The following is a 56,729-nucleotide window of genomic DNA, read 5'->3' on the forward strand; positions in this document are numbered from 1 at the left end:
GAGCCGCACACACAATTCGCTACCATCGCCTCGAAGCTTTCGATGCATGGAAAATTGCGGCCTGTTTCGCCTGAATATCTACGAGCCCCTGGCCTTTCCGGCCAGAGAAACTTAACGTGACAACACCCGATCGATTTCTACCTGTCTCCGACGCGTAACGCCAAAGCAGCCAAGCGCTTTTTGGGGAAGGCTTTGAACGGTTTGAAAGACTGGGAAAAGCCGCGTGTCATCAACACTGACAAAGCACCAACCTACGGGATTGCCATCGCGCAGTTGAAGGCCGAAGGCAAATGCCCTGATGAACTGGTGCATCGGCAGGTCAAATACCTGAACAATGTCGTCGAGGCTGACCACGGCAAGCTGAAGCAGCTGATCAAACCGGTCAGAGGGTTCAAGACGTTGAAGACGGCATATGCGACGATAAAGGGCTTCGAGGTCATGTGGGCCTTGCGCAAGGGCCAGGCTGCTATTTTCAACCTGACACGGGACATCCGTGGGGAAGCGCGTATCGTTGAACGCGCTTTTGGTATAGGGCCGAGCGCGTTGACAGAAGCCGTGGAACTGCTCGCCCAGAATCTACAAGGTCAGACCGCTTGACAGCAGAGAACGAGGCCTTTCCTTGCCAGCGGAATTTTTTGCAACAGAGCCGCGCAAAGCCTATGCGATAGACGTCGACGATTTCGCAGACGATCGAAAGACCAATGCCCGAGCTGGGCGATGCAGTATCGAGACGCCAGCCGCGACGGGTGAGATTGCCAAGGTCCTGCTCAGGCACGTTCGGACCGTTGTCCGCGATCGTCAAAAGCAAGCCACCTTCATCGAGCCCCAGCGGATGCGAATTCGGCATTCGCCCATTTGGCGGCATTTTCGAGCAGGTTCCCGACGAGCTCGCGAAAGTCGGCCGGATTCATGGGCACGGTCTCGATGCTCCGGCCATCGGTCTTGAACCGAAGGTCTTCCGATAGTGGTTGCCGACCTGATCGGTGAACCCGCCATTGCCTTAGGCGTCCATGCCGGCCATCGCGCTTCTCCTAAATGAATTGCCTGATGATACCGTCGTCGTGGCCGGTGACGATGCTTTCACGTTGCGTGGCTGTTGCGCAGATCGTTGAAGCGGCGACGCTTATGCTCTACCTGAAATCCTTCATGACGCGAATTGGCTGCTGACGCCACCATCGACGGTCATGGCGAGCTATCGGCCATTGCTCCCCTCTCGAGGAGGTCGAAACAAATCCGCAGAATCGTGGGGTCGCACAACTCTTACCCGTCATTCGCAAGCACCTGATGACACATGGATATCCCGGCCGGCGGAAAAAAGGGGCCCTGTCGCTATCGGCCGGACCCGACCCGAGGCGTCGCGTAGAAGAAACAGCACGTCGAGGCCAAGGTGCCGGGCAAGCTCAGCCCCGGACGTCGGGCCGAGAACCATCAACGCGGTCGCCCAGGCGTCGGCTTCAGCACAGGTTTGCGCGACCACAGTAACCGAAGCGGGCGACGACAGCAGCGGCGCACCACGGCACGGATCCATGGTGTGCGAGAGACGGCGACCGTTCGCGACAGTCCAATGTCGGTAATCGCCAGAGGTAGCGACCGCAGCATCCTGCAAGGCGAGGATGGAGTACGGCGCTCGACGGGCCGTGTCGGGACTTTCAATTGCGATATTCCAAGGCTCACCGCCGGGACGCAGACCGAGCGCCCTCATCTCGCCGTCAATTCCCGCGAGGCCAGAAGTTATGCTGAAGCGCCCGAGGATCGCGGCCAGCCGGTCGACGCCATATCCCTTGGCAATGCCGTTGAGGTCGATGGCGATCGGCGCGCGCTTTCGCACCGTCGCGTGAACAGGATTGAGCTCGAGCGCCGCATGGGCGGGTTGGCGCGATCTCGCGAGTGCCTTCTGGATCAGGGCCCGGTCGGCCGCTTGCGGGCCAAAACCCCAGGCGTCGACAGCATCGCCCACGCCGATATCGAAGGCCCCGCCGGACGCACGACCGATTTCAAGCGCCAAGCGCAGCACGTCTGCCAGACGCGCCGGCACCTCGATCCAGTCGCCGACGGGACCGGCGTTCAACGTCATCAGAGCGCTGTCGGGCTTCCAGGTGGACATCTGCGCGTCCACCTCGTCCATTTCCGCCTGAAGAGCGTTCCGAACCGGCTCCGGATCGAACCCTGCCTCCGTGTAGAACAGCGCGGACCAGCGCGTTCCCATGGTCGGTCCGTTGAGCGCGTGCCTCATCGGATCAGTAGACGTCTTCGACATAGCGTCCCTCCGCCTTGAGCAGGGCCGGCGTCAACCCTACCGGCGCGAGAATCTCGGCAAGCGCCGCCGAAACGCCGACGGCCATATCCCGCCCACCACAGACCATGATGCGCGCGCCGCCGCGGATCAGGGCCGCGATCTGGGCGGCTTCCTCAAGAAGAGCGTGCTGGACATAGCGCGGCATCCGCCCGCGCGAGCAGGCCCCGACGAGCCGGTGAAGGCGCCCTTCGCGATGCCAGCGCGTCAGTTCGTCTTTGTAGAGGAAATCGCTGGCAGGATGACGCATTCCGAAGAACAGGTGGATCGGACGGCGACGCGCATTGGCGCGCACGAACCCTGCCAGCGGCCCTATCCCTGTTCCGGCTCCGATCAGGATCAGCGGCGCCTCGCTCTTGCCGGCATGGAAGCCGGGATTGGTGCGGATGAACGCGCGAACGGCACATCCTGGCTCCAGATTTAAGAGCTGCCCGGAACAGAGCCCCGCCGGATGCTTCTTCACGACGATCTCGATGAAGCCGTCGCGCCGTCCCGAAGCCAGCGAGTAGAACCGGGGAACGGACGAGTCCTCGGGCAGCACGCCGAGAAGATCGCCTGCCGAAAACCGACCGAAGCCACGCCCGGCCAACCGATGCCAGAGCGGGACTTTAGGCAGCGCGAACCGCAGGATCACTGTCGGAGCTTGCACCTCCGCGCCATATTCGCGTCGCGAAACGAGGGTCAGTGGGGAGGCCGCCGGCAAGGCTGGCCGATGGACAAGCTCCAGCCCGATCCCCATCGCCTCGCCCAGCGATCGTCCCCAACGGGCAAAATCCTGCGGCGACTGCCGGTCGACGGTTTCGTATGGGATGAGCGTGCTCCACCCTCGCGCCTCGGCGGCCCTCGCAACGACCTGGGCAAAAGCGCAGTAGGCCGGGAAGCTGCGGTCACCGAAGCCGAGCACGGCGAACGGAATGGTTGGCTCTACCGGCAGGGTTTGCAGGCGATCGAGAAACCCCCGCGCCGAAGCGGGCGCATCGCCATCGCCATAGGTTGCCGCAAGAATGAGAACGCGCCGGGCATGCCGGTAGCGCTCAGGATCGAATGACGACATCGGCGCGGTGTGAACCGCCTGCCCGAGCTTCGTCAGCGCGGCGTGCAGTGTCGCAGCGAAGCTCCATGTGCTGCCGCTCTCGCTGCCGACAAGCAGGATCGTTTCCGCACGTCCAGCCGTTACATTGCCGTGAATCCGTGGTCGCCCGCGCCGACCCGCCAGCCACAGGGTGAGGCCGGTGCCCGCAATCGCCGGCACGCCGAGCGCCATCATGCCGAGCACGAGGCCCAAGGCGGCCGCGCCTTGGCCGGTATGCAGCATATAGATGGTCTCCGAGAGACGCTGCCATCCGGTCAAGCCGCTCCAGGCCAGCAGCACGCCGGTACCCTGATCCAGATAGCCCGTGCCGCGATCGGTCTTGAGCGTGAAGACATCCGTCGCATCGGCCGGATCGGGAAACGCCAGGCTGCGCAGTTCGCTGACCGGTGTCCGTTCCAGCAGATCCATATGCGATGCGGCCATGCCGACCCGGCCGCTCGCCTCGATGTGGGCGACGGGAGATGTGGCCGCGTCAGGAAGGAGATCGAATGTCGATGCCGTCATCCACAATGCGGTGACCGAGGACAAAACGAGGCCTGCGACGGCGACGCGCGCGATCTCGACATGCAATCTTCCGACGAGCGGCCCGCGTATCGGCGCGAACCATCGCCGCCAGCCGCCGGCCCTTCGGGCAACGAGGATGGTGCCGGACACAGCCAGGACCAGCATGGCGGCAGCGCCCACTGCCGCCGCGATACGCCCGCCGTCACCGAGAAAGAGCGACCGGTGCAGACCGGTAAGCCACTGCTCGACGGCATTCGGATCGCTGGAGGCGACATCCAGCCCTGTTGCGGGATCGATGATGGCGGCCTGAGGCGCCCCATCCTCGAACCAATAGGCGGTGATCTTGCCGGAGGGCGCGCGACGAATCTGTTCTATCTGAGGGTAGACGGTGAGGATGCGTCCGGCCAGCGTAGCGACGGAAAGCCCTGCCTCGGCCTGCGGGGCGGACAACCGCTCGGCGGCGGGAAACAGCGAGAGTGCTGCACCGCTAAGGCTCAAAACCAGCAGAAAAAGAGCGGCCAGAAGGCCTGGCCAGCGATGGATGGCACGGATCATGTCGTCCACCGCCTAGAAGGAGTAGGCAACGGTCGACACGTAGCGTCGACCGCGAACAGACGCCTTTGCGCCCGCAGTGGTCAGGGGAACGGCGACCTCGTTGGGGCTGTCACGCATGTCCTCCACGGCTGCGTCGACATGCAGCGTGTAACCTGCGTCGAAAAGCGCATCGGCAAGGTCGAGCGAGATCTCCAGCGTGCGCCCCGCACCGACGCTAGCGCCGGTAATGCCGTCGATACCGGAGCGGCCGCCAGTGGCGCGATACCAGCCCGATAGATGCTCGTAATATTTGGACTTGCCGCCAGCGACCCAGAGCGTGCCGGCATATTTGCCCTGGGGATCGGTGACATAGAGCGCGAGATAGGCGCCGTCGCCGCCATAGTTGGTCAGCGTTGTGGTCAATGTCACCGGCCGGGCCATGGCGAGGCCGGGGAACGTGAGGGCGGTTGTCATGGCGAGAACTGCGAGAAGAGATTTCATGTCGGCTTGCCTTCTGCGAGGAAACGGTGTCCGGGTCGTCGCAGAGCGCCGACCCGTCCTCGCCACAGTGGCGAAGCCGCCTGAGAGTTGCCTGACGGTCATCGGGATTTTCCGTCAGCACTTCGTCAGGAAGCATCGGACACGGTCAAGTCCACAGCAGATAGAGCAGCGGCCGGCCTGTTGGCAGGCCAGTCGCGAAAGCTCCGGGGACTGAACAAGTCGGCAGCCAGCCACGCTCCGCTCGGGCGCGTGATTCTGCCGCCGCGTTAGCGCGGGGACATCCGCTGCAACGTCCCGTCGCGTAGGACGTACTGGTGCCAGACCGCCATCGCGGCATGCAGTCCGGCGAGGTAGAGGATGATCGTGCCGGCATTCTCATGAATGTCCGCGATCAGGCCCGGTGCGCCCTGCACCCGCTCGGTGATCGCCGGAAGCTGGAAGCCGAAGACGGAAACGGGAACACCAAGGCGCGAGGCGGCGTACCAGCCGCTCAACGGCAGGGCAATGAGGAACAGATACAGCAGCGCATGTCCGGCTTTGGCGGCAAGGGCGAGACGGCAATTGGACTGCGGCGCGTCCGGGGTTGCGCCCACAAGGCGCAGGATCAAGCGCGGAAGCACCAGGACGAGCACGGCCAACCCGAACGAGAAATGCAGCAAGGGCGGGTTTTCGGCCATATGACGGCCTCCCGTCGAGGTCAGCCAGGCCCCGAGGATCAGCAGGGCTGTCAGCCAGTGGATGACAATCATGCTTCTGGAATAACGGGCCGGATCATGAGGCATGGCGGAATCTCCTTGCGACGGTCGCAGCGCTTGAGCGATAGCGAGATGGGATTGCTACTTGATGGTGGTCTTGGGCCGCACGGTCGTCCCGAGCACGGTGTTGGAGGATGTCCCGCCTACGGCGTCGTTCTCCGAAGCTGGCGGCCGCTGACGCCTCGATCCGTGACGGTCGTCATAGCGATCCCTGTGCCGGAAACTGACGATTTCGAGGGTTTCCGGATCGACCTTGGCCTTGAATGTGAGGCCGTTCCGGTCGGTTCCTCGGATTTCGTAACAGCCGTCGTCGATCTTGATCCTGGCAACGGTCCAGCCTTGACCGGCGGCCATTGTTTCGACCGCTTCCCGCGGCTTCCATCGATCCATCGAGACATGGCAATCGTCGTCGTCAGCCTTGGCGATACCGGGACCGGAGAACGCCAGAACGAGGATCGCGGCCAGCAAATGTTTCATCGTTTCATTGTTCCTGATCAATGCGCTTTCGGGTGAACCATGGCACGTTCTCCTGACGAACGCCTGAAGCAGCGATGGGCCGGTCTTCAGCAAACCGACAGCATCGGACGCTAGGCAGGAGGATGGCGAGACGGGTGACCCTGATGAGAGTTCTACTGATCGAAGACGATGCAATCCTCGGAAAGGCCGTGCGCGAGCAGGTCGCCGCCCTCCACTCGGTGGACTGGGTGACACGGCTCGATGCAGCGCGCGAACATCTCCAAAGCGCGGCATACGATCTCATCCTGCTCGATCTGATGCTCCCAGACGGATTGGGCATCGCCTTTCTCAAAAAGCTTCGAGCCGAGGGCAGCGTGACACCGGTCATCATCCTGACGGCGCTCGACCAGATCTCCGACCGCATCGCGGGCCTCGATGCCGGCGCCGACGACTACATGATCAAGCCGTTCGATCTGTCGGAACTCGCCTCGCGGCTGAATGCCGTGGCGCGGCGGTACAGTGGCAACCCGAATCCCCTCATCGAGATCGGCGACCTGCGCATCGATCTCGCCGCCCGGACCGTAATGCACGGCGCGCGCCCTGTCGAGCTTACCGGGCGCGAATGGGCGCTGTTCGAAGCATTTCTGCAGCGGCCCGGCATCGCGATGACCAAGGCGCAGCTCGAAGACCGGCTCTATGCGTTCGGCGCAGAGGTCGAGAGCAATACGATCGAGGTTCACGTCAGCAGACTGCGAAAGAAGCTTGGCCACGGCGCGATCGATACGGTGCGGGGCATCGGGTATCGTCTTGGAACGGCAAGATGATGCGGCCCAGGAGCCTGCAATGGCGGCTCTCGCTATGGCTGGGGCTGGGGCTGACGGTGTTATGGGCGCTTGCCGCGGTCGGGACCGCGCAGATGCTGCGCCATGAAATGGACGAGGTGTTCGACAGCGCCCTCGAAGAGACGGCGCAACGCATCCTGCCGCTTGCGGCCATCGAGATCATCGGCCGCGATGCCGATGACACCGAACAGCGTGTTGCCACGCTCCGCCAGCACGACGAGTATTTCACCTATGTCGTGCGCGATGCGGCGGGCAAGGTTCTGCTGCGGTCGCACAGCGCCGACCTCGCTGCATTCCCGCCGTTTTCCGGGATGGGCTTCGCCACGACGCCGACGCACCGCCTCTACTCCGACGCTACCCTCCAGCAGAACCTGACCATCACCATCGCGGAACCCCTGTCGCATCGCCGGATGACCGCCGGACGATTGTCGCTCGGGCTGAGCCTGCCGCTGGCCGTCATTGTTCCGCTCGGCTTGATCGGCATCTGGGTCATTGTCCGGCTGTCCATGAGCCCGGTTCGGACCTTCCGCTCGCAAATTGAAGCGCGGGGCGGCGGTGATCTGACACCCATCGACGCGAAGGACCTGCCTTCTGAGATTGGCCCCGTCGCCAAAGCGGTCAACCACCTCCTGGACCGATTGACACGTACCCTGCAGGCCGAACGCAGCCTGGCGGCCAAATCGGCCCATGAGTTGCGGACGCCAGTTGCCGCGGCACTGGCGCAGGCGCAGCGCATGATCGCGCAAGCGCCGGACGACGCCACGCGCGAGCGCGCCGAGGATATGCAGACCGCCTTACGGCGCCTTTCCCGCCTCACCGAGAAACTCATGCAACTGGTGAGAGCCGAGGGGGGACGCCTTCTCGCCGAGATGCCGGTCGAGATCGGCGCCATCCTGCGGATGGTCGTGAGCGAATTCGACGGGCAGGCGGATACGGCAGGGCGCATCGACTTGATACTGCCAGACGCTCCGGTGTTCGCAAGCATCGACGCCGACGCCTTCGCCATCCTGGCCCGAAACCTGATCGAAAACGCCCTCAAGCATGGCGTGCGGAACGAGCCGGTCGCCGTCGCCTTGTCGGCAGACGGTTGTCTGCGTGTCACGAACGCCGGCCCGGTCGTGCCTTCCGCAGTGCTTGCGCGGCTGAGCGAGCCCTTCGAGCGCGGTCAGGCCCTGGTGCGGGGGGCCGGCCTCGGGCTCGCCATCGCCCGGACCATCGCTGCCGGAACAAATGGACGGATAGAACTCCAATCTCCCGCAAGCGGCAGAATTGACGGGTTTGAGGCAAGGTTCTTCATAGACAAATGATCATCGACATCGACGCCAGATGCTGAAAGGCAACTCGGGAGACCATGGACACTGACGCCCTGCTCAGCCGCCTTGCGGTATCGCTTTCGATCGGTCTACTGATCGGCCTGGAGCGTGGATGGCGTACCCGCAACGAGGAAGACCATCTGCGCGCGGCAGGTCTACGAACGTTCGCGCTGACCGGTCTCACCGGCGGCATTACCGGCGCCCTGGCCCGGCAGTTCGACTCTGGCCTCGTGATCGGTCTTGTTTTCCTCGGGTTCACCGCGGCATTCGCCTCCTACCACTGGCTCGAAGCGCGGGCCGAGCGAAATTACAGCGCTACATCCGTCGTCGCCGGCATAGCCACGTTCCTGCTGGGAACGCTTGCCGTCGTCGGCGACCTTGCAGCCGCCATCGCCGGGGCTGTTGCCACGGTTGTGCTGCTTGCCCTGCGCGAGCCGTTGCATCGTTGGGTCGCGTCGCTGAGCTGGAATGAGATCCGGTCGGGCCTGACGCTTCTGGCAATGACCTTTCTCATGCTGCCGATCCTGCCGAACAGGCCGGTCGATCCCTGGGGCACCGTCAATCCATATGAGATCTGGTTGCTGACCATCCTGATCGCCGCGGTCTCCTTCGCCGGCTACGTCGCCGTCCGCGTGTTCGGGGACCGGCTTGGCGTCCTGATGACGGCGATTGCGGGCGGGCTCGCCTCTTCGACAGCTACGACCTTGACGCTGGCAAGGCTTGCCCGCCGGCACCCCGAGTCCAGCACGCTGCTTTCCTGTGGCGTGCTTCTTTCCGGCTTGACCATGATCATCCGCGTTGCAGTCGTGGCGACGGCCTTGAACCCAAGCTTGCTTCCGCATCTCAAATGGCCATTGCTCATCGGCGGTGGCATGCTCGCCATCGGCGTCGGGCTCCTGCTGCTACAAAGTCGAGGCTCCTCCGAACAGCCGGAACTTATGATCACCAACCCGCTGGAATTGGCGCCTGCCCTGAAAATGGGGACACTCATAACCGTGGTCATGGTGGTGTCGCATCTGCTTCAGCAGTCGTTCGGGAATGCGGGCGTTCTGGTGACCGCCGCCGCTTCGGGCATCGCCGATGTGGATGCGATTTCGATCTCCATGGCCCGCCTGGCGTCGCATTCGATCGAGCCCGGTCTTGCGGCAGATGCGATCCTGATCGCCGTGGCCATGAATACACTTGTCAAAGCCATGATGGCGGCATCGGTCGGAGGCTCAAGGATCGGCGGGCGCGTCGGCGCCCTTAGCGTGCTCGGCCTTGCGGCCGGCATGGCAGCGTCCCTATATTTTGGCCGTCCGTGAATTGAGGGGGAGATTGCGGCCGGGCATGCAGCCACACTCGGGCCTTGATGGGCCGGCCTGGTCGGCTGTAAGCGGCGGTTTCGGGGAGAGTGGCGTCGCTGATCTCCCCGAAATCGGGTAATGCAAGCGGGGCAGCCAAGCGCGGCCGCGCTGTCCTGTCACGCGTTGCGGAGCGATGCCACGATCTTGTCTTTTAGCATCAGCCTCTTGCGCCGCAACAGCCCGATCCGGGCGGTCTCACCGTTCCGGAACTATCGGACGCGACAGGCGTCGCGAGATTTCTTCCATTCGAGCGGATCAAGGAACCCTTCGTGGTTGAGCGGAACCAGAAGATCATGGCCTTCTTCCCGATCCCCCTCCAGATGATCTTTGCCGCGAGCGAGAACCAACCGCACGTGGCGGAAACTTGAGGGTAGTTCTTCTGTCTTGACCACAATCCGATCCTTCCTTTTTCCCCCTGATACGCCATTGGCAAGGGAAATTTCTTGATCTGGCGCAAGTGAGATCGAGGCACCCGTCATCCAACGCCGGCCGCTACAGGTGAAACTCCTGGTTCTGCCGTGGCACCACACTCGGCCACCGCAGTTCGCGCTCGATCCGGACACGGAGCGCCTCGGAAGCTTCCGGCTCGCCGTGGACAATGAACACACGCCGGGGCGCTCGCTTGAAGCCAGAGAGCCAGCGCATCAGCTCATTGCTGTCGGCATGAGCCGAGAGCATGTCCAGTTGTGCGACCTCCGCATTGATCGGCACCCAATTGCCATGGATTTTGAGGTCTTTCGCCCCTTGCTCCAGCGTACGCCCGCGTGTTCCGGGAGCCTGGAAACCGGAAAGCAGGATCGTGCATCTCGGATCGGGGCCAAATGTCTTGAGATGATGCAACACGCGCCCTCCCGTTGCCATGCCGGAGGCAGCGATGACGATCTTCGGATATCGGTTCGCCGTGATCGCCTTCGAAGCCTCGACATCGTTGGTGTACTGGGCGATACCGAAGGCTTCCCGGCATGTCGCATGGTCGAGTTTATGCTCGCGCGGGTGCCGGCACATCATCTCTGTTGCGTCGATAGCCATTGGGCTATCGAGGAAGATTGGCGTGGACGCAAGGCGCCCTGCCCGCTTCAGTCTCCAGAAATAATAGAGAAGCTGTTGGGCTCGGCCGACGGCAAAGGCCGGTATGACGAGCGTGCCGCCACGCTTCACGGTGCGTTCCGCAATTGCGCCAAGCGCTTCGACCGGGTCTTCCGCCGGATGAACCCGATCGCCGTAGGTCGACTCGACCATGATATAGTCGGGCTCCCCATCTGATACGGGATCGGGAAACAGCGCATCGTCGTAGCGCCCGATGTCACCTGAGAAAACCAGGCTGCGGCCGCCCCAATGAATCTCGGCATGCGCGGCGCCCAGGATATGGCTGGCGTGTCGGAAGCGCAACGTCAGGCCATTGGGCAGAGAAATAATCTTGCCAAATGGCACGATCGAAAATTGCTCGATGGCCCGCCGTGCGTCTTGCGCACCATAGAGGGGCAAGGCGGGGGTATGCTTCGACAAGTGATGTCTGTGCAGGAACTCGGCGTCTTTCTCCTGCAGAAAGGCACTGTCCATCAGAATCAATTCGGCAACGTCCCGCGTCGCCTCCGTTGCGTAGATGCTGCCCCGAAAACCGTCCCTGACGAGCCGGGGCAGGTATCCGGAATGGTCGAGATGAGCGTGCGTCAGGATGACCGCGTCGATTGCCCCCGGATGAACCGGAAGCTTCTCCCAATTCAACTCACGCAGGTTCTTGAGCCCCTGGAACAGCCCGCAGTCGATAAGGATGCGGTGGCCGTCGTGTGTCAGGAGATGTTTCGACCCGGTTACGGTTCCTGCTGCGCCGAGTGAAGTTAATGTTAGCATTTGCGACCTTTCACAATCTCGGCCATGTCCAAAATAAAAGATTTCGCCTGCAATTTGCGGCCCGAATGCCCCCTCTTTGAACTGAGCCATGCCCTCCGGATGCGGGATAAAGCGAGCTGTTGGTGCGTTAGGCGTTCCTCCGCTAGGTATCTACAGTAGAGCCTGGCGGAGCGAGTGGTTTCTGACTTCGGCAACGGCGAGTTTTGAAAACCAGACGCCCTCGAATTGCTGTCACAGGGAGGAATGGTCGCTGCCACTGCCGGCTATCAATTGACTGGGATCGATTATCACCCAACAGGAGAACATGCTGTGGCGGAACGATGAAGGTGCCGGCCGGCCCCGCCCACGTTTCGATATAAGGTTCAACGAGAACAAGATTATTGACCTTGATACGACCGCTTCCATCAATGTCGATTACGTCTCCGGGTGTACCGATAACCCTCTTGATGATCATCAAGCCGAGCTCATCTGAAGCGGCAACAACAATGTGTCCCCGCGCAATCGACCTTTCGCTATATACACGGGTGACCAGCGCGAATTGACCCGGCATCAGCGTCGGACACATTGACCAAGATTGGATCCTTATAACAAAGAAGATCCAGCGATGTACTGTGGCACCAAGGATGGCGCCGAGCATGAGGGCGAATCCAACGACAATCGTCGTGCTCACGTCGGATAGCGATGGCAACAGTGCGCCTGCGAGCCGACCGGTCTAATGATGATGTAACCCATGAACATCGTGTCTATGATGATCATGATCCTCACCCTCCGCGAACTTGACAAAACTTACATATGCCTGAACATAAGCGCGCCCGCCGCCCACGTCGTCAGGATCGTAGTTTTTGAGGCTCATCACTTTTGCAAACCGATGCTTCAACTCATCCACGGCGTTAGGAACGACTAGCTCAATCAACGGGCCTAGGACCCCAGTCTCTACACACTTATCGGCTACGACGATCTTCTCATCGACAGGCGTGCCGGAGGGCTTCAGGCCCTCGAAGGGAGCGCCTTCGCCGGCGCGGTGGATTCTTACTAGGCTCTCCAGGAAGAACCGGTCAGCCAAATCCTCAGCATCTGGTCCAAGTGCGCGCACCTTGATGCTCTGGGCAAAAATCTTGCGCAACTCTTCGGTATCGTCGGCCGCAATCCACTTCAGTGCATAGTTGAGATCATTGCGCTCCAGTGCCAGCTTTCCATCCTTGACAGTCGGTCCGTCCATAGTGTCGCAATGAGCGCTGACTCTTCGAGGATAAAAAACAACAGCCGCAAAAGCGGCCAACGCCACTAGCATGACGATCAGCAAGTACATGGTTGAGGTCTCCTATTGCGTTCTCAAATCTATTCAAGCGCGTTTCGAGCGACGTTGTCGTAGATCAAATGTGGAAGGGGAATTAAACAATTGCGGCGAGCGCTCGCCGCCAGACGCACTAATCGGAAGGTGTATCTCGGTCCGCTCCTTCAGTTGGCGGTGAGCCCGGGGGCCGCAATCGAACTGGCTTCGAGCATTCCACGCCGGACCTGTTCATGGCGAGGTGGGCGATGCGGCCCGAGTTCGAGGCGCCTCGCTGTCAGAAGATAGAGGATCGGGCCGGCGTTGAACGGCAGCACTTCCATCACCGCTGCGGATCTTATCGGACAAAAGGCGCAGGCCATTCAGCACGACCAGAACGGTACCGCCTTCGTGTCCGATCACCGCGAGCGGAAGCGGCAGGTCGAAGAACAGGCCGCCGGTCACAAGCAGCAGCATCGCGCCGATCGCAACAACGAGATTCTGTCGGATGATGACGGCCGTCCGCCGTGCCAGCCGGTGTGCATCGGCCAGCTTCTTCATATCTTCCGACAGCAGGGCGACGTCGGCGGCCTGCAGTGCGACGTCCGACCCCGCCGCTCCCATCGCGATGCCGACGTCGGCGCGAGCCAATGCGGCGGCATCGTTGACGCCATCGCCGACGAAAGCGACCTTGCCATCACGCGCGAGGTCGCCGACCTGGAGCACCTTGTCCTGCGGCAGCATCTCGGCATGAACCTCGTCGGGCGCAAGGCCAAGTTCCGTACCGATGCGCAAGGCCACCGGCCTGCGGTCGCCGGTCATCATGACGATGCGGTTGACGCCACCGGCGCGAAGCGCGGCTAGCGCCGGGGCTGAGCTGGCTCTTGCTTCGTCCGCAACACTGACCGCCCCAAGAACTGTCGCACCGCGCCCGAGATAGACCACGGTCTGAGAACTGTCGGCGAGTTCACGGAACGCCGGATCATCGACGGGGGCGCCCATGTCCTCGACGAGGTGAGCGTTGCCGGCCCATATCGGGCCGAAGGAATCGTAACCGACGATGCCGGCGCTCGGATGCGATGTAACGTCCACGACCGCCACCGGCTCAACACCATGAACCAGGGCCTCACGACGGATGGCGGCAGCGATGTGATGCTCGGAATGCGCTTCCAGTCCGGCAAGGAGCGAAAGGAAACGGCGATCCTCACCATCCAGGGCGACAATGCGCGTGACCTCCGTACGTCCATTGGTCAGGGTCCCGGTCTTGTCGAAGGCGAAGGTATCGACAGCGGCGAGCGTTTCGAGCGCACTGCCCCCCTTGAACAGCACGCCGCCTCGCGCCGCGGCGGAGAGCGCCGACAGGATCGCGGCGGGGACAGATATGACGATCGCGCAGGGACTGGCGGCGACCAGCAGCGTCGCGGCCTTGTAGAGGGCCTGTTCCCAGTCGCGGCCAAGCCAATAGAAGATCGCAAGGGCCAGAGCAGAGCCCAACAGGACACCGACCGTATAACGCTGGCCGAACCACGCGCTGAAGCGCTCGGATGGCGCCTTCGCTTCCTGCGCCTCGGTGACGAGCTGGATCATGCGCGCGATCGTGCTGTCGCCGACCGTCCTGGTGACGGTCACGTCAAGGACCCCGTCAAGATTGACGGTCGCCTCGAAGACCTGCTCGCCCGGTTCCTTGGAGACCGGCATCGACTCACCGGTGATATTGGCTTCGTCGATTCCGCCACGGCCATGCAGGATCACACCGTCGGTCGGCACGCGTGCGCCCGGACGCAGCACCACCACATCGCCGACGGCAAGCTCCGCAGCAGGAACCTCCACCGTGGTCCCGTCCTCTCCTTTGCGGAAAGCTGTCTCCGGCCGGAGCGCCATGAGCGCCTCAACAGCCCGGCGCGCGCGTCCCAATGCCTGGTGTTCGAGCGTGGTCGACACGCTGAACAACGTCAGCAACACCGCGCCTTCGAACGGCGCCCCGACAATGGCCGCCGCAACGGCCGCGACGACCATCAGAAGATCGATATCGAGGATATGATCGCGCCACAACGCCGTCAGGGCGCTCCAGGTGGCCGGAAGCCCGCCGGCCAAATAGACCATCGCCAGACCGGGAGATATTAGAATGGAAAGGCCTTCTGCCGGCGGCCAGGTCCCGGCGACGGCCAGCATCATCCCGAGGACTGCAATTGTGGACATAACGGTCTGGAAATCGAACGACACGCGTTTCATCGTCACACCGCCCGGCCGATCAGGGAGCCGATCAATGCGGTCGAGGCCATCGCGACAGCGCCCCAGAACACCACCCGGATAGTCGGTTTCCAGATGCTGGCGCCGCCCGCCCGTGCCCCGATTGCGCCGAGGATGGCAAGACCGATGAGGCAAGCAAGGGACACGGTCCATGCAGCCGTTCCGGCCGGCGCAAGCAGGGCGACGATCAACGGCAAAGCCGCACCCGCCGCAAACGTGACCGCCGAGGTCAGCGCGGCTTGAACCGGTCTTGCCATCACATGGCTCGCCAATCCGAGTTCGTCCCGCGCATGGGCTTCGAAGGCATCCTTCGCCATCATCTGTTTGGCAACCTGTCGCGCCAGCTCCGGGGCCACGCCGCGCTGCTCGTAGATCGCGGCGAGTTCGGCCAGTTCGGCCTCCGGCTGCGTCGCCAGCTCGTGACGTTCCCGCGCCATGTCGGCTTCCTCGGTATCGGCCTGCGAGCTGACAGACACATATTCGCCCGCCGCCATCGACATCGCCCCGGCCACGAGCCCGGCAACACCGGCCACAAGAATCTCATGCGAGGCGTTGGTCGCCGCGGCGACACCGACGATCAGGCTCGACGTCGAGATCAGACCGTCATTGGCGCCCAGCACCGCCGCCCGAAGCCAGCCTATGCGTTCGATGAGATGATTTTCCTTGTGAAGGGCGCGCATGAATAGTGCTCCGGGCAGATTGTGTGTGCAGCGGGATGATGCTGCGCCGACGCAACCTCATTCCGTGATGGAAGGAAAATGCAGAAAGATATTCTGTTTAGAATTATTCTAATTTGAAGATTGATTCAAGATACGACCGGCCATTGGAACCCCTTTCGTCTTTTACGCCCTCGGCCGTTGAGCGATGACCGGGTCCCGGACGGTCTGCGATCAACACCAAGATCGCTCGCCCGCCGGGCGACCCGGCATCGCCCATCGATGTACCCCGATGAACAGCTTCGAGGCCAAGCTCACTCGCTACGCAACCATCGCTAGTCCGACTCCGTCTCCGGCGACCTATCGATAGCGCTGTCATCGCCGAAGCGCTTGACGCTGCCGTCGACGACCTCGAGCGTTGCGGGATCGATCTTCACCTTGAGGACGTTTCCACTGGCGTCAGTGACCCGAAGTTCGTAGCAGCCATCATCGATCTTCATCTTGTCGATGGTCCATCCGAAGTCGCCTGCAAGCTTCCCGAGAGCTTCGAAGGATTGCCTCTTCTGAGGCGGAACGTCGCACACTTCTCCAGCAAACGCGGCCGTTGCCGGAAGCGTCGCGAGCAATGCAAGCACTGCCAATGTCTTTCTCATGATTTATGCTCCTGGGCTGTGTTGTCGATGGAGGCAATCATGCACAGAGGGACTGACGGGCTACTGAAGATCGGCAGGAATTGTCGTCAGCTTCCGGTCAGCAAACACCGCCATCGTTGCAGCGAAAAGATAGTCGTTCTCACGGGTCTGTGTCGAAGCCGCGCCCTTCGCCTGCTTCTTCGTGGGTGACCCCGTCGCGAATGTGGTAGATGCGCCTGAAGGTGGGGATGATCTTTTCGTCGTGCGTGACGACGATGATCGCCGTTCCGAATTTGACAGCCATGTCGTTGAGGATCCGGATCACGGTCAACGCGCGCACACTGTCGAGCGGGGCGGTCGGCTCGTCGGCAAGAATGACAGGCGGCCGGTTGACCAATCCGCGCGCGATGGCAACTCGCTGTTGCTCGCCGCCGGAGAGCTGCGATGGCATCGCATCGGCTCGGTGCTCGACATCGAGTGCTTTTAGAAGCTCTCGCGCGCGTTGGCGTGATTCATGATTTGGGATGCCGGCAAGCATGGGAAGCAGGGCGACATTGTCGGTCACGTCCAAAAAGGGAATGAGGTAAGGCGCCTGGAAGACAAAACCGATCTTGTCGCGCCTCAACGCACGCAGATCGCGGATCTTCCATCCATCGTCATAGATCAGTTCGTCACCAAGGGTCATCCGCCCACCGCTCGGGTCGATGACCGCCCCCAGAGCTTTGAGCAAGGTGCTCTTTCCGGATCCCGACGGTCCAATCAAGCCAACGACCTCGCCGGGCGCGACCCGCATATTGACGTCTTTGAGGGCATCGACGGCTGTGGAGCCGCTGCCATATCGCTTCCGGATTTTCTCGATCAGGATCCCGCCGCCCATCTCAGCCACCGATCGCCTCGGCAGGGTCGACCTTCAACGCCATCCGGATCGCGACGATGCTGGCGAGCGCGCATATGGCGATGACGGCGATAACGCCGACGATCGTATCGGCGGAAAGAAGAAGCACAAACTTTGGGAACAATGGCGCCGCAAAGGTCGCTGTAATCTTGCCAACGACGAAGCCGATCAACCCAAGCACGATCGCCTGCTGCAGGATCATCGACGCGATCGTGCGATTGCGGGTACCGATCAGCTTCAGCACCGCGATCTCGCGTATCTTGTCCATTGTCAGGGTGTAGATAATGAAAGCGACGATCGCTGCGCTGACAACGGCAAGGATCGCCAGGAACATGCCAATCTGCTTGGCCGAGGTGGCGATCAGCTTGCCGACCAGGATCTCCTCCATCTGCGGGCGCGTATAGACCGTCAGCCGCTTCCACCGTGCGATGTCTGTCGCGATCCGGTCCTGGTCGTATCCCGGTTTGGTGCGCACCAGAACGGCATTCACGTAAGGGTTGCTGTTTTGCGAGGCGATGATGGCGTCCAGCAAGCCGGGAACGCCCGGCCGATTGAACTCGGGATTCTCACTGGTGCGCCGGCGCTGACGGACAATGGAGTCGTTATCCTTGAGGAATTGCGCTTCCTGTGCGTCCTTCAGCGGGATGAAGACCATCGGGTCGCCGCCCGACGACACCGTCCGTCGCGTCAAACCCACAACGGTAAAATGGTTCCTCCGGACAACGATCCTGTCTCCCAGAGAAAATCCAGTGGCGATATCGGCCACCGCTTCATAGTGGCTGCGTGTGATGTGCCTTCCGGCGACAAGAAAGGGCGGGCGGCCAGGTGTCGCCATGTCCCCGGGTGCAACACCCACCACCATGGACCGCACGTCGGAGGTACCCTTGCGGACCTGCATCGTAAGATAAGTCACGTTGGCGGCTCGCTCGACACCGGGGATCGCCAGGATCATGCGGTAAATGTCATCGTTAATGCTCGAGGACTCGGCGTATGGACCGAGCGTGTTCTGCTGGACAACCCACATATCGGCGCCACTATTGTCGAGCAGCACCTTGCCGTCATCGACCATCCCCCGATAGACGCCTGCCATGGTGAAGGTCACACCGATCAGCAGCCCCAGACCGACACCCGTGAAGACAAACTTCCCCCAGGAATGCAAAATGTCGCGTCCGGCAAGACTGATCATTTGAGGAGCTCCGCCGGATTGTCCGCGACACGAATGCGGCTCGTGCTGAGCAATTTCGAGGCGCTGTAGACGACGATCTCGTCGCCAGTTTTCAGACCCCTCGTGACCTGCACGGTTCCTTCCAGGTTGGCAGCCCCCAGCTGGACAACCGTAAACCGGATTTTCCCACCTTCGATCTTCCAGACACCCAACTTGCCGCCGAGGTTCTGGACCGCGGCATTCGGAATGGTCGGCGCGGCGGCGAGTTCGGGCAGGGAGACCGATACTTCGGCCAACTCGCCAATCGAGGGCAGCGGCACGGGAAGCGTGTCGAAGTTCACCTTTGCAAGACTTTCTTCCGTCACCGCATCTGCAAGGACTTCCACCCGTGCAACGCTTCCCGGTAATCCTTCGCCGGCGCGTGAGCGCAACGCGATCGTGGCGGACAAATCCTGCCGCAAGCCCGTCGCGGCAATCTGATCGAACCTGGCATTGATCCAGAGATTTTTTGGATCGATCATTTCCACGACCGATTGGCCCGCGACCACGGTCGTTCCCGGCTCCGCTTTTCTTGCGGAAACGACACCGTCTACCGGCGCAAGCAGAACCAGGTTCTCCCGCTGCTTGACCAGACCGTCACGGTCGGCGCGGTTACGGTGGAGATCCTGCTGCGAAGCGAGAAGATTGGACTGAGCGGCCGAGAGAGCGGCCTGCGCCACCTCGCTCTCTTGCCGCTTCGTTTCGACTGCGACCTCACTGACGGCGCGGGTCTTCCAGAGTTCTTCATACCGCTTCGCCTGAGCAAGTGCGTAATCCTTGCGCGTCCTGGTATCGACAACCTGCGCTTCGGCGACTTTGATCGACGCTTCCGCTCGGCCGATCGCCGCTTCAAGTGCCGCGATGCGCGCATCAAGGTCTACCGGGTCCATTTCGGCCAGGGTCTGGCCGGATCGAACCTGATCACCCACGTCAACAAGAATCCTGCCGATGCGTCCCGCGCTGGTGGGGCCGATCTTGTAGGAGAAACGTGCTTCGACAGTGCCGATACCGAACAGCGCCGGTGAAATCGAACTGGCCTCGACGACTGCAGTCGTAACGGACACCGGCGCGAGAGGGCCGGCGCGCAGGACCACATAGCCAAACAAGGCCGCGGTCACAGCTCCAACGCCAATGAGCAACAGTGTGCGGCGCTGCAATGAAGGCAGTTTCATCGACCTGCCTCCAGGCAAATCTGCGTCATTGAATGATCTGCTATGGGGGTGACGCGCCGCGCTGACGTCGTCTTGATCGAGCGAACGGGAGATTTCGTCGCCGAGGAATGCCGATCGATCATCTCGGCACCTCGACAGCGCGCCGATACAACGCAAAAATACCTGGAGCGATTGCACGTATCTGCACAACATCGCCAACTAGCAGGGATTGCATGACAAGACCCTGGATCGCCCCGATAAAGAGCGCTACGGCGGCCTTGTCATCCAGCGTGTCGGCGAGTTCACCCTGCTCCTTGCCGTCCGCGATGAGCCGCCCGAGACGCTCGCCGTAGCGTTGGATCAAAGTATGCGCCATTCGCTTGGCAAGGGTCTGCTCCGCGCGCTGCAGTTCGCCGAACAGCATCCTGGGCACACCGGGATGTTCCACGATGAACTCGATATGCGCGAAGAATGCCGCTTCCAGTGCGTCAATCGGAGAGGACGTCGCGGACGTGGCCTTGTCGATGCGCGCCAGAAGGCGCTCCGCTACCCACTCCATAACCGCCTGAAGAATGGCGTCCTTCGATGGGAAGTGCCTGAACAGGGCGCCTTGTGTCACACCCATGCGCTGCGCGATCGCTCCGGTCGTAATGTCCGCAGGGTTTTGTTCGGCCGCCAGATCGATGACGGTCTCGACAGTCACCCTGCGTCGTTCCGGAGCTGAGAGGTTGGTCGAGCGTGGCATCGGCAATGCTCCAAAGATAGTAATTACTCACTATCTTACAATTTGCACCATTTTTCAAGAGGCTATGCAAGCGCCGATTGTCAATCGGCGTCCAAAAAGTACCCCTCCTTTAGGTTGCAACGTTTAGCGTGCGCGGGCCCGGAACTTTCAATTTAGTGCAGGGTCCGCGCGCGCGGATCGTTAGCGTTCTTCGACTTTAGCTTTGAGAGCGGTTTTTGAAGCGCCACGATTCATTTCCCGTTTCAACGATCTCGCAATGATGGGTAAGCCGGTCGAGCAGAGCGGCGGTCATTTTTGCGTCGCCGAAGACAGTCGGCCATTCGCCGAACGTCAGGTTTGTGGTGACGATGATTGAAGTTCGCTCGTAGAGCCTGCTGATGAGGTGGAACAGCAACTGTCCGCCGGCCTGGGCGAACGGAAGATAGCCAAGCTCGTCCATAATGACGAAATCGAGCCTGGTGATAAAGTCGGCAAGACGCCCCTGCTTACCATTACGCGCTTCCGTTTCAAGACGATTGACGAGATCGACGACATTGTAGAAGCGCCCGCGCGCGCCGTTGCGGATCAAGGCACGGGCAAGTGCGATGGACAAATGGGATTTTCCAGTGCCAGTTCCTCCAACGAGAACGATATTGTGCTGCTCGGCAAGGAAAGCTCCGCTCGCGAGCTGGCGCACCAGTCCTTCGTTGACCGGCGTGTCGGTAAAGTCGAAGTCGTCGATGTCCTTGGCCAGCGGCAGCTTTGCGACGGTGATCTGGTATTTAATCGAGCGCGCCTGTTTCTCGGCGATCTCCGACTGCAACAGGTCGCCGACAATGCGCGGTGGTTCGTGCTGGCGCTTGATGCCAGAGGCCATGATCTCGTCATAGGCGCTGCGCATGCCGTAAAGCTTCAGCGTGCTCATCATGTCGAAGATTTGGGATCGTTCCATATCAGCTTGCCCTCCTGAGGCTGTCATAACGTGCGCAGTCTGCCAGAGGCTCATGGGTCAGGCGCAGCGCATCGGGGATGGAAAGAATGGCGGCGGGCTGTGGGTCTCGCTTGCGAGCCAGAATGTTGATGATCACAGCGGCGGAGAACACGCCTTGATCAAGCGCCTCCTGGCAGGCCGCTTCGACTGCAGGAAGGCCGTCGATACCGACACATTCCAGGATCGACACCATCTGCCAGTCCCCATCATGCATGGCCTTGAGCTTTCGCCGAACATGCTCCATGGAGGCTGGCAGGACCCAATCAAGGAATGGTGCACCGTTCCTCAGTGCTCCCGGCTTGCGCGTCAGGACCGGAACATAACGCCATGGATTATAAATCGTCTCGCCACGGCCGAAGCAGCGTTCATGCTGGCCGATCTCGACACCATTTTGCCGTATGACGATGCGGTCGGCATAAGCATGGATCTCGGCCGGGCGGCCGACCGCCGTCGACAGTACCGAATATTTGTTGTTGTCGAAACGCACGAGGCAGGTTTTGCCGATCGAGGCCTGTATCGCGTGGAAGCCATCGAACTTGCCGGGATACCCAACCAGATGGGCCTTCTCCTCTTCGAACACCTCCCAGATCGTGCGCTCCGTCTGATCGACATGCTTATGAGCGCGCGCGTAGCTGATGCATTTATCCAGCAGCCAGCCGTTCAACTCATCGTAAGATTTGAAGCGCAGCCGCGGCGTGAAGAAGCGTTCCCGGACCAGATTAACCTGGTTCTCGACCTGACCCTTCTCCCAGCCCGACGCCGGTGTACAGGCCACCGGCTCGACCAGGAAATGACTGCACATTTGCTGAAAGCGGCGATTGTATTGCCGCTCTTTACCGACGAAGACCGTTTCCACTGCGGTCTTCATATTGTCGTAGATGCCGCGTGTGCAAGCCCCGCCGAAGAAGGCGAACGCCCGATCATGCGCGTCGAAGACCATCTCCTGCGTCTCGCGCGGATAGGCCCGCACATACATCATCCGGCTGTGGCAGAGCCGGACATGCGCAACCTTCACTGTCGTCGCCACGCCGCCCAGAACGATAATCCCGTGGCTCCAGTCAAACTGGTAGGCTTCGCCCGGTGGGTAATAAAGCGGTACATAGGCTTCCGCTGTCACCGCCCCACGCGCCTTCGACCATGAGCGTGCATAACGCCGGACCGTATCATAGCCACCCTCGTAACCCAGATCGCGCAGATCCTCGAATAGCCGGATCAGCGTCAAACGTTCGCGCGAGGCCTTCGACTCATTAGCTAGCAGCATTCCATCGAGATGGTCGCGCCAGGGACCGAGCTTCGGCTGTGGTTGACGGCTGCGCTCGTATTTGAACTCAGTCTCTTCACTGCGCAGAACCTTCCGCACAACTTTGCGCGATATGCCCAATTCCCGGCAAATCGACTTGATCGATTTGCCCTGCACATGAGACAGACGCCGTATCTTCGAAATAGTCTCCACAATAAGCATCCAATAGAAAACCTCCGATTGAAATCGATGGTCATGTTACCCTTTAAACAAGGGGTCCCGTTTGGATGCCGATAACCCCTCAAATGGGGTCCTTATTCCATGCTTAATGACACATTATCCTTCACGAGCAGGCCAACCGCGGGCGCACAGTCATGGAAAAAATAGAAGCTCATGGTGATGTGGGCTTCGCTGTCGTACTGCTAACACCTGATGACGAAGGTCGACAAGTGAACGGAACATTCAAATTCCGGGCTCGTCAAAATGTCATGTTCGAATTGGGCTATTTCATCGACCGTCTCGGGCGGTCAAACGTCTGCGCCCTCACACGCGGTGACGTTGAGCTACCGTCGGATTTCGCTGGTATAGTTTATCAACCAATGGAAGACGGCGGGCGGGCGGCGGTAGCAAGGGAGCTGGCCGATGCAGGCTTCGAAATTAACTGGGAGAAAGCTTCCAGGTGGCCTTGTTGCAGGGATCAGAAAACAGGCGAGTGAACCCTACTCAGGGCATATTTGTGCGATGCGTTGGAACTCTGGACGACCAAGTTCAGTCATCCGGTTGAGAACACGGACGCCGATCTTTGCCTCTGTTTTCTGGTTATCGAAGTTTCTCGCTTGGAGTTTTTGGCCGATCACGGTCTTCCATCGATCCATTTGTGTCTCACCACGGCTGCGCCGATTGTAGCCGGATGATTGCTGCCAGGCTGTCCGACCGTTGGTTTTAATCTCGGCTATATGACGATCTCGGACTGAGGGATTGAGCGCGGCTTGCGGGCTTGAAACTGCTGTTTTAGGAGGAGGAATAATGACGTCCACATTTACCCCAAAGCGTGCCACCAGAAGATTATGGGTTGGCGCTCCATCATAAGCACCATCGGCAATGAACGTATCAACGGGGCCATCCACTTGGTCCAGAAGGCCGGGCAAAGCTGTCGGGTCGCCAACATCATCTGTCGTCAGATCGGAGCAGATAATCATGCCGCTGGCGAGATCGAGGCCGAGATGAAGTTTGCGCCACTTTTTGCGTTTAACTTTGACTTTGTGCTTGTTTTCCAGCCATTCGCCTGCACCGAAGATCTTTAATCCTGAGCTGTCGATCACCAGATGAAACGGCTCCCTGTTTGTGGAGTGATGCTTTGCTGAAGGCAATACCAATCCTTTGCCACGGCGTGACAAAGTGGAAAAATCCGGCACAGCAATATCAATCCCCATCAGCCGCGCGACAGAGCGCATCAGACCTTGGGTCTGGCGCAGTGGTAGTTGATAGACAACGCGCAAGGTCAAGCACAGTGTAATTGCCAGATCCGAGTATTTGGGCTGGCCACCGCGAGATTTCCGGCATGCCGCAAACCACAAACATGACGCCGCCTCACTCGCCCATATGGTCAAATCGCCACGGCGACGCAGGCTTTCATTATAGACTGGCCAGTTTGTTACCTTGAATATCTGTTTGGGTATCTTGTCGCGTCGCTTGGCATTAAACTTATGCGGCATCAACTGTATCCTGAGAAGGTAAACTGGCCCAACATATCAGCTCATCCGTGATCCCTGCAACAACGCCCTCCGACGGGATTTCGGACAGCGAATGGAAATTGTTGCCGCGACCGGGCGGGAAATCGTGGACACCACGGAGGTATAACACCACTTTCGGATACAACGATCGCGTGGCGGACAGCCGAAATCGCTGATGGTTTTTCGTCTTGAAAGGAGATAACCCGCTGGCCCGACCATTCGGCGATGTGCTGATTGCCAGTCAGGAACGATGCGGCAAGAACTGAGCCTGCTATCAGTCCAGCGTTTAACGTTTATGCCAATTAGTGGCCGGCTCCTTCGAGGCTCACAGTCTCGCTCAATCAAGTTTAGTTTGTGCAGTTAGGATCGCCAACTCGCTTGATGTAAGGATGACGGTATATCGATACTGGGATGAACCACGGTCTCGACCGTGAATGGCGCATGCTACGAAACTGATCTGCAGCCCACCGTTAGGTGTAGTTTCCGTATGAGATTCTTTGAGGGCTGCGTTATAAATCGTAGCCGTATCTGCCCATTCGCGCCTTGCGGCTCCAACATTTACAATCATTACATTTCCTGTCTTATCGTTTGCCGGAGCAATTGATGGTGAGCTGAAGTGCTCCCGGGCGTTTCTATGAGGCTGTTAGGTTTAATAGAAGAACCATAAACGATGGTGTTTTCATCCTGTTTGAGGATGGCAGATAAAAAAGGAGCCGCTTGGTTCGATTGGCCGTCGGCACACGTTTTTCATTCGAATACTGGCCACCAACCAACACTCCGCATTTTTGGGTTGGCAATATGCTCTGATCGACGAAACTGCGCTCTGCGCTCTTGGAGTGGCGCCTTTAATTGACTATCCGTTTATGTTGCCGAATAGCCGATACAAGCGTCATGTGCGGAGCGCGATAAGCAAGTCCAGGATTTAAGCGAGATAATGCTTCCAGCATTGATCGAAAGGCGATAGTAATTTCCTTCGCATCTTTCTTAAATTCCAATGAGCCAACGAGGATTATCTTGTTGCCTTGTATTCCTGCATTTTCTCAATTTCACGAATGAATTGCTCTGCATATTGAGCTGTATCAATATAGTCCTGCTCATTTACTCCAAGATTGTGATGACGGGTAAACACTGCCTTCAATCGATCCAGGAACTTGGGTTCGGTCTCAGCCAGATGACCGATCAGAACCTGAAGTATCTGTTCGTGAGCCAGAACCTTGCGTTCGAGTGCGGTTGTATCATTGCTCATCTGGTTTACCCCCCTCTCGGTCCATGACGTCCCGTGCGCGAGCGGGAATAGCCACCGCACGCACGCCGCAGGATGTTTGCAAGCCTGGTCCAATCCCGGGAGGGCGAGCTCATCTGCCGATGAGCATTTCTAAGGTCGCCTGTACTGGCTGCCTGATCCTCTTCATGGCGCGGACGTACAGGTTGATTGTGTTCTGACGATGTGGATGAACGCTCCTTTTTCATTTCAGCCTCCTGTTAATGCACGCTTGCACTCGCGCTAAAGCGCTTTAGTAAGCGCATTGCTACATGCTGTGGCGAGCGCAGCATTTGGTTGTTCCGCTCCCAACGGCGTGGCCCAGCCGGACTTTTCGATAAGCGTGCGGCGCGAATAGGCCGGTGCGGCTTTGTATTCGGCCATCACCTTTACGGCCTCGGGATCATTCTTCGATTTTTCCAGGCAGTATGGGGTAAGCGCGAGTGCCACACCGTCAGACATATTGGACGCGATTAGACGTTCTGACGTCCCTCCAGTGACCCAGCCGCCGAAGGTAAAGCCAACAGCCATTGTTGCAATCGCACCAACTATCGCTCCGCCAAAAGCGGAATTTATCCATTGGGCATTTTTCATGATGAAATCCGATCTTCAACGATCGAACGCGCCTTATTGCGCGTTGAAATGGATTATACCACTCTTATCTGAATAGCTTGCACGAATTCTACCTACCTGGGAACTCTTGCTTCCGCGAGTTCGTTCGGCGGCGCTTCGAAGGGATCGCGGATCAGTTCAGGAGGTGCGATCCCCCCGTTCGACCACTAGGGTATCGCCGTTTTCCGGGTTAGTGGAAACTGTTGGCAAAAATGTGAAGATATCCATGCTTGGGCCGCCCCCGAATGTCTGCTTGCGCTTTAGGTCGAAAAAGCGCACTGTTTATTATGCACAGCAGTTGAAATGGGCGCTGTCGTTGGGAGAGAATAATCACCTGCCCCAAAATGAAGGGGGACACGCGATGTCTTCCGCTTCACGTCTATCCTACTTTGGCCCAGAAGATTTCCCTTCGCTACGTGCTTTCCTGCAACGTTCCGGATATTCGCTGGAGGGTTGCGAAAAACCAGAGACTCGCCTGGAAGCCGCCAAACACCTTTGTGAAATTTTCAGCGCCGGAAGCCATGATCCTGTGCAGATGCTGGATATGCTTTTGGCAATCCGCGCCCAACGGCTATCACAATCCAATCAAAGAGAACTGGAAGCCTGGGAGAATGAGGGTGGCTATACGGCCCCGCAGGTCACTGCAAAATCCTTGGTCTTGCGATGGCCTCCTCGAAAACGGCTCCGATTGAGGTTGGCCCATGGCTGATAATCCGCGTTTCCTGACGTCGGGCTAAATATGGCGACTTCGAGTGGGGATCGAGAGGCCTGTTTCACGAGGTACTTACCGGGCTGGCATCGTCTCAATGACACGTGATCAATCTGGCGAGGATAAAATGTCAGCCCAAAAATCTTTGGATCGTAAATTGAGCGTGTATCTGATCGCATTTCTCATCATATGCATCGACATCGGATTGGTCGCGTGGGTGCTCGGTTCCTACGTCTATTAAGTACTGGTATGCGATGTCCTAAAACGTCTGCTTTCCAACTATAATGAAGTCAGCATTTCCATGTATTCCGACGTTCTTTACATCTACGTTCAGCCAGCCGTTGCCTTTTTCCGATGATAACTGAACAAGATCTCCTAGATAAGCTCGCCGGAGTATATCCATGCTTGCCCACAAGACGCCCTTTGTAAACGTCTTCTCACCTTCCGTGAGTATGGAAATACGGTAGCCAACAGAACCGAGGTTCTTTCCTTCGCAATACAAATTGCCTATTGAACTAAATGTAGACGTTGGAATGATTGTACCCCCGATAGGGGCTGTGTCTCCTCACCAAGCAAAGTGAGAGACACAGCTATAACTAATGCCGTTTGGTTTTGATCAAGTCATTGGCAGGAGTAGGAAAGCGACTTGAAACAACATCTGTTGACGCAGTTTTCTCCTTGGTCTTATCTTTCTTTGGCTTTCTTATTTCTCGGTTACTTCTTTTCTGACCACGGGGCATTTTGAAAACTTCCTGTTTTTGAGGAATTAACTAATTCTTTCATACCGGACCAATCCAGTGATGGTTCAAATCACCGCTGGAGATACTTCCACGTTCTCACGGGCATGTTGCCGAGAAAGCTGCGGCATCGCTCACGATGGTGAGCGTCCAGATTGAAATTCCTGAATGAGTAGCCTTGCTGCGGATATGTGAGCGGCACGGTTTTCTGCGGTATCGTAAAGCCGATAGCCGGCGCGTCGCATTATTTCACGCATCATTCGAAAGTCGGTAGGCCCAAAGTAGGGCTTGATAATTTTGGAAGACATTTCGTCCTCCTTGTATTGGGGCTGGAGTATGCACTCGCAACCGACAGCGCCCGTTTCAAAAGCTGTCGAGACATGCACCATGCGCTTTAAATTTGAGCAAAGCAACTGAGGCTGAATTGCGACGGCAGATCGGCTCAATCATTTGGAAATGAAAGGGCCATTACTTTTCGCTTTTTACTGCGCCGCCTTCGTCATCTCGACGATCGGCGGCCTTTGCCATTCTTCGATGTTTCTTGATAAACTGTGTCAGGGCGATCTGTAGCCGACCTTCGTCACGTGTTCCCTCCTGAAATCGACGTGTCAGATAACGTGCAGCATCAGTGCGCAAATCTTGTGTGTCGCCGGGTTTGCGAGCCTCCCTTAGAAGTCGCGAAATCATAGTGATGTTTCTAGAATTCAACGCGATGGAAGACATTTCGTCCTCCTTTGTTGCGGGTCAGGCATTTGAAGCCCAAATGACAGCACCCGTTTCAATTACTGTCGTTATAATCATCATGCGCTTTATGTAAGGAGAAAGCAAATAAGGCTCCAATTCCATTGCTGTAAACTCAGACTGGCTGCTTCGCTAAAAATGCTTCCTTGGTCATATAATCTGCGGTTCTCAACAGCGGTCCGCGGCTATCCATATCAATAATGCTGCCAATGTATGAATGCTGCTGTACCAACTATCAATTGTGAATTCCCCAGGTCTTGCGCAATACGCCTCCGGGCGACTTGGGAGCTAGACAGCCGGACAATTTTACGAACTGGCGACAATGTGTCGAAACAGCTTTGCCTATTGACAGACTATTTATATCCATTATTCTGGATATATGGAAAATGAAGAAGCAATAACCGCTTTTGCCGCTCTGGCACAACCGACTCGACTGGATACTTTCCGTCTGTTGGTGCAAAACGAACCTGCGGGCACTCCTGCCGGTGAACTGGCGCGCATACTGGATGTGCCGCAGAATACGATGTCTGCGCATCTGGCGACTTTATCTCGCGCTGGACTTGTAAAAGGTGAACGTCAGAGCCGTTCGATCATCTATCGCGCCGACCTCGATCGTTTTCGCGATCTGACCCTTTTCATGATCAAGGACTGTTGCGGCGGCAGTGCTGAACTCTGCGCACCTCTCATACAAAGCCTGACGCCCTGTTGCGAACCGAAAGCGACTACACAATAACACTAGACCGATGAATTCGGCCTTCCACCAAGCGGACTGATACAATGACAACTAGGGTTTATAGCGTGCTCTGCTTGAGCACGGATAACGTCGTGCGTTCAATTTTGAGCAAGGCAACCTGGAATGTGGAGAAGGATTGATGTCCACATTCGAACGATATCTGACTGTCTGGGTGGCTCTGTGCATCGTCGCAGGCATAACTCTGGGCCATTTCTTTCCGACAGTATTCCATGCAATCGGATCTGCTGAAGTCGCCAAAGTCAACATTCCGGTCGCCATTCTCATCTGGCTCATGATCATCCCCATGTTGCTGAAGATCGATTTCAGCGCCTTGAAACAGGTCACTGAGCACTGGCGCGGCATTGGCGTCACGCTCTTTATTAATTGGGCCGTCAAACCATTCTCTATGGCACTTCTGGGTTGGCTATTTATCGGCTGGCTGTTTCGCCCTTATCTGCCTGCAGACCAGATCGACTCCTACATTGCCGGACTGATTATTCTGGCCGCCGCCCCTTGCACAGCAATGGTGTTCGTCTGGTCCAACCTGACCAAGGGCGAGCCGCATTTCACGCTGTCACAGGTCGCACTGAACGATGCGATCATGGTTGTGGCATTTGCCCCTATCGTCGGACTACTGCTCGGACTGTCGGCAATTACTGTCCCGTGGGCCACACTCGTTTTGTCGGTTGTCCTCTATATCGTCATTCCAGTGATTATCGCGCAAATCCTGCGCAGAAGCATTCTCGCCAGCGGTGGAGAACGAGCTTTCGATGCAATGCTGAAGACACTACAGCCGCTGTCCCTGATTGCGCTTTTGGCGACACTTGTTCTGCTATTCGGGTTTCAAGGAGAGCAGATCATCGCACAGCCCATGATCATTGCAATGCTGGCCGTTCCGATCCTCATCCAGGTCTATTTCAACTCTGGCCTGGCTTATCTGTTGAATCGCATTTCAGGCGAGCAACATTGCGTCGCCGGTCCCTCAGCGTTGATTGGCGCATCCAACTTCTTCGAGCTGGCAGTAGCAGCAGCAATCAGCCTTTTCGGCTTCTCATCTGGCGCAGCGCTCGCAACAGTGGTTGGCGTTCTTGTTGAAGTGCCCGTCATGCTCTCGGTCGTCTGGATCGTGAACCGCTCCAAGGGTTGGTACGAACGCGGTGCCAATCAAAAGCCAGTCACCGAAACAGGAAAACGCTGATGTCAGTTACGATCTATCACAATCCGAACTGCGGCACGTCTCGCAACACATTGGCCTTGATCCGTGCCAGCGGCGAAGTGCCTGTCGTCATTGAATATGTGCAAAATCCGCCTTCGCGAGAACGACTGGTCGAATTGCTTCAAGCAATGCAGATGATGCCTCGCCAACTCCTTCGCGAGAAAGGCACACCATATGCCGAACTGGGATTGTCCGATCCCAACTGGACCGATGATGAACTGGTCGACTTCATGATGGCTCATCCTATCCTGATCAATCGTCCAATCGTGGAAACGCCACTTGGCACCAGACTGTGCCGTCCGTCAGAACTGGTTCTCGACATTCTGGAAAACCCGGTGTCGTCATTCACCAAAGAGGACGGAGAAGTCATCACCTATGAAAGAAAGTCCCGCTGACATGGACCTGCCGAACCTCGATCAGAATTCCTTCGCATTGCCCGACCTGGATGCACTACGCGCCGACTTTCCAAAGCATAAGCCTCGTATCCTTTTGCTCTATGGCTCACTTCGTGATCGTTCCTATAGTCGGTTTCTGACGCTGGAAGCGCAGCGCCTTCTCGATGCAATGGGCGCCGAAACGCGTGTCTTTCATGCCAATGGTCTTCCCTTGCCAGACGACGGTTCGGCAGAACATCCGAAGGTTCAGGAATTGCGTGAGGCAATGCTTTGGTCAGAAGGGCAAGTCTGGACCAGTCCAGAACGTCATGGAGCCATGAGCGCTGTCATGAAATCGCAGATCGACTGGATTCCTTTGCCGGGAGGAGCAATTCGTCCGACGCAGGGCCGAACTCTGGCATTGATGCAGGTTTCAGGCGGATCGCAGAGCTTCAATGCTGTCAATCAGATGCGCATTCTTGGGCGCTGGATGCGAATGATCACCATTCCAAACCAGTCATCCGTCGCAAAGGCCTGGCAGGAATTTGACGACGCGGGACGGATGAAATCCTCTTCCTTCTATGATCGCGTGGTCGATGTGATGGAAGAACTAATGAAGTTTACACTTCTGACGCGTGGCATCTCGGATCACCTCACAGACCGTTATAGCGAGCGCAAGGAAGAAGCGGCCAAACTCGAAAAGCGTGTTTCGTTGAAATCAGTATGAACGCTGAACGGCTTCCCATTGCGGCCATTGCCGGTCTCGGACTGACCCAGAATATCGGTTACGGCACTTTATATTATTCCTTCAGCATTCTCGCGCCGTCCATGGCGCGGGACTTCTCCGTTTCCAACGAATGGATTTTCGGAGCGCTGTCAGTTGCCCTGTTAGCAGCGGGGTTCCTGGCTCCCTGGCCAGGCAAATGGATTGATCGTTACGGCGCAGGTCGCATGATGACGATAGGCTCGATACTGGCCGCCGTCTCTCTCATACTGTGTTCGTTTTCTACAAATGCTTTGGTGCTTGCAGGTGCGCTAACGATCATCGAAATCGCCGCAAACCTCGTCCAATATGGAGCAGCCTTTGCATTATTAGTGCAATTAGTGACCCAACGCCCCGCATGATTGGTTCCATTTCCAGCGTGCAATGCGGCTAGGCCGTCGAGGATGGACGCAGTAAATCACGTCATAAAAGGCATGATATCGACGCCGTCGCCTGGAAACACCGTGATGTGCGGATGGTCTTGAAACAGCTTTGCCGCAGCCTCCGCTGTTGCAGCTTCCACCACCAGATAACCGCAAAACGGATTCTTGGCTTCCGTTATGCCATGTTTTGTCACCCGCGTTGTCTTCCCCACCATGCCGCCGCGATCAATGATGATTGCCGCATTGCGTTCTTCCCATGCCATCCATTGCGCAATCCCCTTCGCATCGACAGCATCCTGCTCTGCTTTTGACAGGCGTCGAAAGGATGCGAGGTCTTCGGAATTGATCGTATAAACAGCCAGAAATCTCGGCATCGGTATTCCTCCCTCAGCTTTTAAACACTGTCAGTTTAGCGTCACTGCGTCGGAAATCACGCCTTATCCCTCGTCAAGATCAAGCACAGGCGAGCGCGCTCCATGAAGCAATCGTCACTCGAATTGTATTCACCACGCAAAGCGAGCGGCCGCTTTCGCGCGCAAGGAACGCTGCCCTCCCCTCCCAGTCTCGACATGTCGTGACGATAATCTGTTCACAAGCTGACAGCGCCATTTTGCGCGATAGGCATCGTGTTATCCTTTTGGCGAGCAATCCATCGGCAAACGGCCGGAATGAAGGCGCGTTGCGGTCCGGCAATCCTGGTCTACCTTCTGCTTCTCTCTTCCGATCAGCTCTCATTGGCTTCGTCGCAACAGCCCGCCTAGCGACGTCTGCCGAACGTCTAGCGGAGCACCCTGCTTGCCGAAGGCTTCCAAGCTCCCAGGTTAGGCGTTGACTGTCATCGAGGTTCATCGAAGAGGGCCCAAAAGCCGTGTTTTCGTCCGTGAATCTTTCGTAGGCCTGCGATGTAGACATCGTGCGGAACCATTGCGCCGTAATCGGTTATATGACGAGCCAATGCCCCACATTCCAGCAAATGGCGCGCCGCGTGCTTGTACCGGCTGGACCGGCCACCATCGAGCGTGAAGTCGATCATCGCCCGAAGAAGAACGCTTGCCGACAAGGGGAACTTTTGCGCAAGTTTCTCTGCGGCGGCCGACAAGAGCTCATACAGGTCACCGTCCATTTCTGATGCGCGGCACAGAACGAGCTTTGATGCTTCGGGGAACGATGGATACCGAATGAAGAAAGAAAGTGCCTGGTTTGCATCCGGAAAGTGCTGAACATAATCGAATGCCTTCTCTTCGGCTTCCATGTCATCAAAATCAGGAAGCCGCTGTAAATATGCGCGCAAGAGTTCAGCATTGAGTGACTGCTCAAAGCTATTCCAGCGAAACTGTTGCGCCTCATCTGTGCGCCCGAGGGCTTCCAGGGTTTCCGCGCGCACGGCTTCCAACTGTGACGAGATTTCACGCCGATTGTCGAATTCAGCTTTATCGAGCGCATTGAGCGCTTCTTCCGCCCGTCCTTCTGACAACAGCCGCTTGGCTATTCCAGTCGCGACCGTTGCAAACGCCTTCGATGCCTCCGATTGTTGTGCAATATAAAGATCCACATCGCCAAGCGCATCCGCTATTTGCTCAAGCGCAACTTTTACCGTGATCGACTGACCTCTGGCATGAAGCTCTTCGCGGTAAATAGGGCCATTCATGCTCCAGCCGACAAGCTGCATGTCTGCCTCGGCATGCCTAGACTTTGGTTCTTTTTCCCAGCGTTCAAACGCATTTTGAAGTTTTCTGAGACCCGTCTCCCCGAGCACGGGAGCCATTGCATCAATCAATCCGTCATATTGACCGTAGCCATTATCCTGAAGAGCAGCGACGATTTTGTCGACCAGACGCTGCGTCGAAACCTTTGCCAGCGCCGCGATGCGTCCGGCATCGTCACATGCTGCATGAAAACTTTCAATCAGTGTACCGCTGCCATCATGGGATCGTTCGAATATCGGATCGGCAAGCAACAGAAACTGCCAGATCAGCTCAAAGGCTTCGTCCGGATCAGAAAATGCGATTTTCTCAGCAATCGTTTTCCGCTGCGCTTCCAGATCCGCTTTGACCGATTTTACCTTTTGCCAGTCAATCCAGCTTTTTGCGCGCGCAATACTACCCAGGCGCTTACGGACTTCTCTTGCCAGTTCCACCCCGCTTGCATTGCCAACGAGTTCCATGCGAAGACGGCGCTTGTGATTGGCGTTACCGGTGCTGATTTCGATCAACAACTCTGCCAGACGTTCCACGCCAAGCGCTTCAAGGTTTTTTGCATTCAACGTCGTCTTCGATGCCATCGATGACCTCTTCTATAGATGGATCACATCGCCCTTTCGGCACGCAGTGATTATGATTTATCGCGATGCTGTTCTGAAAGCTCAAAGCACGCCCCACGCCCGAAACCGCCCCCTGCCGGTCATTTCGCGCAGGTTGAGCTCTTCGACGAGGCGAAGGGCGGCGCGGGGCGTGATGTCGAGTTCCGCGGCAATCATGCCGGCCGAAACCAGGGGCCTCGCCAGCACCAGCTCGATGAGCCCTGGCAGGTTGGACGAGGCGCGCCGGCCCGTCAGCCGCCGCTCCAGCATCTGCCGCGCCAGCAGCAGTCGGTCATGCTCCCTGAAACCGAGCTCAACGCCAGCCATCAGCCCGTCGAGACTGGCGAGAAGCCGGGTGTCGAAATTGCGATGGCGCCGCCGTTCAACGCGGATGGTTTTCAGGCCGACATTGAACGCCAGCAGATGCGCGTGGGTGGTCAGCCCTTCGCGGCGAAGCAACGAGGCTGCCAGCAGGCGGCCCAGCCACGGTGCCCGCTGCAACACCGCGAGCTCGTTCCAGGCATCAAGCACCAGGATGGCCTGCAGCACCGGCGGCAGATCGCCGACTTTTCGCAACACTGTTCGCCATTCATTGAGCCGTTCGTCTTCATCCCAGTCGGGATCGCGGATCAGCGGGTCTGTCTCCGGCTTTGACAAACGCTGCGGCTGTCTCGCTTTGGCGAGAACGTCTTCGGAGCGTGCCAGCACCGCGTCGATGGCGTCGAGATCGACACCGGGCAGGTCGAGCCCGTCATCCCCACGATTTTTCTTTCCCACCCCGCCTTGCCGATCGACCGCCGCATCTTGCACCGCGCCGTTTTCGCTTTCCGCGACGATGCCGCCATCCCCATGTGGTACAGGCCAAGCCTGCCCGCCAACCCGGAGACTACGCAAACCGTTTGGGCTCAGTGCCCAGTCCGGCGCCTGCGCTGCAATCCGTCGCCTTGTCTGCAACACGTCGCGGGCAATGGTCAGGGCGTGACTGGGCGAGCGGATATCGCGCGCCGCCTCGTGCAGGACCAGATCTTCCATCTCGACCAGTTCGCCATCGAGCCACAACGAGGCGCAGGCATCGGCAAAATGCAACCGTTCAACCAGCCCTGTGCCGACCGGCGTGTGGGCAAGGCGCTCGTCGAGGCGTGCCAAAGCTTCGCTGGCGCGCGCCAGCGGCTGCAGCAAGATCTTCTGAGGCAAATGATCGAGATCGTAACGCATTGAAAACATGGTAAACATATTCCCAAACGGACACCAGAGAATACTTAATGTCCGGCACTGATGATGCTGTTAGGTTAGGCTTCTAACATCCGATAAGTACAGGTTATCGGATATTATATGTACGAGGCACTTGTACGTTCTTTAAAACAATGGTATCAATGGCGTACGACCAATTTCGGAGGTCCCGATGCCCCAGACAAGCTACAAGATCAGCGAAGCCCGCAAGAATTTCGCCGAAGTCCTCGATCGCGCCAACCAGGGCGAAGAGATCGTCATCATGCGTGGCAACGAAGTTTACGCCCGCATCGGTCCAGCAGCGGACGGTGGCAAGCGCCCTTTTGGCCTGTTGCGCCATCGTGGCCTGCCCGACAACCTGTTCGATACAGTTGATGCAGAGCAGGCGGCGATCGATGCCGGAGACTGGAATGATGATACCGGCGTCTGGCAAGGCAAATCCAACAATAGCGAAAACACGCAATGAAAATCCTGCTCGACAGCCACGCCGTCTACTGGTGGACAATCGGTAGTGATCGCCTGTCCACGAAGGCACGATCGCTGATCGAGGACAAGGCAAATGCTATCCTCGTCAGTGCGGTCACGTTCTATGAGCTGGACAACAAGATGCGCCTGAACAAGCTTGATCTCAAGCCCCAGGAACTGCGGGCAGCCGTCACGGAAAGCGGCCTGCAAACACTAGCCATCACCGATCTGCATGCCGAACTTGCAGCAAATTTTGATTGGGAGCATCGCGATCCGTGGGACCGGATTCTTGCCGCTCAGGCGCGGCTTGAGCACTGCACTTTCATCTCGACGGATCTGGCGTTCGACGCGATTCTGCATGAGCGCGTCTGGTAAGGGCAGTGGCGGTGAAGGTATTCGTGGACATTGCCGAGGCAGCGGAGCGATTTGACGAACTGATTGACTTCGTTTTGCGCGATGACGAGGTTGTCATCTGTCAAGCTGGCGATCCTATTGCCGCGATCGTACCAATTTCGCAGAACGGCCAGGGCACATGGGATGAAGTCTGGGCGCTGGCGCTTAAGGGAAGGCCTGCAAACACGCACCAGACTTCGAACCACGATGAAGTATATGACGAGAACGGACTACCGAAATGAGCAGCTCGTCGTCAGGTTCGATTGAAAAACGCACTGAGACTTTAGATACGATAGCGGCTGTTCTGCCGATGAACCGCCGCGACAGGCTCGCCGGGCTATTGACCGATCAGGATATCGAAACCCTGCGCCACCTGGTTAATGAAGGCATGGGCGAAAACACCCTGCGCGCGCTGACTTCGGATCTGGCCTATCTCGAAGCCTGGTCGATGGCTGCAACCGGCAGCCCCCTGCCCTTCCCCGCGCCCGAAGCCCTGTTGCTGAAATTCGTTGCCCATCATCTCTGGCGGCCGCAGCAGCGCGAGATCGAACCCGATCACGGCATGCCGGCCGACGTGGAAGAGGAATTGCGCCAACAAGGCTTTCTGCGCGTGTCGGGGCCACATGCACCGGCTACCGTCCGCCGCCGCCTGGCCAATTGGTCGACGTTGACCCGCTGGCGCGGGCTGGAAGGCGCGTTCTCGTCCCCGGCCGTTAAATCAGCCATCCGCCTTGCCGTCCGCGCCCTGAACCGGCCCAGAGCCCGCAAGAGTGCCAATGCGATTACCGGCGATATTCTGGGCAAGCTGCTCGCGACCTGTTCAGGTGAGGAACTGACCGCTATACGCGACCGGGCCATCCTGATGGTGGCCTTTGCCGCTGGTGGGCGTCGGCGCAGCGAAGTTGCCAGCTTGCGAACGGAACAGCTTGTCAAACAGGTCCCTGTCACCGATGAGAACGGCTCCCCCCTCCCCTCGCTCGGCATCCATCTCGGTCGCACCAAAACCAGTGGTACCGATCAGGACGAATTTGTCTATCTCACCGGCCGCCCCGTCGAAGCCCTCACCCTCTGGCTGGAAGCAGCCAGGATTGACAAGGGCAGTGTGTTTCGAAAAGTCGATCGATGGGGCAACGTTTCCGCGCGGGCGCTCGAACCGAGCGCTATCAACCGGATCGTCAAACGGCGCGCGCTAATGGCCGGGTTGGAACCGGGGGAGTTTTCAGCGCACGGTCTGCGCTCCGGCTATCTCACCGAAGCGGCCAATCGCGGTATTGCGCTCCCTGAAGCCATGGAACAATCGCGTCATCGCTCCGTGCAGCAAGCCTCCGACTATTACAACAACGCCAAACGGCGCAGCGGGCGAGCGTCAAGACTGCTATAGATACTAAGCGCACAGAGGGAACTCTTCCGCAGCAGTATGCGTGAGCTGGACCACGTTCACTTTTTAAGTTCCCATGCAGCTTTTTAACAGCGGTCCTCTATCACGACGACCGCATGAGAACATACCTGATCAGTTACGCTGACTTGAAAATAACAGCGTGGGGTTTAGTTCTTCAGTGCCGATATATGGATTGGCATGGATCGCAAGAATCCACAGGCTGATCGAAGCCGTTGCCGAATAAAGTAGCAAGGCATGCCTCCCAGCCCGCACCCGATCCGCATGGGTCGAGGCAATAGTGGCGATAGTCAGGAATGTCAGCGCCAGTACAAGATACCATTTATATTGGTCGATGGACGTATTAGCGATAGCGATGCGATCATTGCGCGCATTCTGAAGCTCGTTAAAATCATGAATGAGCTGGGATACGATCGGAGAGGGCGTGCCGTCGCTGGCCACCGTCTGGACAACGGAACGAATGGCAAGAAGCGACTTCTCCACCTTGGGCGAAGGCACGATATTGTCGTCGGCTCCCCATTCATCTGACACCACCAGATTCCGATAGGTTTCCACTGCGTTCTTAAGTCTCTCATTGTTCAGGACCGTGGGATGAGCAGTCCCCAACATTCGAAATATCGCAGACCGTTCGTTGCTGGTCGCGAGATCCGCTCGAGAATTGAGTGTCCATGCATCTGCCGCGACGAAGCCGAGAGACAAAGCCCATGCGGTGGATATCGTGCCGACAAAGGCACCAATGGGCACCGAAGTCGGATCTTTCAACGCCCGCAGGCCCCGCAGCTTCAGAAGGAGCCAGCCGCAGGCATATAAAAGCGCCCCGAAAAGGCAAAATGCCAAGAATGATACGTAAATCGACATCCCCAGTAATGTTGCCATGAACGCCCCCCAAAAAATACGTTGGCGCAACTCATTATATAAAGGGCGTAAATAAACCGTGTTCTCTAGAAGGGAATTGGATATAGGTCCTCTGGTTTATCGCGGCGTTCATTCGAAGTTACACAGAGTGTGACGACCGATCTGAATGAAATAGATCAATGTTTTAAAATCTCTTTTCAGCACAAGTCTTCTCCGAAAACCGTTTTACCCTTTTCGGGGAGGCCTCTATGTAGAATTCTTGCAATTTCGGCTTTACTAATTGATTACGAAGAGCGGTGTATTGGACAATGGGGTATCATCGATTCTATTCTTTTGGGTTGGGGCAAAGAATTGAGACTGGAAGCAGAAGTCGACAGCGTTGAAACACAACGCTCAAGTGAAAAAAGTTCGCTCCTTTCCCTTGCCATCATAATTGCGACAGCGTCAATTTTCGGGCTCACTTACAGCCTGACGGCTCCGCTGGTGGCGCATATGCTTATCAAAAGCGGACTGACGGAAACGCTTGTCGGTGCCAATGCCGCCATGCATGCGCTCGGCGTCCTGTGCATAGCCCCCTTCCTTTCGGGACTGGCTATCCGCTACAAGCCCAAATATCTCATCATGGCCGCGCTACTTTCATCAGCGTTGCTTCTGATCCTGTTTCCAATGGTGCCTAGTTTCTGGTTCTGGTTTCCGTTGCGTTTCCTGCTGGGAATTTCTGCCGAAATTCTGTTCGTATTGACGGAAACCTGGGCCAGCGAGCTGAGCGACAATAAAAATCGCGGACGCATCATGGCGACCTATACGGCGTCGCTCTCGCTGGGTTTTGCCGGCGGCCCGCTGATCCTGTCGTTTACGGGGTTTGAAGGGCTGGTGCCATTTGCAATCGGGGCGGTCGTCGCCCTCCTCGCCTTTGTCATCATGAGTCTGCCGGGACTTCGACAGATTGAAATGGCCCAACAAAAACACTCAAATTTCTTGCGTATGATGCGACTGTCGCCCATTGCCATGGGAACAACGGCAATCAATTCGGCAGTTGAAACAGCCGGACTGTCTTTCCTTGCCATTTATGCCATGCGGCTCGGCTGGAACGAAACCGAAGGTGCACAACTGATCACGGTTCTCATGGTCGGTGCCATTGCGCTGCAGCTTCCCATCGGCTGGCTATCAGACAAGATGAACCGGGTTACACTGATGATCGCCCTAACGGCGGTTTCCGCAATAACGGCATTTCTCTGGCCCCTGCTTCTATCGGTGAGCTGGCTGGCCTACCCGGCATTGTTCATCTGGGGCGGAATTTTCGTTGGCATTTATACGACAATGCTCGCGATAATCGGCTCGCAGTTCCGTGGGGCGGACCTTATCAGCGTCTATGCGGCGATGGGGCTGTTCTGGGGCGGTGGCGCATTGGTGGGACCGATGCTGGCAGGCGGTTTTCTGGACGTGATGCAGCACGGCCTACCGACCTTTGTGGGAATGGTCTGCGTCGTTTTCATGGTGTTCGCCCTGATCGTAAAGCGCACGCTTAAACCCAGTGGAGACCCCCAGGCATGATACGCATCGTTCTTATTCTCCTTGGTCGCGAAATTATCCAGCGGCACTGGAAAATACTGCTCATTACCGGCGGCGTCTGGCTTCTCCTCGGCACATTCATCGCTATAGATGCGCTGGACGGAAAGACGATCATTCCGTCGCGCTTTTTTGGCTATTTCCTGCTGCCGGAGGCGGCTGTCGGCCTCCTGGCTGCCGCGTTCAGTCAGGGAACGGCGAGACGAATGCGTGTCGTGCAGGGTATCGCGTTGTTCGCGGTCGCCTTGCTGATCCTCAGCGCCACCCCCGCCAGCCACTTCACGCTTGCGATGGTGCTGGGGTTCTGCTTCCTTGTGGATGGCAGTGTGCGCATTGGCAGTGCATGGGTTGTCCGCTATCCCCGCTGGCGGCTGGGGTTGATGGGCGGCATTGCGGAAGTTTGCATCGCCATTGCAACGCTTCAGCCATGGCCAACATGGTACGCCGGAACAGTTGCCTTCAATGTCGGCGCCGTCATGATCCTTACCAGCCTTGGCATATTGAACATTGCGACACGGGTGCGACGGCTGGAAGAAGGCGCATCGATCAGCAGTATCTTCAACAGAAATCCTTTATGGAACAAGCCGGATTCCAGCTCCCTCGCCCATTCTGCCAATCGCAGCGAGCTGATCGTCCATGTCTGGACTCCCACAGGTCAGGTCATGACCCCGCTTCATCAAAGGGCCATCAATCGATATATCGCAGCCGTCGATACAAACGGCGTCATTTCCACAGGCCATGCGGCTCTGGAAATGGCCCCACACGTCTATATCAGCCATTATCCGGCAGTCGAGATCGACCGATCGCCGGACGAATTCACCCGGACATTACGCGCCACCGCAGACAACAATGTGCCCGGACGTTTCCTGCCAAGCTATCAGGAAGAATCCGCCGAATGGTGCCAATCGACGGTGCAGGTGGTGATCAAGAATATCGACGCATCGCGATTGAATGCATTCTGGCAACATTACAGCGCAGACAACACCTATAATCTCACAAACCGCAATTGCTCAAGTGCAGTCGCTGATGCTCTGGATGCAGCGCTGGAAGGTGTTTATCGTGACCACAACTGGCCAATAATGACAGCGTTGCGCGCGATCATTTATCCTGAGCTATGGGCAGCGGCACTGATGCGCAAACGCGCAGAATCCATGGCGTGGACGCCCGGTCTGGTGCTGGATTATGCGCGCGCATTGTCGGCTCTGGTCGATCCGCCAAAATCGTTCTTGACGTTTCCCAAACTTCGCCTGCTAAAAAAATACGCAAACACGAAGCAAGACATAAGCTAGCGCACGTCTCGCATATATCCGGCCTGGCTAAGTACCGGCAGGCTGCCGGATGACCGTAGAAAACTGTTCGCGCTCCATCGAGCGAACCGGCGTCAGCAAGGCGCGCTGCTGGATTTCACTGAACGGCAGGTCGCTGTTCATGAGCAGCTCATTGTCATAGAGAAACTCCGGCAGATAGCCGGAGAGCAAAATCCTGTAATCAAATGGAAAACCTGGCTCCAGCAGGCGAACAAGGTCGAAAACGACCGTCGTGCAATTGGACGTAAGTGTATTGTAGAAGGCCGGGTTTCTGGCAAGATCGTTGGCCTTTTCGATATATTTGAGCAACATCGCCTGCATAAGCTCTTGATCAACATCGACCGGATATCGATAGACGCGCTCGTCGCGGGCATTGGTTCTCAAATAAACAATGTCCCGTTCTTCCGCCGCTATCATCGCCAATTCGAAACTTCTGAAAAAGCCACCCAGCGAAGAAAATTCCTGACCTTTTTTCTTGCGTATTTCGGCTGAGAACACCAGATGGCGACCATCTGCAAAGCCGAATGAAATCAATGTATGTGCAATGGCCGGATGCGTCCAGTAAGACAAGATGACATCCACCGAATTGAGTTCGTTCAACCTGTACGTCCCGGATTTCCACCTCGGCACAAATATCCGGCTGTCATTCCATGTGAAGTCACGAATGTTGTGAAATGTCACCTCGTCGCCCTGAACATCCGCTGTCACCGTGTGCTGGACATCTGCCGCCCAATTCCGCGTGAGCGAGGGCTTCATCGAAAACCAGGAGACCAGAAAGAGGGAACCGAGGCAGATGAATGCGACGTTACTGAAGCTTATCAACTGGCTGCTCGAACGCGGTGAAAACAGGACCGAGATATAAACTGCAAGAACAAGCGCGGTCAGGGCCATGACACAGATTTTGATCGTCTGCCCCACCTGCAAATGAAACCAGAGCGCCATTGCCGCCCATAACACAATCATCGAGCATAGCGATGCCCAGGCAAACATAAAAAGCAGTTTGATCATGGTATATTCTGTGGCCTCGGATCGGCAGTCATAAATGGTAATATTGCGAGAACCGGGTTGGTGCTGGCGCTACAATGGCCCCGACGCCAGTGTTTCAGACGATGATAGATTTTGTTGGAGCATATTCGGGCTAACCGGTTTCTTGACGCCTGCATCGGACTGGACTTCGCGAATGGCGTTCTGGAGGACGGCGTTTCTTTTAAACGCCACGCGACCAGCGGCAATCACCTGATCCACCTGTTCTGTCGGAAGCACGAAGCGGGTTGGCACTTCATTGAAACTTGCAGCCATGCCAGCGGGAAGATCTTGTATCGACAGGCGTTGTACATGAAACCGGACATCGCGGCAGTTCCATCCTTTCAACGAGCCGCGATAGCGCGCTACCGTGGCTGCAGACAGGCCGCACCGATATGCAATGAGTTCGTCGCGCCATTGCGTTGTCGCCAGCTTCAGCGCATCGAACCCTTCCCTGACCGACGAGGAAATGGCAGTATCCGTAACCGCACCGAGGATTTCAGAAATCCCTGGCCCTTGCAGCTCCTTTACCCATGGATATTCCATCTCACGGCCAGCATCCACGACAATGTAAAGAAAAGTCTTCAGCTTCACGGCATCGGCAAGCGACAATGGCCCATAGGGCGTTTGCGCCGAGGCTCTGGCCATCGCAAATGGCGTAAGCCCCAGATTATCGGTCAGCGCGCCATCGAGCAATTTTATGAAATTCACATTGTTCGACCGGTAAGTGTGCAGTGCGCGCCCATAGGCCTTCAACCTATACGACGCCTCGGGATCGGCCATGACCCGGCTTAGCCAATCGGGCTGGCGATAGGTGCAGGCACCATGGTTGGATGCAACCGAAATGGGCTTGAAAACGACCGGAACCGCCGCGGACGCCGCGACTGCGTCAGCAATCCGCACATCCTTCAGATTGCTGCACAGTGCTGCAAAGGTTTCTACGCTGAAGTGAAATGGAACCCGGTTGTAGATATCCGATGCAGAGATCCAGATCGATGGCGCATTGGGCCAGTCAAACTTTGAATAGGTCGCACCGCGGAAAATATTGTCATCGAGCCAACGGGCCAGAGAAGATCGATCATTTGCGCCGCCATTTAGGACGCCAATGGCGACTGCTGGCGACAATGCATTGGTGCGCACGCGTTCTTCAGCGTTCCTGACCAGAAACGTTTCACGGAAATCCCGATAATCATCGCGCCCTTTCATGCCGAAATAGGCTGCAAGAACCGCGCCTCCAGACACGCCAGATATGATCCTGATATTATCGACCAGGCTTCGCTCATAAGGATATTCGTCCACGATCGTATCATCGAGCGCCCGCATGACTCCATAACCAAAAGCTGCCGCCCGCGTGCCGCCGCCAGAAAATGCCAGGCCAATGATCATTGCGCCATCATCCCCGTGATCGGGAACGAAATGATTGTTAAACGCGAATAATTGAGACGTTGAACGATTGATCGGCCCGACATCGGATACCGCGCAGCCCGCAACAAGAAAACTGACAACAAGCCCGAATATCGAGAACAGAAACAGTCGATTCTGCATTATTCCCCCAACGCCAAACGATCGACAATTAACACTGCCGTCGAAGCAAAAGCAAACGGCACATCAAAGATCGTATTCCCTGCCACAATCTAAGGATTTAAAGTATTGTTGAGTGGGCATTTTCCGCGACGCGATCGGTCGCACATATTTTAGGAAAAATGGTTTTTGAGAGCCCTTCTCACTCATACGGCGTATAAACTGCCGAAAGAAAACCATTCCCCCAATTATGAGCGGATATTACCATTTTCTGCCATCTGCATACTATCCCACGAACAAGTAGTGAGGCATGGTTCCTTGCTCCCCTGTTTGTGTCTACAAGCGCAATGCCGCACTATTGACGCAAGTTGCTACAATCCATCGCGGCTGGTGTTCTGCATCGTGAGCCTGCTGCATACGGATGGTACGTTTGCAGACTTCCGGTAAAAACTTGTTCGTTGGTTTTCTCATATGGGCTCAACTTTTCAGAAATTGGTCCCTCCGGGAAACCCAGAGCAATTCAATGGCTACTCTTGACTTTGGGTTACAACAAACCGACGGCCTCTCGCTGGCAAAACAGGCATGTCATTGCCGCTGATGGTTTGGGTTGCGAGCATGTTTTATGGTTATCGGAGGTTATTGCTTTTAGTCCGCTAATCCGTTCCAACGGCTGGAACCCCAATGAGGATTGCGCCCTAGCTGCTTACCTTCGAAAGCATCCACGCCTGCAACTTGTCGATGGATTCGGACTTCCGGTATCGCTGCCGGACGAAATAGAAGTGCGCCCGCGCCAAGATATGACCACTGAGGACCTGTCTTAGACGACCCTCCTCGATATCCCTTGCGACGAAATACCGGCTCGCCAATGCGAGGCCGTGTCCAGCGATCGCAGCCTCGATCGCGTGCGATGTCTGGGAGAAAGTTACACCCCGAAATCCCGCCGCGTCACCGCCGCTCAGAAACGTCTCGATGAACTCCGGCCAGAGATTGTGAACGTCATGCAGAAGAGTGAACTTGCCCAGCTCTTCCGTGTCAACGGGTTCCTGGCCCTCCGGCACGAGCCGGGGGCTGCAGACTGCAATGATCTCCTGTTCGAAGAGAAGTTCGGCCGTCATTCCCGTACCGAACGGCGGGTTGCCATATCTGATGGCGACATCAACATTGTCGTTGTGGAAATTGGAGAGGCGGTCGGTTGCCAGGATCTGAAGATTGATTTCCGGATGCTGCTGGGTGAACTCCGGCAGAAGCGGAATAAGCCATTTCGACGCGAAAGTCGGCGTGACGCTGACAGTGAGATGGATAGGTTGCGGCCTAAGGTCTCTTGTCGCGCTGTTGATCAGCTCAAATGCCCGGCGAATGTCCGCGGCATAACTTCTTCCTTCACCGGTCAGCGCAAGCGATTTGGGGAGCCGTTCGAACAACTTGAGACCGATTTCTGCTTCCAGCCCCCTGATGTGTTGCGAAACCGCCCCCTGGGTCACCCCGAGTTCTTCAGCCGCGGCGCGAAAATTGAGGTGGCGCGAAGCCACTTCGAAGGCGCGGAGCGCATTGAGCGAGGGGATACGGTTAAGCGATTCCGGCATCGGAGAGATTTTCTATCTGATAACAAGAGGAAAACTCGCTCGTTATTGCGCAATCCCAATGATATTTCAACAGGCAATAGCGCGGCCTGTCCGCCCAGCGCACTGGAACATCTCTTGAAAAAGCTCGCGTATCTAGCCTTCCTTTTCCTCGGCATCGTCTGGGGCACTAACTTCATCTTCGTGCAGTGGGCCGCCGCCTACATCACTACTGGACAGATTGTGTTGTTGCGCGCGCTGTTCGGTGTCGTTCCAGTATTCTTGTATGCCCTGCTAAGCGGAGCCTTGAGTTTCAGCCATCTGCGGCACCTCCACCATTTCGTGGTGATGTCGCTTCTCGCGACAACGGTTTACTACCTTGCTTTCGCACGCGGAACCGTCTTGCTGCCGTCAAGTGTTGCAGGAATGCTAAGTGGCGCGATCGCGTTGTTCACCTTCATTTCAGCGTGGTTGTTCCTTCGGGAGGAACCCCTTAACCGAAAGCAAGGATTGGGAGTTATTATCGGCTTCCTAGGCGTTCTGACGATTGCTCGACCGTGGACCGCAACGATCTTCGATATCAGCGGCGTTCTATATATGATCGCCGGTTCGTTCAGTGTCGGGGTGTCCTTCGTTTACGCGAAGAAGTTCGTGGCGCCTCTGAAGCTTCCCACCGCCGCACTCACCACATACCAGATCGGCATCGCGGCGATCACACTGGCTGTACTCACGGACACTGCGGGCATCCGGGCCGTTTTCTCGGATAATCGCGCATGGATTGGTTTGGTCTTTGGTCTCGGCCTCTGCGGGACCGGCCTCGCCTACGTCGCCTACTACTTCATCGTCGAGAAACTGGGAGCAGTGACCGCGGCATCGGTCACCTACCTCCCGCCGCTGGTTGCGATCATGATAGGCCTTCTCGTTGGCGAGCAACTCGACGGGTTCGACATCGCAGCCATTGTTCTGATCCTAACTGGCGTGGCGGTGCTGCAACTGGCCACACTTCGCCACAAAACCGTCGCGAGTCGCAACAAACGCGACACGGTCCAGGTCAACATCGACGATCCGAAAGGGAAGTCATGCACGGCAACTGGCTGATCCTCGCTACACAAACAACAGACCTCGAGGTCGGCGCGGCGTACGGAAAGCGCTGGGCGCCCATTGTCGCGTAGTACGGTGCGCGTATCCGGACCGCATGCACTGACAACCGTCCACCGTCGTCTTGCCAATTGGTCGACGCTGACCCACTGGCGCTGCCTGGAGGGAGCGTTCTCGTCCCCGGCCGTTAAATCGGCCATCCGGCTTGCGGTGTGCGCCCTGAACCGGCCACGCAGTCGCAAGAGTGCCAATGCCATTACCAGCGACATTTTGGGCAAGCTGCTGGCAACCTGTTCCGGCGAGTATCTCACCGCCTTGCGGGATCGGGCTATCCTGATGGTAGCTTTTGCCTCGGGCGGGCGCAGGCGCAGCGAAATAGCCGGCTTGCGCGTAGAACAGCTGGTCAAACAGGCGCCTGTCACTGACGAGGACGGTTCCCCCATCCCCTCTCTCGGCATCCATCTCGGTCGGACCAAAACCAGTGGCGCCGATCACGATGAAACCGTCTATCTGACAGGTCGGCCCATCGAAGCCCTCACCCGCTGGCCGGAGGCTGGCAGGATCGACAAGGGCAACGTGTTTCGAAAAGTCGATCGCTGGGGCAATGTTTCGGCGCGGGCACTGGAACCGAACGCCATCAACCGGATCATCAAACAGCGCGCGAAAATGGCGAGGTTGGAACCAGGGGAGTTTTCGGCGCACGGTCTGCGCTCCGGCTATCTCACCGAAGCTGCCAATCGCGGCATTCCGCTGCCTGAAGCCATGGAACAATCACGCCATCGTTCCGTGCAGCAGGCCTCCGACTATTGCAACAACGCCAAACGGCGCAGCGGGCGGGCATCGCGGCTGCTTTGACACCCGTATGCACCATAGCAAGATTGATTTGCAGATGTCGGAAGTTAGGTTGTTGTCGGTCTGGCAGGCTGCCAGAAGTCGATCCCAAACGCCGAAAAGATGACATCGAACAAACCGATTGTGCTGGTCATGGGACTTCCCCGTAAGAAACTATCCAGAAGACCTTTCTAATGACCACCATTTCCTGCAAGTCCAATTCCAGCAATCAGCGCGCCCCATACCTTCAGGCGCAGGCCAACAGCCTTTATAACGCCTGTGGCCGCAATGAGGTGTCCTGTAAATCCACCAAGATTGTTGGTATAGGTTTGAACAATGCAACCGGTGCCGTCAAGCATGATCATCTCTTGTTCTTTATGCTCAAGCTCAAGGTAAACAAGTAGCGATCCGCGTGGCGCTCGCGCATTAAGTTCAACCAGTCTTCCTCCCGGCACGATCTGACCTGTTGAGATCGCGGGCTGGATGTGGACGACTCGTGCAGGCAGAACTGTATTGCTGAAGGACAATCCAATATTGCTGTCACAAGCGATTTCTGCAGGCATTCCCTCATAGATTGTCGTGCGCGTCACTTGCGAAAAGCCCGCTGTAATCCTGAGCGGCAGATCGTCGGGACGGTCGGGAATGATCACCATCGCTGGACTCAATATGAGAGTTGACGCGGGACTTCCTACGCTCAAGGATAATTGGGTTACGACACCGTCGGTGAACGAGCGAACCTCAGTCATGCTTAGCGCGACCCTGGCGCTTTCGACTGCCCTCTCGATAACTTTGCGTTGCGCGGGAAGCGATTGAGAAATTTCCAATTGTGCCAGGCTCAGCTGGGCCTGTGCCGCCGCCAGATCGGCTTCGCCAATCTGGAAAGCCGATTCTGCTATGCGTACAGTATCCTTCGTGCCGGCATTCCTGGCGAACAAGGCCTGCGCGTTCTTGAGATCACCTCTCAGCTTTTCAAGCGAAGCGCCCGACTCGACCACGCTTGCCTGCGCAACTTTCAAGGCATCAATTGCTTTCGATTCTGCGGCAGCAATTCGATCTAACTCAGCTTCGGCTTGCTTCAGCGTCGCTTTCTGGGCGCTGTTTTCAATCCGAAAGAGTAGGTCACCGGCGGAAACCCTCTGCCAGTTTTGTACGGCGATTTCGGTTACGGGACCACTGGTCTGCGCCACGATTGACGCGGTACGGAACGGTACCAGGCCAGAGTATGATTTAGGGTGGAAGTAGAAGATCACGACGAAAAGAAAAAAGGCGAGGACTGCCCACAGGAACACCGCGGTCCGCATGTTCCATACCGTCATGGATTCGCCACGACGTCTCAATTGGTAGTAACGGATAATGACCGGAAATGAAGTGAAGAGAAGCTCAAGCATTATTGGGACCCTCTGGTCTGGCGGGGCCTATGGCGGCAACTTCATCCTTCGATTCCGGTGGGACTACATTTCGCGAAGCAGTGGCTTCGGGCGCGACTTCGTGGATACTCGGCAAATGGAAGCGCGACCAGTCCGCCAACAAGGCAAGAAGGATCGCGGTTAACGGAAGGAAAACGTGGAAATGCTCAAGCGGAAAGATCTCGTAGAGTAGGGCAATCGTCAACAATGTTGGGACTGTCTTAGCCAAGGGGGTACCCTTCGACCTGTGCTCAGCCCAGCGATCGAACACTGCATAAAGCGTCACAATCCCATAGAGAGCGAGGCATATCAGCGTCAAAGCCACCCACGCCAGCATGTCCGTATCACCCGGAGCAGTGAACCAGGATGGACTGGCATGTCCAAGGCCACCTTCAATCTCCATGAATTACCTCCAGTATACAATTGCCGGAATTATCATCGAGTAGCAGGACAACAATTACAATACTAAGATTGGCTTTGAAAGTCGCGATCGAGTTTTTCTATCGACTGGTGCGGAATATTTCCCAAGCCACGGCGATACTTTTTAGCTATCTGCCCGGGCTACAAGAGCCAAAAGATAATTTCATGCGCTTAAAGCGAAAGTCGGGGAGCATCTCCTTTTCGAGAATACGAATGATTAGCCATTCTTGACTATGCATCAGGATTTTCGCCCTTCCAAAGGCTACAATTCTTGGCCCAAGAACGAGCCTCACATTGTCAATATAACCGAGGAACACTCTTATCGTGAATGATAGATTTGGGGCAGAAATTTCCACAATATAGCCGTGAGATGCCATTGCGATGACCGATAATAATTTGTGCGGACTACAGTTTGTTTTTGAAGATCTGCCCGTTCTTCATAATCACGAGTAATTTGTTGCTTGGATCAGCTAACAGCGCGATATCAGCAATCGGGTCACCGTCAACCAGAAGTAGATCAGCAAGCGCTCCTTCTTCGATAACTCCCAGCTTTCCCGGATAAGGATTGCGTCGATCAGATAATGCTAACAGCTCTGCATTGTCCGCGGTTGCCATTTTAAGTACTTCAGCAGGCGTATACCATCGCGTCATCGTCACGAGTTGTGATCCCTGCTGTGCAGCGCGTGCCGCATCAAAAAGAATATCGGTCCCAAAGGCAACTTTTACACCGTATTTCTTAGCCAATTTATAGGCATTGTCTGTTCCTGCGCGAACTGTAGCTGAACTGGCTTGCCCATCACCGTGCGCGTGTTGGTTCGCATTTTCGTCATCAAGAAATGGCTGAAGGCTCCACCAGATCCCTTTCTCGGCCATCAATTTTACGGTCTCTTCATCCGCAAGCTGACCATGATCGATAACTTTGACACCAGCTTCAATCGCATTGCGTATCGGCTCGGGCATGTAGGCGTGAACCGTTACATAGGTGCCCCAGTTGGCAGCGGCCTCAACCGCAGCCCGGATCTCTTTCACACTCAGTTGCACTGTATCGAGCGGACCATAAGGTGATGACACGCCGCCCCCGGAAACAACTTTAATCTGGCTCGCACCTTGCAACAATTGTTCTCGGGTACGCTTACGCACCTCATCGGGCGAATCCACAATAGCCGACATTCCAACACGTTCTGCATAACTCAATGCGCCCAACGGTGATGGTATTTCAGACAACATACGAAAATCGCCATGCCCCCCCGTCTGAGAAATCATAGCTCCGGATGGCCAAATGCGCGGACCCGATATGACACCTCTGTCGATGGCCATCTTAAGACCAAACGACGGACCACCTAAATCTCGAACGCTAGTAAAGCCACGCATCAATGTTGCCTCAGCCTCTGCGCCCGCTAACAATGTAACAAAGTTTATGGGAGCAGTAGTAGCGACCGCCATCGAAGGAGCAACCATGAACGTGTGCCAGTGCGCATCGATGAGACCTGGCATCAGTGTACGCCCTTCGCCCGCAATCTGGATTGCAGCATCATCCGCCACGATCGGATCAGCGGAAATCTTGGCGATTTGATTGCCAGTGACAAGTACGTTCATAGGAGACGTCAACTTCGTGCCGTCGAAAATTCGAACATTCGCAAAAATGGTTTCCGTCTGTGACGGCGTTTGCGCCTGTAGCGTGTTTACTAGGAGCAACATCTGCACTGAACTTGCAAGCAAAATACCAAGTGACTTTAGCATTTAATTCCCCCGAACTATTAATCCGTATAGTTTGTAATTCCCAATTCATGCCAGTTGGTAAGCCGCATTAAAAACGATATGTAACCCCGAGCACGGGGCCGCTAAATCGAACGTCATAAACATGGCCATGATGCTTATAATCGACATCCAGCATTTTATAGCCGGCGGACAGCGATAGATTTTGAGTGAGCGTATAATTGACCGTAGACAAAAAAGACCAGGTCAAATCAGAACCGACACCAAAGCCACCGATATCCGCCTGAGCTTGAAGTGACAGCCTGTCAGTCAAATTGACAAACACACGTGACGCAACCACGGGATCAACCCAACTGAAACTTTCGTGATAACTCACTGATCGTCCTAAACCGCTAGCGGTGATTTCGTTTGAAATATGCCACAGACGTATACCGCCAAGTGCATCAAGAGTGAACCCAGGAACGTCGAGGACACGATAGCCCCCTTGAAGGGTTCCCATAAATTGCTTCGTGTCTACACTTCCTGCAACGTCTATAGCAGGCAACTGTGAAGTGCCCGGAAACCTGTATGTGTCACTATCCGTTGTGTCCGTGTACATCACATTCGCAGAAAGCACGAAGCGGTCATATCGGCCCCAAACATTTATGAAACCTGCAACATTGAGCCCGTCCCGGCCATCTGAGAATGAACGATCGACCCCAACTGTCGGCCCCAGCCCAAAAGGAGAAACCTCCCCTTTCAGTCCGGTCGCCCATATATATGGGGTAACTTGCAATGCGAAGCTTGGACGCACAGCCTCTGACGAGGGCGCAACGTTCTGCTCATTATAGACAGTATCTGCTGCATAAACATTATGCGGAACATATAACGCCAGCCCGAATATCAAAATGCGCCAATTCAAAACAATGCCCCTTCCCCCCAAAATATCGCTGAACGAAACGCTTGGTCCAACTATGCGATATCTAAAATAAGCAGTCACAGATTTCTAACTAGAATACAATGCCCTTGAAAGCATGTTTCTCTGTGAAATAAGGCTAATAAGATCGCTATTTTATCACTTTCATTTGCAAATTTATCATCAAATGAATAACCATCGACAAACTGGGGATTTAGAGACGGGGAATATTGTTACATGCATAAGAAGCATTTTCGTATGCGAAGCTCTTTCTGTGGCTCCGGCCTTATAATTGGAGCTTTATTTTTTGCTGCTTCATTAACACCCAGTCTGATACCACGTAATTACGTCTTTCAGGGTATTTTAGCGGGCGTGGCTTTTGGTTCGGGTTATGGTATCGGCGTGTTTCTGCGTTGGTTGTGGTTATCCTTGGAGCTGCCCAGCCTGGATGCTAGAATCTTAAAATATGCAAGAATACTAGCCGCTATCATCTGCCTAATCACCATGCTTATGGCGTTGCATCAAACGGCAAGCTGGCAAAATTCCATCCGCAGCGTTTTGAGTATGGAGCCTGTAGAAAGCGGTTATCCATTCAGTGTCAGCGCACTTGCACTCGTGAGCTTTGGCGTTCTACTTCTCCTCGCGCGTGGCATAATCGTTCTTGGCCGGACCGTAATCAATAAGCTCAATAACTACCTCCCCCGCAGAGTATCCATTATCGTCGGCGCAGCAATTACGTTTGCTCTTATATTCACAATCGCAAACGGCGTTTTAGTGGAATATTCATTCCGCGTATTAGACAGTTCTTTTCAAAGATTTGACGCTCTCATTGAACCGGACCGTCCGCAGCCGCTCATAGCGGAACGTGCTGGCAACCCTCAATCGAAACTTGATTGGCGACAACTGGGCCGCGCCGGTAGAGAATTTGTTGCTTCAGGACCGACGGCATCCGAGATTAGTGAATTTAACAAACGAACCGCTCTCGAGCCTATCAGACTTTACGCTGGATTGCAGGTCGCAGACACACCCGCTAAACGCGCCGGATTGTTATTGGATGAACTAAAGCGCACAGGTGCTTTTGATCGCGCAGCACTGGTTGTCATCACACCCACCGGCACGGGATGGGTCGACCCATCTGCGATTGATGGACTGGAGTTCTTGTTTGACGGTGATGTTGCAAGCGTTGCCTTGCAATACTCTTATTTGAACAGCCCACTTTCGCTGTTGTTTCAACCAGAAAACGGCGTTGCTTCTTCACAGGCACTTTTCCGGGCCGTTTATGACCACTGGAAAAAGCTACCGGTCGATCAGCGTCCCGAGCTATACCTTCATGGATTGAGCCTGGGTGCCTTCAATTCCCAACGTTCTATCACTTTTTTTGATATTCTCGGAGATCCAATCAACGGCGCGGTCTGGAGTGGTCCACCATTTCCAAGTGAAAATGGCGTTCTCTGACCAATAATCGCGATGCCGGATCAACCGAATGGTTGCCGGTTTTTCAGGATGGACGGTTTGTGCGCTTCATGAATCAGAATGGCGCTCCTGAAGGCAATACGACACAATGGGGCAATACGCGTTTCGTCTATTTACAATATGCCAGCGATGCGATCACATTTTTTGATAAAAGCCTAGCATACCGGGAAGCTGACTGGATGAGATCGCCAAGAGGTCCTGACGTATCGCCCATGCTGGGATGGTATCCGATTGTGAGCATGCTACAAATACTCATCGATATGCCTTTGGCGGACACGGTGCCGATGGGCTACGGACACGTCTATGCACCGGATCACTATTTAAATGCGTGGTTAGAAGTGACTGGCGTAGAGGGTTGGAGCGCTGAACAAATAGAGGCGCTTAAAAAGCATCTCAATAATCGAGCTCAGCGTAAAGATGGGTATGAGCATCGTGGTGGCTAAATATGTAACGCCGCAAATCTACGTCAGTAAGGCAAAAATTCGTCGCAGATCATCAACAGTCTATCATTTTGGAATTCACTGAATGACCGCAGTATTTCAGCTCTCTGTCTATACGTCCTTCTTAGCTTTTACGGCATTAGGTGTTGTATTTTTTTATTCGGACGTCTGGTTTTGTACGGGCGTGCGAAGCAAGCAAAACATAATCACAGTGCTACTCGGTCAGGTAGCACACAAATCTTTATGCGATGCACGACATAAACCAGAGAAACGTGATTAAACTTTCGATTTTCCTTAGCTTATACAGAAGTCACAAATTCTTGGGAGGCACGAATAGCCCAATTAACAAGCTAAAGTTAATGGGGCTGATTTCCGCGAATATACCATCGGGGTGTTTACAATAAGCTGGCTGTGAGGCTGCGTCACTAAACCAGCCTTCATATAGTGCCTGCCCGGTTTTCCGGGCGTTCGGGCCGATTTCAGCGAGAATCGCTGGACTGTGTTTCGCAGATCGTGCGCGTGCACGCTCAAACTCAGATCGAATGTTGATTGCACGTCGCTGTGATAATTTCCCCTCCGGGCCTGTGCCTTGCCCTCCCCTCCCCCGAAACGCTGTTTTCCGCAACTTTCGCCAGATTAGGTCACTGAGGCGCGTTAGGGCGTCTTTATGCACCCCCGATCATCTGGTGCCTGAAAAACCCACTGACGCGGCTTAGTTACATACTAAATCCACGCTTGCAACCGAGCATTTTCTAATGCATTTCTTATTTGTACAAAGCCGCTTCAAGTCGCTCGAGAAACAGTCGTGTCAAAACGTCAGGCCAACAGTTCACTGCCACGTCCCGCTCGCCTCATTGGTTACGCACGCGTCTCGACCGACGATCAGGTCCATGATGCGCAAATGGATGAGTTACGGGTCGCTGGCTGTAATCGCATCTTTCAGGAACATAGTTCAGGGGCTTCACGCGCCCGTCCGGTGCTAGCCCGACTGCTTTCAGAACTCGTGGCCGGTGATGTTCTCGTCGTAGTGCAGCTTGATCGCCTTGCCCGCTCGGTCAGTCACCTTCTGCAGGTTATCGAAGATCTCGAACAACGCGACATCCACTTTCGATCGATCCGAGATCCGATCGACACATCCACGCCACAGGGCATGTTTTCTCTGGAGGTGCTGGGCGCCGTTGCACAACTCGAACGCGCGCTGATCGCTGAACAGACCAAAGCGGGAATCAAGGCTGCAAAATCACGCGGCAAGCTTCCCGGCAATCCCGGCTTGAGAGAACGCCGACCGGAGGCAATTCGGGCGGTGTCGCAAGCGCGTAACAAGCGCTATCTCGATGAGCTGATCACCTCGGCACAGACCTGGTTGCCTCTGGTGCAGCAAATGCGCCCGGTCCATAGCTGGGACAACATCGTACAGGTGCTCAATCGGCGCGGGCATGACTGGACTGTCGAGCGGTTGCGCCGTGCGGTGCATCGTCTGGTTCGCGAAAAAATCGCCGACAAGAAGCTTCTGGCCCGATCCCCTCGCCGCATCCCGTCTGATCACCTGATGAAACTGGTCGCCGCATTTGCGATTGCCGATCCCGGATTGTCGCTTCGCGATATTGCAGCTCAACTCGATCAGATGGGAGAGCGGCCAGCGCGTGGTGGACGCAAATGGCAGCCTTCCTCTGTTCGCCACCTTTTAGATGAAGCGCACCGTTTCGGTCTCATTCGTCGCTAAGCGCTTGACGGACCATTCTTCGAAGAAGCCGTCTTTCAATCAAGGTGATAGACAATCGCCGGTCATTTGAACTTTCGATAATACAGCCCAACACACCGTTACAAGTGCTGCCCAACGTCCATACGCCCGTGCAAAATACGCACAACAAGCAGCATGTTCTCGTGCTCCCGAAAATAGATTACATGGGATCCGACAGCATATTTGAGATAACCTGGTCGGATGTCCGTTAACCGACCACGCTTGCTCCCGTCCATTAACCCTTCAAAAGCATCCATTACGTCATTGATGTAGCTGTTTGCTTGCTCTAACGACCATTCGCGTAAGGTGTAAACCCAGATATCTTCGAGATCAGCCTCGGCAAGCGGTGTAAGCTGATAACCATCAAAGCGCATGCTTCGTCTTCATTTTCTGCAGGAAGCCCTCACGATCCAAGGGCTTCGACTGACCAGACTCTTCGCCCGCAATCAGCGCCTCCTGCAAGGACCTAACGCGCGTTTCATGTTCTTCTAAAAGGCGCAATCCTGCACGCACAACATCACTGGCAGAGCCATAGCGCCCTCCCCTCACCTGTGAATCGACGAAATTGGCGAAGTGATCACCGAGGGTAACTGATGTGTTTCGTGACATATATTCACTCCTTTACGCGATTGTACCAATAATTGGTACCAACGCAAGAGCGATTGCCCAGTTCGTATACGGCGCCAAACAAAACGGGTTCAACGCCAAGCTCAGTGAGCTTCTAGCTTCCGCTGAGCTACACTGAGGTATTGCAATTGGCAGTTATGAGGCCCGAATTGGTCTGTCCGGTTTCGGTGGACGCAATTGCAATAGCCGCCAGAAAACGGGACGGGCGTCTATGATCTTTAACAATCCTCGTTGTGACCGTTAAATGAGCGACCCGGATTTGCCGAAAGCAGACACAAGAGCATATGAGGACATTGCGACCATTTTGGCGTAATTTGCTATCGTGCTGGCGTACTACGATAATGTATTGTCGCGGAACACAGCCTATCTCTTGGTTATCGAAATACAGCGAGGCTGAGATGTTCACCAAAGGAAAGAAAACGGCTCTGGTCACCGGCGCATCGTCGGGCATGGGCAAGTCTATTGCAAAGCGCCTGATCAAGGATGGTTATCAGGTTTATGTCGCGGCGCGCAGCGTCGACAAGATGGCAGATCTCGCCAACCTCGGTGCTCAGCCACTGCGCATCGACGTCTCGAAGGACGAAGAGATCGTTGCGGGCGTCGAAACCATTCTGGCCCAGACCGGCGGCGTCGATGTTCTGGTCAACAATGCCGGATTCGGCCTTTATGGACCGGTGGAAGAAATCCCGCTGGATGAGGCCC

At 56.4% G+C, this 56,729-nt stretch carries 54 protein-coding genes and 4 pseudogenes (1 of these 58 running past the window's edge); 23 read left to right on the forward strand and 35 right to left on the reverse strand.

All coding sequences use genetic code 11. The annotated features are described in order from the left end of the window. Positions 1-129 precede the first annotated feature (129 nt). Positions 130-597, forward strand: a pseudogene (locus F9K91_RS19260) (DDE-type integrase/transposase/recombinase); the annotation flags it as partial. Between the two features lie 670 nt (positions 598-1,267). Here the strand turns inward: F9K91_RS19260 and F9K91_RS19265 are convergent. The 5 genes from F9K91_RS19265 to F9K91_RS19285 form a co-directional block, all read right to left on the reverse strand. Then, a complete protein-coding gene (locus F9K91_RS19265) occupies positions 1,268-2,257 on the reverse strand; it encodes an FAD:protein FMN transferase (RefSeq protein WP_151558643.1) in 990 nt (329 codons plus the stop codon). Continuing rightward, a complete protein-coding gene (locus tag F9K91_RS19270; protein ID WP_151678498.1) occupies positions 2,238-4,445 on the reverse strand; it encodes a PepSY domain-containing protein in 2,208 nt (735 codons plus the stop codon). Before F9K91_RS19270 ends, F9K91_RS19265 begins: the two co-directional genes overlap by 20 nt. Before the next feature lie 12 nt (positions 4,446-4,457). Beyond that, on the reverse strand, positions 4,458-4,925 hold the full coding sequence (locus F9K91_RS19275; protein ID WP_151653769.1) for a DUF2271 domain-containing protein: 468 nt from the start codon (positions 4,923-4,925) through the stop codon (positions 4,458-4,460). Between the two features lie 266 nt (positions 4,926-5,191). Next, complete coding sequence (locus tag F9K91_RS19280; RefSeq protein WP_151653767.1) at positions 5,192-5,707, reverse strand: cytochrome b; 516 nt, start codon at positions 5,705-5,707, stop codon at positions 5,192-5,194. A gap of 54 nt (positions 5,708-5,761) precedes the next feature. Continuing rightward, the gene (locus F9K91_RS19285) at positions 5,762-6,157 is read right to left on the reverse strand and encodes a PepSY domain-containing protein (RefSeq protein ID WP_151558651.1); all 396 of its coding nucleotides are present in this window, start codon (positions 6,155-6,157) and stop codon (positions 5,762-5,764) included. Positions 6,158-6,300: 143 nt separating this feature from the next. On the opposite strand from F9K91_RS19285, the gene F9K91_RS19290 reads away from it, so the two are divergent. From F9K91_RS19290 to F9K91_RS19300, 3 genes are read left to right on the forward strand one after another with little or no spacing between them, the layout of a single operon-like run. Then, complete coding sequence (locus F9K91_RS19290) at positions 6,301-6,960, forward strand: response regulator transcription factor (protein WP_151653765.1); 660 nt, start codon at positions 6,301-6,303, stop codon at positions 6,958-6,960. Next, complete coding sequence (locus F9K91_RS19295) at positions 6,957-8,285, forward strand: ATP-binding protein (RefSeq protein WP_151558653.1); 1,329 nt, start codon at positions 6,957-6,959, stop codon at positions 8,283-8,285. Before F9K91_RS19290 ends, F9K91_RS19295 begins: the two co-directional genes overlap by 4 nt. A gap of 44 nt (positions 8,286-8,329) precedes the next feature. Next, positions 8,330-9,595 carry an MgtC/SapB family protein gene (locus tag F9K91_RS19300; RefSeq protein ID WP_151678499.1) on the forward strand — a complete coding sequence of 422 codons (1,266 nt, stop codon included), beginning with the start codon at positions 8,330-8,332 and terminating at the stop codon, positions 9,593-9,595. Positions 9,596-9,846: 251 nt separating this feature from the next. Here the strand turns inward: F9K91_RS19300 and F9K91_RS19305 are convergent, their stop codons facing one another. From F9K91_RS19305 to istA, 13 genes and pseudogenes are all read right to left on the reverse strand, one after another. Further along, positions 9,847-10,029 carry a hypothetical protein gene (locus F9K91_RS19305; RefSeq protein WP_192799339.1) on the reverse strand — a complete coding sequence of 61 codons (183 nt, stop codon included), beginning with the start codon at positions 10,027-10,029 and terminating at the stop codon, positions 9,847-9,849. A 100-nt stretch (positions 10,030-10,129) separates the two neighbouring features. Then, entirely contained in the window at positions 10,130-11,488 is a 1,359-nt protein-coding gene (locus F9K91_RS19310; protein WP_151653761.1) for an MBL fold metallo-hydrolase RNA specificity domain-containing protein, read from the reverse strand. 142 nt (positions 11,489-11,630) lie between these two features. After that, on the reverse strand, positions 11,631-12,125 hold the full coding sequence (gene lepB / locus F9K91_RS19315) for a signal peptidase I (protein WP_151558659.1): 495 nt from the start codon (positions 12,123-12,125) through the stop codon (positions 11,631-11,633). A gap of 75 nt (positions 12,126-12,200) precedes the next feature. Beyond that, positions 12,201-12,797 carry a DUF6448 family protein gene (locus tag F9K91_RS19320; protein ID WP_151558661.1) on the reverse strand — a complete coding sequence of 199 codons (597 nt, stop codon included), beginning with the start codon at positions 12,795-12,797 and terminating at the stop codon, positions 12,201-12,203. Positions 12,798-13,010: 213 nt separating this feature from the next. Next, a complete protein-coding gene (locus tag F9K91_RS19325) occupies positions 13,011-14,990 on the reverse strand; it encodes a heavy metal translocating P-type ATPase (protein WP_151653759.1) in 1,980 nt (659 codons plus the stop codon). 2 nt (positions 14,991-14,992) lie between these two features. Continuing rightward, positions 14,993-15,688 (reverse strand): VIT1/CCC1 transporter family protein, encoded by a 696-nt coding sequence (locus tag F9K91_RS19330; RefSeq protein WP_151558665.1) that lies wholly within the window; start codon positions 15,686-15,688, stop codon positions 14,993-14,995. 311 nt (positions 15,689-15,999) lie between these two features. Further along, the gene (locus F9K91_RS19335) at positions 16,000-16,317 is read right to left on the reverse strand and encodes a PepSY domain-containing protein (RefSeq protein WP_151558667.1); all 318 of its coding nucleotides are present in this window, start codon (positions 16,315-16,317) and stop codon (positions 16,000-16,002) included. A 139-nt stretch (positions 16,318-16,456) separates the two neighbouring features. Further along, complete coding sequence (locus F9K91_RS19340; protein ID WP_151558675.1) at positions 16,457-17,173, reverse strand: ABC transporter ATP-binding protein; 717 nt, start codon at positions 17,171-17,173, stop codon at positions 16,457-16,459. Between the two features lies 1 nt (position 17,174). Beyond that, entirely contained in the window at positions 17,175-18,377 is a 1,203-nt protein-coding gene (locus F9K91_RS19345; RefSeq protein ID WP_151558669.1) for an ABC transporter permease, read from the reverse strand. After that, the gene (locus F9K91_RS19350) at positions 18,374-19,567 is read right to left on the reverse strand and encodes an efflux RND transporter periplasmic adaptor subunit (RefSeq protein ID WP_151678500.1); all 1,194 of its coding nucleotides are present in this window, start codon (positions 19,565-19,567) and stop codon (positions 18,374-18,376) included. The genes F9K91_RS19345 and F9K91_RS19350 overlap by 4 nt, the downstream gene beginning before the upstream one ends. Before the next feature lie 118 nt (positions 19,568-19,685). Beyond that, the gene (locus F9K91_RS19355) at positions 19,686-20,291 is read right to left on the reverse strand and encodes a TetR/AcrR family transcriptional regulator (RefSeq protein ID WP_151558673.1); all 606 of its coding nucleotides are present in this window, start codon (positions 20,289-20,291) and stop codon (positions 19,686-19,688) included. 196 nt (positions 20,292-20,487) lie between these two features. Continuing rightward, positions 20,488-21,222: an IS21-like element helper ATPase IstB gene (gene istB / locus F9K91_RS19360; RefSeq protein ID WP_151653755.1), complete on the reverse strand. Its 735-nt coding sequence runs from the start codon at positions 21,220-21,222 to the stop codon at positions 20,488-20,490. After that, positions 21,155-22,723 (reverse strand): annotated as a pseudogene (gene istA / locus F9K91_RS19365) (IS21 family transposase). Before istA ends, istB begins: the two are co-directional and overlap by 68 nt. A 116-nt stretch (positions 22,724-22,839) precedes the next feature. Between istA and F9K91_RS19370 the strand changes: the two are divergent. Then, positions 22,840-23,217 (forward strand): nucleotide-binding protein, encoded by a 378-nt coding sequence (locus tag F9K91_RS19370; RefSeq protein ID WP_268891690.1) that lies wholly within the window; start codon positions 22,840-22,842, stop codon positions 23,215-23,217. A 3-nt stretch (positions 23,218-23,220) separates the two neighbouring features. Here F9K91_RS19370 and F9K91_RS19375 read toward each other — a convergent pair whose 3' ends face one another. From F9K91_RS19375 to F9K91_RS19390, 3 genes are all read right to left on the reverse strand, one after another. Then, positions 23,221-24,216 (reverse strand): IS5 family transposase, encoded by a 996-nt coding sequence (locus F9K91_RS19375; RefSeq protein WP_151653749.1) that lies wholly within the window; start codon positions 24,214-24,216, stop codon positions 23,221-23,223. 1,027 nt (positions 24,217-25,243) lie between these two features. Next, a complete protein-coding gene (locus F9K91_RS19380; RefSeq protein WP_151558350.1) occupies positions 25,244-25,480 on the reverse strand; it encodes a hypothetical protein in 237 nt (78 codons plus the stop codon). Positions 25,481-25,738: 258 nt separating this feature from the next. Next, positions 25,739-26,089: a hypothetical protein gene (locus F9K91_RS19390; protein ID WP_151558354.1), complete on the reverse strand. Its 351-nt coding sequence runs from the start codon at positions 26,087-26,089 to the stop codon at positions 25,739-25,741. Between the two features lie 244 nt (positions 26,090-26,333). Between F9K91_RS19390 and F9K91_RS19395 the strand changes: the two genes are divergently transcribed. Next, on the forward strand, positions 26,334-26,816 hold the full coding sequence (locus tag F9K91_RS19395) for a hypothetical protein (protein ID WP_151678502.1): 483 nt from the start codon (positions 26,334-26,336) through the stop codon (positions 26,814-26,816). A gap of 1,205 nt (positions 26,817-28,021) precedes the next feature. On the opposite strand, the gene F9K91_RS19400 is transcribed toward F9K91_RS19395, so the two are convergent. Beyond that, positions 28,022-28,276, reverse strand: a complete 255-nt coding sequence (locus F9K91_RS19400; RefSeq protein ID WP_151678503.1) for a hypothetical protein — start codon at positions 28,274-28,276, stop codon at positions 28,022-28,024. Between the two features lie 397 nt (positions 28,277-28,673). On the opposite strand from F9K91_RS19400, the gene F9K91_RS19405 reads away from it, so the two are divergent. The 5 genes and pseudogenes from F9K91_RS19405 to F9K91_RS19425 form a co-directional block, all read left to right on the forward strand. Continuing rightward, positions 28,674-29,027, forward strand: a complete 354-nt coding sequence (locus tag F9K91_RS19405; protein WP_151558358.1) for an ArsR/SmtB family transcription factor — start codon at positions 28,674-28,676, stop codon at positions 29,025-29,027. Between the two features lie 139 nt (positions 29,028-29,166). Continuing rightward, positions 29,167-30,225, forward strand: a complete 1,059-nt coding sequence (gene arsB, locus F9K91_RS19410; protein ID WP_151678504.1) for an ACR3 family arsenite efflux transporter — start codon at positions 29,167-29,169, stop codon at positions 30,223-30,225. Beyond that, a complete protein-coding gene (gene arsC, locus F9K91_RS19415) occupies positions 30,225-30,638 on the forward strand; it encodes an arsenate reductase (glutaredoxin) (RefSeq protein WP_151558361.1) in 414 nt (137 codons plus the stop codon). The genes arsB and arsC overlap by 1 nt, the downstream gene beginning before the upstream one ends. Then, complete coding sequence (arsH, locus tag F9K91_RS19420) at positions 30,619-31,344, forward strand: arsenical resistance protein ArsH (protein ID WP_151558363.1); 726 nt, start codon at positions 30,619-30,621, stop codon at positions 31,342-31,344. The genes arsC and arsH overlap by 20 nt, the downstream gene beginning before the upstream one ends. Further along, a pseudogene (locus F9K91_RS19425) lies at positions 31,341-31,730 on the forward strand (arsenite efflux MFS transporter ArsK); the annotation flags it as partial. The gene arsH and the pseudogene F9K91_RS19425, both read left to right, overlap by 4 nt. A gap of 68 nt (positions 31,731-31,798) precedes the next feature. Here F9K91_RS19425 and F9K91_RS19430 read toward each other — a convergent pair. The 3 genes from F9K91_RS19430 to F9K91_RS19440 all read right to left on the reverse strand — a co-directional run bounded on the left by F9K91_RS19430 (position 31,799) and on the right by F9K91_RS19440 (position 35,286). Further along, positions 31,799-32,137: a hypothetical protein gene (locus F9K91_RS19430; protein ID WP_151558365.1), complete on the reverse strand. Its 339-nt coding sequence runs from the start codon at positions 32,135-32,137 to the stop codon at positions 31,799-31,801. Between the two features lie 461 nt (positions 32,138-32,598). Further along, positions 32,599-34,044, reverse strand: coding sequence for a DUF6880 family protein (locus tag F9K91_RS19435; RefSeq protein ID WP_151558367.1), 1,446 nt, complete (start codon positions 34,042-34,044; stop codon positions 32,599-32,601). Positions 34,045-34,125: 81 nt separating this feature from the next. Beyond that, positions 34,126-35,286, reverse strand: coding sequence for an RHE_PE00001 family protein (locus F9K91_RS19440; RefSeq protein ID WP_151678505.1), 1,161 nt, complete (start codon positions 35,284-35,286; stop codon positions 34,126-34,128). A gap of 178 nt (positions 35,287-35,464) precedes the next feature. On the opposite strand from F9K91_RS19440, the gene F9K91_RS19445 reads away from it, so the two are divergent. The 4 genes from F9K91_RS19445 to F9K91_RS19460 are packed head-to-tail and all read left to right on the forward strand — an operon-like array spanning position 35,465 to position 37,531. Then, a complete protein-coding gene (locus F9K91_RS19445; RefSeq protein ID WP_024897005.1) occupies positions 35,465-35,758 on the forward strand; it encodes a type II toxin-antitoxin system Phd/YefM family antitoxin in 294 nt (97 codons plus the stop codon). Next, the gene (locus F9K91_RS19450; RefSeq protein WP_006469785.1) at positions 35,755-36,132 is read left to right on the forward strand and encodes a type II toxin-antitoxin system VapC family toxin; all 378 of its coding nucleotides are present in this window, start codon (positions 35,755-35,757) and stop codon (positions 36,130-36,132) included. The genes F9K91_RS19445 and F9K91_RS19450 overlap by 4 nt, the downstream gene beginning before the upstream one ends. Before the next feature lie 5 nt (positions 36,133-36,137). Beyond that, the gene (locus F9K91_RS19455; protein ID WP_235913300.1) at positions 36,138-36,392 is read left to right on the forward strand and encodes a type II toxin-antitoxin system Phd/YefM family antitoxin; all 255 of its coding nucleotides are present in this window, start codon (positions 36,138-36,140) and stop codon (positions 36,390-36,392) included. Next, the gene (locus F9K91_RS19460; RefSeq protein ID WP_151654241.1) at positions 36,389-37,531 is read left to right on the forward strand and encodes a site-specific integrase; all 1,143 of its coding nucleotides are present in this window, start codon (positions 36,389-36,391) and stop codon (positions 37,529-37,531) included. Before F9K91_RS19455 ends, F9K91_RS19460 begins: the two co-directional genes overlap by 4 nt. 129 nt (positions 37,532-37,660) lie before the next feature. On the opposite strand, the gene F9K91_RS19465 is transcribed toward F9K91_RS19460, so the two are convergent. After that, complete coding sequence (locus F9K91_RS19465; protein ID WP_151678506.1) at positions 37,661-38,422, reverse strand: bestrophin-like domain; 762 nt, start codon at positions 38,420-38,422, stop codon at positions 37,661-37,663. Between the two features lie 330 nt (positions 38,423-38,752). On the opposite strand from F9K91_RS19465, the gene F9K91_RS19470 reads away from it, so the two are divergent. Then, the gene (locus F9K91_RS19470; RefSeq protein ID WP_235913302.1) at positions 38,753-39,955 is read left to right on the forward strand and encodes an MFS transporter; all 1,203 of its coding nucleotides are present in this window, start codon (positions 38,753-38,755) and stop codon (positions 39,953-39,955) included. After that, positions 39,952-41,259 (forward strand): HdeD family acid-resistance protein, encoded by a 1,308-nt coding sequence (locus tag F9K91_RS19475; RefSeq protein WP_167522235.1) that lies wholly within the window; start codon positions 39,952-39,954, stop codon positions 41,257-41,259. Before F9K91_RS19470 ends, F9K91_RS19475 begins: the two co-directional genes overlap by 4 nt. A gap of 27 nt (positions 41,260-41,286) precedes the next feature. On the opposite strand, the gene F9K91_RS19480 is transcribed toward F9K91_RS19475, so the two are convergent. The 3 genes from F9K91_RS19480 to F9K91_RS19490 form a co-directional block, all read right to left on the reverse strand. Continuing rightward, positions 41,287-42,285 carry an Lnb N-terminal periplasmic domain-containing protein gene (locus F9K91_RS19480; protein WP_208852710.1) on the reverse strand — a complete coding sequence of 333 codons (999 nt, stop codon included), beginning with the start codon at positions 42,283-42,285 and terminating at the stop codon, positions 41,287-41,289. Positions 42,286-42,354: 69 nt separating this feature from the next. After that, entirely contained in the window at positions 42,355-43,845 is a 1,491-nt protein-coding gene (locus F9K91_RS19485) for a patatin-like phospholipase family protein (RefSeq protein WP_151678507.1), read from the reverse strand. Positions 43,846-44,516: 671 nt separating this feature from the next. Next, positions 44,517-45,404 (reverse strand): LysR substrate-binding domain-containing protein, encoded by an 888-nt coding sequence (locus tag F9K91_RS19490; RefSeq protein WP_151654556.1) that lies wholly within the window; start codon positions 45,402-45,404, stop codon positions 44,517-44,519. Between the two features lie 114 nt (positions 45,405-45,518). Here F9K91_RS19490 and F9K91_RS19495 point away from each other — a divergent pair, with 114 nt between their 5' ends. Together F9K91_RS19495 and F9K91_RS19500 are read left to right on the forward strand one after the other, a co-directional pair. Continuing rightward, positions 45,519-46,478 (forward strand): DMT family transporter, encoded by a 960-nt coding sequence (locus tag F9K91_RS19495; RefSeq protein WP_151678508.1) that lies wholly within the window; start codon positions 45,519-45,521, stop codon positions 46,476-46,478. A 78-nt stretch (positions 46,479-46,556) separates the two neighbouring features. Continuing rightward, positions 46,557-47,333: pseudogene (locus F9K91_RS19500) on the forward strand (tyrosine-type recombinase/integrase); the annotation flags it as partial. 167 nt (positions 47,334-47,500) lie between these two features. Here F9K91_RS19500 and F9K91_RS19505 read toward each other — a convergent pair. The 4 genes from F9K91_RS19505 to F9K91_RS19520 all read right to left on the reverse strand — a co-directional run bounded on the left by F9K91_RS19505 (position 47,501) and on the right by F9K91_RS19520 (position 51,752). Next, positions 47,501-48,697: an HlyD family secretion protein gene (locus tag F9K91_RS19505; protein WP_151678509.1), complete on the reverse strand. Its 1,197-nt coding sequence runs from the start codon at positions 48,695-48,697 to the stop codon at positions 47,501-47,503. Beyond that, positions 48,690-49,118, reverse strand: coding sequence for a hypothetical protein (locus tag F9K91_RS19510; protein WP_208852711.1), 429 nt, complete (start codon positions 49,116-49,118; stop codon positions 48,690-48,692). The genes F9K91_RS19505 and F9K91_RS19510 overlap by 8 nt, the downstream gene beginning before the upstream one ends. Positions 49,119-49,540: 422 nt before the next feature. Beyond that, the gene (locus tag F9K91_RS19515) at positions 49,541-50,875 is read right to left on the reverse strand and encodes a metal-dependent hydrolase family protein (protein ID WP_151678510.1); all 1,335 of its coding nucleotides are present in this window, start codon (positions 50,873-50,875) and stop codon (positions 49,541-49,543) included. 67 nt (positions 50,876-50,942) lie between these two features. After that, positions 50,943-51,752 (reverse strand): hypothetical protein, encoded by an 810-nt coding sequence (locus F9K91_RS19520; RefSeq protein ID WP_235913303.1) that lies wholly within the window; start codon positions 51,750-51,752, stop codon positions 50,943-50,945. 231 nt (positions 51,753-51,983) lie between these two features. On the opposite strand from F9K91_RS19520, the gene F9K91_RS19525 reads away from it, so the two are divergent. The 3 genes from F9K91_RS19525 (at position 51,984) to F9K91_RS19535 (ending at position 55,382) form a co-directional block, all read left to right on the forward strand. Further along, positions 51,984-53,201: an alpha/beta hydrolase gene (locus F9K91_RS19525; protein ID WP_151678511.1), complete on the forward strand. Its 1,218-nt coding sequence runs from the start codon at positions 51,984-51,986 to the stop codon at positions 53,199-53,201. A 32-nt stretch (positions 53,202-53,233) separates the two neighbouring features. After that, positions 53,234-53,662, forward strand: coding sequence for an alpha/beta-hydrolase family protein (locus tag F9K91_RS26650; RefSeq protein WP_151678512.1), 429 nt, complete (start codon positions 53,234-53,236; stop codon positions 53,660-53,662). Between the two features lie 802 nt (positions 53,663-54,464). After that, complete coding sequence (locus F9K91_RS19535) at positions 54,465-55,382, forward strand: recombinase family protein (protein WP_151678513.1); 918 nt, start codon at positions 54,465-54,467, stop codon at positions 55,380-55,382. 98 nt (positions 55,383-55,480) lie between these two features. Here F9K91_RS19535 and F9K91_RS19540 read toward each other — a convergent pair whose 3' ends face one another. Next, positions 55,481-55,774, reverse strand: a complete 294-nt coding sequence (locus F9K91_RS19540) for a type II toxin-antitoxin system RelE/ParE family toxin (protein ID WP_151678514.1) — start codon at positions 55,772-55,774, stop codon at positions 55,481-55,483. Next, complete coding sequence (locus tag F9K91_RS19545; protein WP_151678515.1) at positions 55,764-56,009, reverse strand: type II toxin-antitoxin system ParD family antitoxin; 246 nt, start codon at positions 56,007-56,009, stop codon at positions 55,764-55,766. The genes F9K91_RS19540 and F9K91_RS19545 overlap by 11 nt, the downstream gene beginning before the upstream one ends. A gap of 416 nt (positions 56,010-56,425) precedes the next feature. On the opposite strand from F9K91_RS19545, the gene F9K91_RS19550 reads away from it, so the two are divergent. Further along, a protein-coding gene (locus F9K91_RS19550) for an oxidoreductase (protein WP_151678516.1) crosses the window boundary here: on the forward strand, positions 56,426-56,729 show its start. 524 nt of this gene lie beyond the right edge of the window; the window shows 304 of its 828 coding nt (coding positions 1-304); the start codon lies at positions 56,426-56,428; its stop codon lies beyond the right edge, outside the window.

The organism is Brucella tritici (assembly GCF_008932295.1).
GTDB lineage: Bacteria > Pseudomonadota > Alphaproteobacteria > Rhizobiales > Rhizobiaceae > Brucella > Brucella tritici.

What these genes read in the sequence shown, in the direction of transcription:
- F9K91_RS19310 (WP_151653761.1), bottom strand. Translation starts at nt 11,488, where the DNA reads ATGCTAACATTAACTTCACTCGGCGCAGCAGGAACCGTAACCGGGTCG.
- lepB (WP_151558659.1), bottom strand. Translation starts at nt 12,125, where the DNA reads ATGCTCGGCGCCATCCTTGGTGCCACAGTACATCGCTGGATCTTCTTT.
- F9K91_RS19435 (WP_151558367.1), bottom strand. Translation starts at nt 34,044, where the DNA reads ATGGCATCGAAGACGACGTTGAATGCAAAAAACCTTGAAGCGCTTGGC.
- F9K91_RS19465 (WP_151678506.1), bottom strand. Translation starts at nt 38,422, where the DNA reads ATGGCAACATTACTGGGGATGTCGATTTACGTATCATTCTTGGCATTT.
- F9K91_RS19450 (WP_006469785.1), top strand. Translation starts at nt 35,755, where the DNA reads ATGAAAATCCTGCTCGACAGCCACGCCGTCTACTGGTGGACAATCGGT.
- F9K91_RS19290 (WP_151653765.1), top strand. Translation starts at nt 6,301, where the DNA reads ATGAGAGTTCTACTGATCGAAGACGATGCAATCCTCGGAAAGGCCGTG.
- F9K91_RS19440 (WP_151678505.1), bottom strand. Translation starts at nt 35,286, where the DNA reads ATGTTTTCAATGCGTTACGATCTCGATCATTTGCCTCAGAAGATCTTG.
- F9K91_RS19280 (WP_151653767.1), bottom strand. Translation starts at nt 5,707, where the DNA reads ATGCCTCATGATCCGGCCCGTTATTCCAGAAGCATGATTGTCATCCAC.
- F9K91_RS19525 (WP_151678511.1), top strand. Translation starts at nt 51,984, where the DNA reads ATGCATAAGAAGCATTTTCGTATGCGAAGCTCTTTCTGTGGCTCCGGC.
- F9K91_RS19320 (WP_151558661.1), bottom strand. Translation starts at nt 12,797, where the DNA reads ATGTACTTGCTGATCGTCATGCTAGTGGCGTTGGCCGCTTTTGCGGCT.
- F9K91_RS19340 (WP_151558675.1), bottom strand. Translation starts at nt 17,173, where the DNA reads ATGGGCGGCGGGATCCTGATCGAGAAAATCCGGAAGCGATATGGCAGC.
- F9K91_RS19345 (WP_151558669.1), bottom strand. Translation starts at nt 18,377, where the DNA reads ATGATCAGTCTTGCCGGACGCGACATTTTGCATTCCTGGGGGAAGTTT.
- F9K91_RS19275 (WP_151653769.1), bottom strand. Translation starts at nt 4,925, where the DNA reads ATGAAATCTCTTCTCGCAGTTCTCGCCATGACAACCGCCCTCACGTTC.
- F9K91_RS19445 (WP_024897005.1), top strand. Translation starts at nt 35,465, where the DNA reads ATGCCCCAGACAAGCTACAAGATCAGCGAAGCCCGCAAGAATTTCGCC.
- F9K91_RS19485 (WP_151678507.1), bottom strand. Translation starts at nt 43,845, where the DNA reads ATGCAGAATCGACTGTTTCTGTTCTCGATATTCGGGCTTGTTGTCAGT.
- F9K91_RS19335 (WP_151558667.1), bottom strand. Translation starts at nt 16,317, where the DNA reads ATGAGAAAGACATTGGCAGTGCTTGCATTGCTCGCGACGCTTCCGGCA.
- F9K91_RS19505 (WP_151678509.1), bottom strand. Translation starts at nt 48,697, where the DNA reads ATGCTTGAGCTTCTCTTCACTTCATTTCCGGTCATTATCCGTTACTAC.
- F9K91_RS19380 (WP_151558350.1), bottom strand. Translation starts at nt 25,480, where the DNA reads ATGAGCAATGATACAACCGCACTCGAACGCAAGGTTCTGGCTCACGAA.
- F9K91_RS19355 (WP_151558673.1), bottom strand. Translation starts at nt 20,291, where the DNA reads ATGCCACGCTCGACCAACCTCTCAGCTCCGGAACGACGCAGGGTGACT.
- F9K91_RS19295 (WP_151558653.1), top strand. Translation starts at nt 6,957, where the DNA reads ATGATGCGGCCCAGGAGCCTGCAATGGCGGCTCTCGCTATGGCTGGGG.
- F9K91_RS19510 (WP_208852711.1), bottom strand. Translation starts at nt 49,118, where the DNA reads ATGGAGATTGAAGGTGGCCTTGGACATGCCAGTCCATCCTGGTTCACT.
- F9K91_RS19460 (WP_151654241.1), top strand. Translation starts at nt 36,389, where the DNA reads ATGAGCAGCTCGTCGTCAGGTTCGATTGAAAAACGCACTGAGACTTTA.
- F9K91_RS19515 (WP_151678510.1), bottom strand. Translation starts at nt 50,875, where the DNA reads ATGCTAAAGTCACTTGGTATTTTGCTTGCAAGTTCAGTGCAGATGTTG.
- F9K91_RS19480 (WP_208852710.1), bottom strand. Translation starts at nt 42,285, where the DNA reads ATGATCAAACTGCTTTTTATGTTTGCCTGGGCATCGCTATGCTCGATG.
- F9K91_RS19270 (WP_151678498.1), bottom strand. Translation starts at nt 4,445, where the DNA reads ATGATCCGTGCCATCCATCGCTGGCCAGGCCTTCTGGCCGCTCTTTTT.
- F9K91_RS19325 (WP_151653759.1), bottom strand. Translation starts at nt 14,990, where the DNA reads ATGAAACGCGTGTCGTTCGATTTCCAGACCGTTATGTCCACAATTGCA.
- arsC (WP_151558361.1), top strand. Translation starts at nt 30,225, where the DNA reads ATGTCAGTTACGATCTATCACAATCCGAACTGCGGCACGTCTCGCAAC.
- F9K91_RS19400 (WP_151678503.1), bottom strand. Translation starts at nt 28,276, where the DNA reads ATGTCTTCCATCGCGTTGAATTCTAGAAACATCACTATGATTTCGCGA.
- F9K91_RS19540 (WP_151678514.1), bottom strand. Translation starts at nt 55,774, where the DNA reads ATGCGCTTTGATGGTTATCAGCTTACACCGCTTGCCGAGGCTGATCTC.
- F9K91_RS19330 (WP_151558665.1), bottom strand. Translation starts at nt 15,688, where the DNA reads ATGCGCGCCCTTCACAAGGAAAATCATCTCATCGAACGCATAGGCTGG.
- F9K91_RS19350 (WP_151678500.1), bottom strand. Translation starts at nt 19,567, where the DNA reads ATGAAACTGCCTTCATTGCAGCGCCGCACACTGTTGCTCATTGGCGTT.
- F9K91_RS19545 (WP_151678515.1), bottom strand. Translation starts at nt 56,009, where the DNA reads ATGTCACGAAACACATCAGTTACCCTCGGTGATCACTTCGCCAATTTC.
- istB (WP_151653755.1), bottom strand. Translation starts at nt 21,222, where the DNA reads ATGGAACGATCCCAAATCTTCGACATGATGAGCACGCTGAAGCTTTAC.
- arsH (WP_151558363.1), top strand. Translation starts at nt 30,619, where the DNA reads ATGAAAGAAAGTCCCGCTGACATGGACCTGCCGAACCTCGATCAGAAT.
- F9K91_RS19265 (WP_151558643.1), bottom strand. Translation starts at nt 2,257, where the DNA reads ATGTCGAAGACGTCTACTGATCCGATGAGGCACGCGCTCAACGGACCG.
- F9K91_RS19390 (WP_151558354.1), bottom strand. Translation starts at nt 26,089, where the DNA reads ATGAAAAATGCCCAATGGATAAATTCCGCTTTTGGCGGAGCGATAGTT.
- F9K91_RS19300 (WP_151678499.1), top strand. Translation starts at nt 8,330, where the DNA reads ATGGACACTGACGCCCTGCTCAGCCGCCTTGCGGTATCGCTTTCGATC.
- F9K91_RS19285 (WP_151558651.1), bottom strand. Translation starts at nt 6,157, where the DNA reads ATGAAACATTTGCTGGCCGCGATCCTCGTTCTGGCGTTCTCCGGTCCC.
- F9K91_RS19490 (WP_151654556.1), bottom strand. Translation starts at nt 45,404, where the DNA reads ATGCCGGAATCGCTTAACCGTATCCCCTCGCTCAATGCGCTCCGCGCC.
- F9K91_RS19475 (WP_167522235.1), top strand. Translation starts at nt 39,952, where the DNA reads ATGATACGCATCGTTCTTATTCTCCTTGGTCGCGAAATTATCCAGCGG.
- arsB (WP_151678504.1), top strand. Translation starts at nt 29,167, where the DNA reads ATGTCCACATTCGAACGATATCTGACTGTCTGGGTGGCTCTGTGCATC.
- F9K91_RS19375 (WP_151653749.1), bottom strand. Translation starts at nt 24,216, where the DNA reads ATGCCGCATAAGTTTAATGCCAAGCGACGCGACAAGATACCCAAACAG.
- F9K91_RS19395 (WP_151678502.1), top strand. Translation starts at nt 26,334, where the DNA reads ATGCTTGGGCCGCCCCCGAATGTCTGCTTGCGCTTTAGGTCGAAAAAG.
- F9K91_RS19430 (WP_151558365.1), bottom strand. Translation starts at nt 32,137, where the DNA reads ATGCCGAGATTTCTGGCTGTTTATACGATCAATTCCGAAGACCTCGCA.
- F9K91_RS19405 (WP_151558358.1), top strand. Translation starts at nt 28,674, where the DNA reads ATGGAAAATGAAGAAGCAATAACCGCTTTTGCCGCTCTGGCACAACCG.